We start from the raw sequence: 57671 nt of genomic DNA, 5'->3' as shown, positions 1-57671 counted from the left end.
CGACTACACCTATACTTCGGCCAGCTATTCTCGCAAAACCCACCACGATATTATCAGCAAAATTCTCATGAACTTCCAAGAATGAATCCTCATCCACAATACCTATTACAGCATCGCGGATATCATAAGGATGATTGGGATTTTCAGGAATCAAGCTATCCAGTTCAGCTCTACTTTCATTCTCCAACATTTCGTAGGGATAAACAGGAGCAATTTCCTCGCAGTTTTGAGGCATATAGCTCAAGATCTTCTTCACATGCTGAATGCATTCCAACTCATTGGCGCAGGCAAAATGCGTAACACCGCTTTTGGTACTATGGGCTGAAGCGCCACCTAGTTCCTCTGCCGTGACATTTTCCTGAGTCACCGTCTTCACCACATTTGGCCCGGTGACAAACATATAGGAGGTGTTTTCCACCATTAATATAAAGTCTGTAATCGCAGGTGAATAAACTGCTCCTCCAGCACATGGGCCCATGATCGCGGAAATCTGTGGTACCACGCCGGAAGCAAGCGTATTCCTATAAAATATATCTGCGTAGCCTCCCAATGAATTCACTCCTTCTTGGATCCTTGCTCCGCCTGAATCATTCAAGCCGATCACCGGTGCGCCATTCTTCATGGCCATATCCATGATTTTGCAGATTTTTTCAGCATGTGTTTCGGAAAGTGATCCTCCGAAAACAGTAAAGTCCTGCGAAAAAATGTAAACCAATCGCCCATTGACTTCGCCATAGCCTGTGATCACACCATCTCCGAGATAATGCTCTTTGTCCAGGCCAAAATCCTTCGCTCTATGCATCACGAATTTGTCAATCTCCTGAAAGGTCCCCTCATCCATCAGCAAGTCCACACGCTCACGAGCAGTAAGCTTCCCTTTCTTATGTTGGGAAGCTATTCGATTTTCGCCTCCACCTAGAAGAGCTTCAGCATTTTTCTTTTTTAGCAACTCGATCTTACCCTCTTTTCCGGGTAAAGTATAATTGGGTTTATCCTGTTTGCTCATACGATAGTTTTTAGACTTGCTCAAATATAACAGGCTTTGTCAGGTATGGAAAAAAATGCGAAGGAATGAGCTTAAGTGAGGAGTCCAATTTGTGGATCTTGTAAAAAGTAGGCACTAAACCATCTACAAATAACCAATCGTAAGTATCGATGAGACTATTTTTTTAAAAACTCTCATCTCTTTGGCTTAGAAACTCTGGAAGGAAAGCTTAAACAGGACTAACAAAGAGGGATTTCTACAGAAAAACTATCTTGAAGCTTTTCAGCAAAGCATCTAAAACAGTTTAAAATTATCTCTGTGGATCTCCGCGAAACCTCTGTGCGTTCTGTGGCTATAAGACTTTCTCAAAAAACTGGGTAATAAAATTTACGTAGAAAGTCCTCATTTCAAATAACTTTCTATATTCGCCCATCGAAAAAATTGGCAGTATATGAATACCCGGAAGGCAGCGGTGATAGACATGGGGACCAATACATTTCATTTGTTATTGGTAGAAATAGACGGTGTAAATTTTAATACAATTTACAAGGAGAAAACCCCTGTCAAGTTGGGCAAAGGCGGTATTAACCAAAATACACTCGCCGAAGACGCAGTAAAACGAGCTCTTCATACGCTCAGGCATTTCAAAAACCTGATCAATGGCGAGCACATTGATCAGGTTTTTGCATTTGCCACGAGCGCAGTTCGAAATGCCCAAAATGGCCCGGACTTCGTCAAAACCGTCAAAGAAACCATTGGAATAAACATTCAAGTTCTTTCTGGATCAGAAGAAGCACAGATGATCTATGAGGGAATTCGGCTTTCTGGCTCACTAAATGGCCAGACCGATCTGATGATGGACATTGGTGGTGGTTCTGTGGAATTCATTATTGGCAATAGTCAGGAATCTGTCTGGAAACAAAGTTTTGAAATTGGTGGCCAGCGACTGTTGGAGCTTTTTCATCATCATGACCCAATGCTTCCTGAGGAGATTGATAAACTTGAGGCATATTTAGGAGAAAAGCTCCAGCCATTAATTGATGCGATTAAAACCTATAAACCTCTTGGTTTGGTGGGAGCTTCAGGGACTTTTGATACGCTTACGGACATATATTTTGAATCCATGCTCCAGTGCAAACTCACTGGACGGCATGTATTTGAACTTCCAATAGAAGAGTACGAAGCGATTCACCTTATGCTTTTGAGTAAAAACAAAGAAGAGCGTCTGCTAATACCAGGGATGATTCCTATGCGAGTAGATATGATTGTGGTCGCTTCAAGTTTGATTGAGTTCATTTTGCGCTACATCGATATAGATTTCATCACTTGCTCTCCTTACGCATTGAAAGAAGGCGCCATCGCTTCCTTACTTATTCCTGAGCAAACTGCCCTTTAAGCCAGTCCAAAAAAATTCCTTTCTTATATTTGGCTGCAAGTTTTCACCAGTTTAATCCCCTATTCCTATGACCTATTCCTACGAACAACTTCACGCATTTACTTTGGGCATGCTTGCCAAAATCGGCTGTCCAGAAGATCAGGCCAAAACTGCTGCAGATGTTTTGCTTTCAGCAGATCTTCGTGGAGTAGATAGTCATGGAGTTGCTCGCCTTTCTGGGTATGTGAGGTTATGGGAAAAAGGAAGGATTAATGCTACGCCAAATGTGCGAGTAGTACACGAAACTCCTTCCACTGCCGTGGTAGATGGAGATGGTGGCTTAGGCTTGGTGGTAGCGCCTTATGCGATGAAAGTTGGGATCGAAAAGGCCAAAGTTGCAGGCACAGGTTGGGTTTCTGTGAAAAATTCTAATCATTATGGAATTGCAGGTTACCATGCCATGCAGGCCTTGGACCATGATATGATTGGGATTTCTTTGACAAATGCCAGTCCACTGGTAGCGCCTACTTTTTCGCAGGAGAGACTTCTAGGAACCAACCCTATTGCTGTAGCGATACCTGCCAAAGACCAACCTCCATTTGTAGCTGATATGGCTACAACAACGGCTGCCAATGGGAAATTGGAAATCCTACAACGCAAAGGAATGGACACGCCTACTGGCTGGGTTCAGGACAAAGATGGGAATCAGACCACTTCTGCCTCTGGGGTAAAAGATGGAGGAGCTTTACTCCCCCTGGGCGGAGATCGTGAGCATGGATCTCACAAGGGCTACGCATTAGGCTCTATTGTAGATATTTTCTCGGCAGTGCTTTCTGGTGCCAATTATGGCCCATGGGTTCCACCTTTTGTGGCTTTTTTGGAGCCAGACCCAAATCCTGTTGGAGAAGGAATTGGCCATTTTTTCGGAGCAATGCGTGTAGATGCTTTTAGACCAGCAGATGAATTTAAAGCTCACATGGACAATTGGATCACGCGATTCCGTACAGCCAAACCTACTCCTGGAAATAAAAAGGTATTGATCCCAGGAGATCCAGAGCGGGAATTGGAAGCTATTCGTATGAAAGATGGAATTCCATTGCTAGATCCAGTGGTAAAGGATTTAACTGAATTGGGGGCGAGATTTGGGGTGAAGTTTTAGGAATGTGGGATGTCGGGTGTCGGGTGACCGATGTTTAAGATTTCAGATTTTCCATCATTAACTTATTTATCTTAAAATGATGCAAAAACAGCAGCCAATTACCCAAGATCACATATTTATAAAAATCCTAAACTTGACTTTTTCAGGATTTATAATTCTTTCCAATATTTCAGTTTTCTTTCCTTACACATTCCGAATTCTAAAATCTGGTGGTGGTCCATTTGGCTATGGAGTACTACTACTTCCTATTACACTAATCGGTATTTTATATCTAATTCCCGCTTCATTAACTTTGAAAAGAAAAAACCACTACAATACAACTTTTCTTTGGATCAATTTAACAGGGACAATCGGATGTGCTTACTGGATTTACTTTTTCAACTCCTCTTTATTTTCCTAAAAAATCTTTCAAAGAAACCCGTCTTCCTTCGTCCAATTGCTTGATACCTAACAAAATCTCCCTTCGCTGTGAATCAGATAACACATCTTCCTTTTTCATTGGCTTAAGTAAATCCAAAAGTGCTGAGATCAACTTATCATCATCGATCTCAAGGATTTGCTTCATCAAGCGTAATTTTTTAGCTGCTAGGTCCATGAGTATGTTTTTGATAAATTTAGCTTTTTCAACAAATAATAAAAACCTTTAAATGCCCCTCACTCCACTCACCTCCCGTCCCTCTTTCGAAGAAAATCCAAAATTCGCAAAAGCTGCTCATAACCTAAGCACCCTCTTGGTCGCTATCGAGAAAAAAAACATTCCAGAGTCAGTAGAATTTCAGATCAATGAAATCATGGCAGGTGTAAATAATTTCCCAGGCCCAGATCCAGAGCTATTGAAGCAAATCAAATCTGCCCAAGTGGCCATCTTGAAGCTTCTGGAAAACGATCTAGGAATTGTAGCTAAAAACCATTACCAACTTCAATGGTTTGCTCTGGGCATGACAGCTTTTGGGGTACCATTAGGAGTAGTCTTCGGTGCATCATTGGGAAATATGGCCTTTATAGGTATCGGCTTGCCAATAGGAATGGCGATTGGAATAGCAGTTGGTACCAGTAAGGACAAAGAAACCGAGTCTAAGGGAAAGCAGCTCGATTGGTCTGCAAAGTAATTTTTATCCTATTTTTTGATCAATAATTGGCCTCTCTTTCAAATCTTGGTTGGCTGAAACCTCTTGCCATAGCCACTGCTTTTTGTAAATTCAAATCCTCAATTGCCACAAACCTATAACCCATGAATCCCTTAAATCGAAGAGAATTTTTAAAAGGCAGCACTGCCCTGATGTCACTAGCGAGTTTCGGATTACTCGGAATGGATTTTAAAGATCGCGAAGGACCATTACAAGTAGCTTTGATAGGGACAGGATGGTACGGTAAATCAGATCTTTTTCGATTGATTCAAGTAGCAGAGGTAGAAGTAGTTGGGCTCTGTGATGTGGACAGTAAGCAACTAGCAGAGGCTGGTAAGCTTGTTGCAACCCGCCAGAAATCAGGAAAGACACCAGCCTTATACGAAGATTATAAGGAGCTTCTTGCGAAGGAAAAACCAGAGTATGTATTGGTCGGCACACCAGACCATTGGCATGCTCTGATCGCAATAGATGTACTAAAGAGTGGGGCGCACCTGTATCTACAAAAACCAATATCGGTGGATGTGATAGAAGGGGAGGCGATTTTGGCCGCAGCCAGAAAATATGACCGAAAAGTACAGATCGGAACCCAGCGCAGAAGCACTCCGCATCTTGTCAAAGCAAAAACAGAAATCATCGACTCAGGGAAATTAGGCAAAATCTCTCACGCAGAGGTTTTCTGCTATTACCATATGCGAAACCGAAGCAATCCAGCTGTAATGCCTGTACCAGAAAACCTCAATTATGATCTTTGGGCAGGACCTGCTCCTATGCTCCCATACCGAGGGATATTACATCGAGGCTGGCGTGCATTTATGGAGTATGGCAATGGTATTGTTGGTGACATGTGTGTCCACATGCTGGATGCTGTGCGCTGGATGTGTGACTTGGGCTGGCCGATTCAGGTAACTTCGACGGGGGGTATTTATGTAGATAAGGATTCCGGTGCCAATATTTCCGATACACAAACTGCTTTATTTGAATTCAACGAAATGAATGTAGTCTGGCAACACCGTACCTGGGGTAATCCTGTGGACAAGCATTATCCTTGGGCTTTTAAGATTTATGGAGAAAATGGCATGTTGGCTGGAAGTCCTATGCGAGCAGATTTTACACCCGAAGGAAAAGGCGAATCCATCCAATTTGATGTTGTATTGGAAAAAGAACAATACCCTGAAGATGTCACCGAAAAAGACATAGAAATCCATGCCGCTCCTGCCACTCGCGCACAACTTCAAGACTGGCTTCAGGCGATAGAAAAAGATCAACTACCAATAGCAGACATCTCACAAGGGCATATTTCTACTGCATCCTGTATTTTGGCAAATATGTCCATGGCATTAGATGGTAGAGCACTCCGCTATGACCCAAAGACCATGATAGTAGTGGATGATGAGGAAGCTACTGCACTTTTGAGAAGACCGTATCGTGAAGGATACACCCACCCTGAGCCTGACAAAGTTTAAAATTATACATCGCCAGTTGCTCCGTTCATCCAATTAAATTTGGTAAAAGATGCTGTTTTTGTAACTTATCAGGCACAATCAACCTCAAACCCAATCTAAATGAATTCACTCAACCGAAGAGATTTTCTCAAAGGTTCTTCTGCCTTTGCAACCTTGGCTAGTTTTGGCCTCTTAGGCATGGATTTCAAAGACCGAGAAGGACCATTACAAGTGGCCTTGATTGGCGCAGGCTGGTATGGTAAATCCGACCTTTTTCGCCTAATCCAAGTAGCCGATATAGAAGTAGTAGGACTTTGCGATCCAGATAAGAACATGCTAAAAGCTGCTGGAGATATGGTCGCCACTCGTCAAAAGTCTGGAAAAGTCCCTCCTTTGTATGAGGATTATCAAGAACTTTTGGCCAAGGAAAAGCCTGAATTTGTACTGATAGGTTCGCCTGACCACTGGCATGCCTTACAATGTATTGATTCACTGAAAGCTGGCGCACATGTCTATGTGCAAAAGCCTATTTCAGTTGATATAATCGAAGGCGAAGCAATGGTAGCCGCCACTAGAAAATATAATAAGAAAGTACAAGTAGGCACACAACGAAAAAGCACACCACACCTGATCGATGCCAAAGAGCAGATCATTGATACTGGGAAGTTGGGAAAGATTTCTCATGTGGAGATTTGCTGTTATTATCATATGCGTGCCAATGGAAACCCACCTTTGGAGCCAGTTCCAGACTTTTTCAATTACGATCTATGGACAGGCCCGGCTCCTTATAGACCCTATGATGGTTTACCGCATAGACGCTGGTGGAGAACATTTATAGAATATGGAAATGGCATCACCGGAGATATGTGTGTACATATGCTAGACACTGTTCGCTGGATGCTCGATCTTGGCTGGCCTACACAGATTACATCAACTGGAGGTATCTATGTGCAAAAAGAAGGCAAATCCAATATCTCAGATACTCAATCTGCGATTTTCGAATACCCAGAACTTAATGTAGTCTGGCAGCATAGAACATGGGGCAACCCAGATGATCCAGAATACCCATGGGCATTCAAGATCTTTGGTGAAAAAGGAATGCTAGCTGGAAGTACTATGCAGGCTGATTACACTCCTCTGGATAAAAATGAAAAACCAATCCATTTTGACTGCCTTTTTGAAAGAGAAAAATATCCAGAAGATATCAATGAGCCAGACATAGAATTAAACGCTGCGCCTGCTACTCGGCTTCACATGCAGAATTGGCTAAAAGCAATTGATACGAACACCTTACCAGTTGCAGATATTGAAGAAGGACATATTTCTACAGCCTCCTGTATATTGGCAAATATCTCGATGGATCTTGGAGGAAGAGAGTTGAAATACGATCCAAAGACCATGACGGTGATTGGTGACAAAGAAGCTACAGAACTACTTCGCCGACCTTACCGAAAAGGCTACAAACATCCAGAACCAAACAAAGTTTAAGGAATAATTAAAAACTCACGAAACCGAGTCTCATAAAAAGGGGCTCGGTTTCTCTTTTTAACACAATCGGAATAAATTGGCTTATCATTCCCAACACATATGATTCAAGTAATCTCAGTATCCAAGGCAGACTTAACCACAATCCAATCAATCGCCCACCGAACTTGGCCTGATACTTTTGGAAAAATCCTAAGTCCGGCGCAGATTGATTATATGCTTCATAGGTTTTATGACATCCCAAATCTTGAAGCCCAACTTGAGCAAGGTCATTCTTTTCTTCTAGCCGATGAGGATGGCGAAAAGCTGGGGTTTACGGGCTTTGAACTGAATCAAATACCTGGAACAACAAAAATTCATAAGATCTATATCCTTCCTACTGCTCAGGGAAAAGGCATTGGAAAGAGATTAATCAAGTCGATCTCAGAGATTGCCTTGGACAATCAGCAAGAAAGTCTCCTGCTCAATGTGAATAAGTATAACAAAGGCGCTATCGACTTCTATGAATACTTAGGTTTTGTCAATATCAAGACTGAAGTTATCGACATAGGAGAGGGCTATGTGATGGATGATTTTGTATTTGAGCTGAAGCTATAAATGTTTCTCGCAACGACGCGGCGACGCAACGTTAGGTTAATTTCTATCTTCAACTTTTGCTTTCAGCTTCAACTACATGCCCTTTTAGAAATTCTTTCAGATACTTAGTTCCTCAAACTTTTATGAAAATCATCTTTCATTTATCTACTAAAACTGTCTCCCATAGCACCAAACCATTGGCAGGAGCAGGTGGTAGTTTATCAAAGTCCTCAGCAGATTCAAACCGTCCCGCTATTTCAGAAATCTCCATTTCTCCTTTTCCAATTTGCCAAACGGCAGACATCATCATTCGCACCTGATGATGAAGAAAACCAGTTCCAGTGATTTCAAAATAATAAATCTCTCCAGGAAAATACTGCCCCATAAAGTCATTTGAATTTAGGATTTCAGCAGAAAGCAATTCCCTAACATAGTCAGTTTTATTTTCTGAAGGTTTGCAAAAGCCTTTGAAATCATGCTTCCCTTTAAACACTTGACATGCTTCTTTCATCGCTTCCCAATTCAAATCCTCCTTTATATTGACTAGAAAAGCCGAAGCGAAAGGATGGAAATCTATTGTGTTCGAAAAATAAAAGCGGTAAGTTTTCTGCTTGACAGACTGGATCAAATTGAAGTTTGTGGGAACCTCCTGTACCGAATTAAGCTGAATATCCTGTGGCAAGTGCTCATTGAATTCAGGCAAGAGTGAATTCATTTCAACATTTTCCCGAAGGAAAATCTGAACATACCCTCCAACACAGGAAACTCCAGAGTCTGTTCTGCTTGATCCAATCAGAGAAAAATCTTCATGCCCCAACACATGTCTTATCACTCGCTCCAATCTACGCTGCACTGTTGGCTGATTTGGCTGTGGCGCCCAGCCTTTGTATCGAGCTCCGAAATAGGAAATGGAAAAAAGATAGGAATGAGGTCGGGATTGCAATGAAATAATGGTTTATGATATGATTTTGAAATTATAGGCAATTTCGTTCAAATCAATCGACAACTCAAGAATTACAATTACTTCCCGGTCACTGGCTGTGTCCAGGCCGTTTCTGTATCGCCGATCTGATAAGGATTTTCTTTTGGTTTAGAGGAAATGATTTTCGCACGCACATACATATCATCCGCTTCCAAAGTATAAGACCCTGAAGTTCCGCTTACTTCGCTCAGCAATATTCCGCTTTCTTCTGGTGAAGATTTTTTGGTGCCAAAGAATTGGATTTCATAAGAAATACCATCTTCCGCCTTCACTTCCACATTTAGCCTTTTTCCACTGAAGTCTATTGATTCCAAAGTAACACCCGTACTTGAATAGAAATCTCCACGCTCCATAGCTTCAACCAAAGATGCCGGATCTAAGCTTTCAGACAAAACCATGACCCAACCACGACCAGGATTGCTACTATTCTTATCAAAAACATGGTAATTATGCGCATCATCAACTGCCAAACCATAAAGCAATGGCTTCCCCGCTTCCAGATAGGCTGCTTGAACTTTGTCCCAAAGCACTTCCATACTTGGCCTCAAGGAATCACCGTAATTATTAACTTGAGGGTGACCGTTATATACTTCAAAAAAACGCTCACCATTCAATGCTATGATATCTTCTGGGGTAATCGCCCAGATAAAATTCGGATGATTGATATGTAAAAACATTGGCACTCCAGTAGAATCCCGCTGTGCTTTCACGCGATCCAAACCATTTTGCATAATCTCCGGAATCGAATTCCCTCCCTCTGCAGGTATTAGTTTCTGAATGTTCGTCACATTCATATGAAGTGGTTTACTCTCAAAACTCTCAGTTAACTCCTGCGATTGAATGATTAGGAACTTTCCTTCTTCCTCAAACATCGGAGCATATTCTGCTAGGGTTTTTAACTTGACTTCTATCCTACCTGCTGAATCCTCGCGATATTGAACTTCATCTCCATACTTATCCAAGTATTTCTGAAAGCCCAGTTCGTGAGACGGAGATTTCGGAATTAGCTTCCATTTCTCTCCTTCGGCCAAGGTATTGTGATCAGAAAGTACCACAAAATCGTAATCATGGGACTTATACCAATCCATAATCATCTCAGGATAATCGTCCCCATCAGACCAATAGGAATGCGTGTGAAGATTGCCTTTGTACCATTGTTTGGTCGATTCAGAGGATTCGACAGGCTTACATGAAAAAATAGATAAGCTAATTAAAAAAAGAAAAAGTAACAGAGTCCGCATTTCCACAATCATTTAGTGATATGATCAAAGATAACAAAACCATTACTTTATCAAGTTTGCCCTTTGTTATCAATTCATGACGATAAGAAGTAACCAAAAAAACCACCTCTCGCAAGGTGGTTTTTTATTTTTTAAGCTCTTTTATCCTAAGCTAAAATCTTAGCAGCAAGCCAGTCGCCAACTTCAGAAGTTTTGTAAGATTTTCCGCCATCGGCGATATCTTCAGTTACATATCCTTCTTCAAGTGATTGATTTACTACATCAGAAATCATCTTCGATTCTTCCTTCAAGTCAAATGCATAATCAAACATCATCGCTGCAGAAAGAACTGTTGCCAAAGGATTGGCTATGTCTTTTCCAGCTGCCTGAGGATAAGATCCGTGAATTGGTTCGAACAATTTGATAGAAGTCCCTAGGGACGCAGATGGCATCAAGCCCATTGAACCTGAGATTACAGAAGCCTCGTCAGTCAAGATATCTCCGAATAGATTTTCGGTAATCAAAACATCATAAGCCTTTGGCCACTGGATCAATCGCATCGCCACAGCATCTACGAATTCATATTCTACTTTCACATCTGGATATTCCGGAGCCAATTCCTGTACGGTTTCTCTCCAAAGTCTGGAGGTGGCCATCACATTAGCTTTATCTACGCAAGTCAGCAATTTTCTTCTTTTCTGCGCAGCTTCAAAACCCATTCTCGCTAAGCGTACAATCTCATGCTTGCTGTATACATTAGTGTCAAAGGCTTTGGTGCCTTGCTCATTTCTTCCTCTTGGCTCGCCGAAGTAAATCCCACCTGTCAATTCTCTGAAAAACACGAAGTCAACGCCATCCACACGATCCAACTTCAAAGGAGACTTATGCACCAAAGAAGGGAAAGTAAAAGTAGGACGAACATTGGCGAACAAGCCTAATTTTTGACGCATCAGCAACAATCCTTGTTCAGGACGAACCTTAGCTTTAGGGTCATTATCGTATTTAGGATCACCGATAGCACCGAAAAGTACCGCATCCGAAGCTGCAGCGATTTCATGCGTAGCATCTGGATAAGGCTCGCCAGTGGCATCAATTGCGGCAGCACCTACTATTGCCTCTTTAAATGTGATTTTGTGTCCGAATTTCTGGCCTATAGCTTTCACTACTTTCACAGCCTGGTCGATTACTTCAGGTCCGATGCCGTCACCCGGCAACAGCGCGATATTCATTTCCATAAAATTTGGATTCTTCTTTCGTTGGTGTTTGATTGAATGATTCGACGATGTTCAGCATTTTCTCCGTGGCCATCATCGCAGCCACTGTTTGATCGGGATCAAGCCCTTTCGTTTTAAATATTTTACCATAATCCCAGGTCACTACCGTCTCTACAAAAGCATCTGTTTTTCCTCCCGGAGGAATAGAAACATGGTAGTCGATCAACTTGGGAAGTTGTCTCTTTCTAGATTTATAAATTTCTTTTACCGCTCTCATGAATGCATCATATTGCCCATCGCCAGAAGCATGGGCGTCATACGATTTGCCGTAAATGTTTAAGCGTAGTTGCACAGAAGGTTTCAGACCATGAGAATGTGTCATGTGGTAGCCTTCGATAAAGATATTTTTGGAAATGGAATTATTCTGCAACACATCAGAAATGATATAAGGCAAATCTTCCGTCGTTACTCTCTCCTTTTTATCTCCCAATTCGATGATGCGTTGAGTCACTTTGGTGAGCTCATCCTTTTCCAAAGAAATCCCCAACTCTTCCAAATTCTTGAGGATATTAGCTTTACCAGAAGTTTTGCCTAGGGCATATTTCCGCTGTCGCCCAAAGCGCTCAGGAAGTAGATCGTTGAAATAAAGATTTTTCTTATTATCACCGTCTGCATGAATTCCAGCAGTCTGAGTAAAGACATTTTCACCTACCACAGGCTTATTTGCCGGGATATGCTGACCAGAGAATTGCTCTACCAGCTTACTTACGCGGTAGATTTTCTGCTCCTTCACATTGATTTCCAACTCGGTGAAATCCTTGATGACTGCCACTACTGATTCTAGTGGTGCATTCCCTGCTCTTTCTCCCAGGCCATTTACAGTGGTATGAATTCCAGAGGCACCATGCATGATCGCTTCCATCACATTGGCGATGGAAAGGTCATAATCATTGTGGGCATGAAAATCAAAATGTGTATCTGGAAATCTCGTCGAGATCTGAATGAAGAAAGCTTTGGTCTCTTCTGGAGAAAGTAGCCCCAAGGTATCTGGGAGCATGATTCTCTTCACTGGTAGCGTAGTCAGAAAATCAATCAGAGCTAGCGTATATTCTTGCGAATTACGCATGCCATTAGACCAATCTTCTAAGTAAACATTGACAGCAATATCATTTTGCTGAGCAAAAGCAATGCAGTTTCGAATATCTTCGAAATGCTCTTCTTGCGTTTTTTTGAGTTGATGAACTAGGTGATTCAGTGAGCCTTTAGTTAGGAGATTCATCACTTTGGCACCAGCCTCTAACAGCCAATTTACCGAAGCGGGAGTATCTACAAAACCCAAAACCTCCACCCTATCAAGGTAGCCTTTCTCGGCAGCCCAATGGGTGATTTTCTGCACTCCTGCCAATTCCCCATCTGAAACTCTTGCTGAAGCCACCTCTATACGATCTACCTTCAATTCATCCAGCAGAAGTTTGGCGATTTGCAGCTTTTCAGAAGGCAAAAAGGAAACACTGGAGGTCTGTTCACCATCCCTCAGTGTTGTATCCATTATTTCAATGCGCTTCCCTGCGATCATTTTCACTTATTTATCTGCTGCAAAAGCATCGATTTCGTCAGACATACTCAACAAGTAGTCGATATCATCGAAGCCATTTTGCATATTGTCTTTCTTGTATTCATTGATGTCAAAAGATTCGGATTCCCCTGTGGAATCCAAGGTGATCTTCTGAGCAGGAATATCAACTGTGATGGTGGCAGCAGGATTTGCTGTGATAGTTTCCATCAATTTATCTGAGAATTCTGGAGACACCGTCACTGGCAATACTCCGATATTCAAGCAGTTATTTTTGAAGATATCTGCGAAAAAGCTAGAAACTACACATCTGAATCCGTAATCATACAATGCCCAAACTGCGTGCTCTCGGCTAGATCCAGAACCGAAATTCCTACCTGAAACCAAAATTTTACCGCTGTAAGTGGGATCGTTCAACACAAAATCCTTTTTCGGATTACCTTCTACATCATATCTCCAGTCACGGAAAAGATTGTCGCCGAAACCTTCACGCTCAGTAGCCTTCAGGAATCGCGCTGGGATGATCTGATCTGTATCCACATTGTCTGTCGGTAAAGGAACCGCAGTGCTCGTGAGAACAGTAAATTTATCGTAAGCCATTTTTTATTAATTGAAAGATTGGAAGATTGGAAAATTGAAAGATTTGAACGGTACCTAAACCTTACTTACCGATTCAAACCCGTACTTCCCATTTCTGACTTCGTATTTTTAATTTTGAAACACTTCTCTTGGGTCGCAAATTTCGCCAGCAATGGCTACGGCTGCTACGGTCAATGGAGATGCGAGCATCGTTCTAGCTCCTGGTCCTTGACGACCTTCAAAGTTTCTGTTAGACGTTGAGACGGCATATTTCCCGGAAGGAATCTTGTCATCGTTCATCGCTAGGCAAGCTGAACAGCCTGGCTGACGAAGTTCGAATCCAGCTTCTTCCAAGATTTTCACCAATCCTTCCTCATGTGCCATTTTTTCAACTTCACGAGAACCTGGTACGATCCAAGCGGTGATGTTGTCAGCTTTTTTATGGCCTTTTACATATTCCGCTACAGATCTGATATCTTCAATTCTACCATTGGTACAGGATCCCACAAAGACAAAATCAACTTTTTTACCTTTGATGGCTTCTCCTGGCTCAAAGCCCATGTAGGCTAAAGATTTCAGGTAAGAAGTTTTGTTACTCCCTTCCATTCCTTCGGTAGTTGGGATATTCCCTTTCACTTTGATACCCATACCTGGATTGGTACCATAGGTAATCATCGGTTCGATATCTGCAGCATCGAAGTGATATTCCTTGTCGAAAACAGCACCATCGTCAGTTTTCAGCGTTTTCCAATGAGCCACTGCTTTGTCCCAGTCTTCGCCTTTTGGAGCGTAGTCTTTTCCTTTCAAGTATTCGAAAGTAGTCTCATCAGGAGCGATCAAACCACCACGTGCACCCATCTCAATAGACATGTTACACACAGTCATTCTTGCTTCCATAGAAAGGCTTCGGATCGCAGATCCAGCATATTCTACAAAGTATCCTGTAGCACCAGCTGCTGAAATCTGAGCGATTACATAGAGAATCAAATCTTTAGATGTCACGCCTGGTCCAGCTACTCCATCTATGGTGATTCTCATTTTCTTGGCTTTGGACTGCATGATACACTGTGTAGCGAGTACCATTTCTACTTCAGATGTCCCGATACCGAAAGCAATAGCTCCGAAGGCACCATGAGTAGAAGTATGGCTATCGCCACATACGATCGTCATACCAGGCTGGGTGATGCCTAGTTCTGGTCCGATCACGTGTACAATCCCATGATGAGCAGATCCTAAATCGTGAAGTTCAATGCCGTATTTGGCACAGTTCTCACGAAGTCTCTCCACCTGCATGCGGGAAAGCTTGTCTTTTATAGTTTTGTCCTGATCTACCGTAGGTACGTTGTGATCAGGTGTAGCTACTGTTCTGCTTGGGTTTTTTACTCCGATTCCACGCTTTTCCAGATTAAGGAAAGCCACTGGAGAAGTCACTTCATGGATAAAATGCTTATCGATGAAGAATACATCAGGTCCAGCCGGAACGGATTTCACAACGTGAGCATCCCAGATTTTATCAAATAATGTTGTCTTTTCCATAATTATGCGGTCACATATTCTTTGACCGGTATTTTATTGAGTGCGTCGACAAAAGCCTGAGCTGATGCCAAAACGATGTCAGTATGAGAAGCAAAACCATAATATGGCTTGTCTCCTTTGATTAATCTCATGTGAACTTTGGCCACATCATCAGAGCCATGGGTGATGGCTTGAATCAGAAATTCTTCTAATTCTACTGCTGGCTTGGCACTTTTTTCAATCGCCTTCAGGACAGCGTCCACAGGACCATTGCCATGAGCGGTACAGGTATGAGATTCGTTCCCAATTTTCAAAGACACTTTGGCTTCGATAGTTCCATTGGAAGAATAACTAACCTTACCTAGTTCGATGAAATTGGTGTCTTCTACGTATTTGCCAACCAATCCCAAAAGATCTTTTCTTCCTATATCTCTCTTTTTGTCAGCAAGGATCAAGAATTCCTCATAAACCTCACGAAGTGCGTCTCCTTCCAATTCTGCTCCCAAGGCATCCAAGTGGTGCTTCAAGGCAGCTCTTCCAGATCTAGCGGTCAATACGATGGTTGACTCACCAACGCCTACTTCTTTCGGGTCGATGATCTCGTAATTTTCTCTGTGCTTCAATACACCATCTTGGTGAATTCCTGATGAGTGCGCAAATGCATTTCTACCTACAATCGCCTTGTTAGGTTGCACAGGCATATTCATCAATTTGGAAACCAATCTACTTGTATTGTAGATTCTAGGAGTAACGATTTCGGTATGGACGTCGATTGATTTATGGCATTTGATCGCCATGACCACTTCTTCCAAAGAGGTATTTCCAGCTCTTTCGCCAATACCGTTGATAGTCACTTCTACCTGACGAGCTCCATGTTGTACACCGGATACTGTATTGGCCGTAGCCATACCAAGGTCATTGTGACAGTGAGTAGCAATGATAGCTTTGTCGATATTCGGAACATTATTTCTCAGACTAGCGATAATGGCTCCGTATTGCTCCGGAAGACAATAACCTGTCGTATCAGGAATATTAACAACGGAAGCCCCTGCTTTGATCACTTCTTCAATGATCCTGTTCAAGAAATCTGGTTCAGCTCTCCCTGCATCTTCGGCGTAAAATTCCACGTCGTCAACAAATCGTCTGGCATATTTTACTGCAGCTACACCCCGAGCAATTATATCCTCGGGAGTGGAGCGCAGCTTGAATTGAATATGATAAGGAGAAACACCAATTCCAGTGTGAATTCTACCTTTTTTTGCGAATTTGAGGGATTGAGCTGCTACTTCGATGTCCTTCTCTACTGCTCTGGAGAGCGCACAGATAATCGGATTAGAAACTGCCTTTGAAATCTCCTGAACAGAATTGAAATCTCCTGGACTAGAAATCGGAAAGCCCGCTTCGATAATATCCACACCTAGTTCTTCCAGTGCTTTTGCTACCACAATTTTCTCCTGGGTATTCAGCTGACACCCGGGTACTTGCTCCCCATCTCTCAGGGTAGTGTCAAATATCCATAGCTTCTCACTCATAATTCTTGGGGGTTTTGTATTAATTATTTTCTGGTCTCAATTGACGAACGACAGCACCTGCCTGCCACATTTCAGAATCTCTCAATTCTTTCAATTCAGCTTCCAGTTTCACTCTGTAATCTTCTTTAGAGTTAGAGTCAATTGACTTCTGCGCCTCTTGGCCAGTTTTCACAGAGTTATATAAATCTTCGAATACTGGCTTAGTAGCATCTCTGAATGGCTTCCACCAGTCCAAAGCACCTCTTTGTGCAGTAGTAGAGCAGTTGGCATACATCCAATCCATTCCATTTTCTGCTACCAATGGCATCAATGACTGAGTCAATTCTTCCACAGTTTCGTTGAATGCTTCAGAAGGCGTGTGACCATTTGATCTCAACACCTCATACTGAGCTGCAAAAATACCCTGGATAGCACCCATCAAGGTACCTCTTTCTCCAGTCAAATCGGAGGTTACTTCACGGTAGAAATCTGTTTCGAACAAATAACCTGAACCTACTCCGATACCAAGCGCAACCACACGATCGTAAGCCTTGCCAGTTCCATCCTGATAGATTGCATAAGAAGAGTTCAAGCCTCTACCTTCCACAAACATTCTTCTCAAAGAAGTACCAGAACCCTTTGGAGCTACCAAGATCACATCTACGTCAGCTGGAGGAATGATGCCAGTCTTATCCTTGTAAGTCACACCGAATCCGTGAGAGAAATACAATGCTTTACCTGGTGTAAGATGCTTCTTCACTGTTGGCCAAAGAGCAATCTGCCCTGCATCAGAAAGTAGGAATTGAAGGATAGTGCCTTTTTCACAAGCTTCTTCCAATTCGAACAAAGTCTGTCCAGGAACCCAGCCATCAGCTACAGCTTTGTCCCAAGTCTTGGAGCCTTTACGCTGACCTACAATCACGTTGAATCCGTTGTCTTTCAAGTTAAGTGCCTGACCTGGACCTTGAACACCGTATCCTAATACTGCGATCACTTCGTCCTTGAGTACTTCTCTTGCTTTTTCTAGTGGAAATTCTTCCCTAGTTACTACGTTTTCTTCTGTTGAGCCGAATTTTAATTTCATGAGCTTTTAATATTTATTACTAGTGTTTAATAGGTTCCTTTGGAATCCCTTTTTTGGTTTATTATTATTTGACAAAACTGTCAATTGTCAACATTCTTTTTGCGACAGCTACCCTGCCCGATCTTGCAAACTCCAACAACCCGTAGGTTTTTAGAATCTCAAGTAATTCCTGCGTCTGCTCCTTGTGCCCTGAAAGTTCCAAGACCACAAAATCAGGTTCAGCAGCGATGATCTTCGCATTGTGCTGGCGAATGATCTTCTCCAGTCCACTGTCCAATCTCGAAACAGGAATTTTGTACAAGGCAATCTCCTGATAGACTACGCTATCATCTTCATGGTAAAAAGCCTTGATCACATCGATGATTTTTTCGATCTGATTGACCAACTGAATGACCGATTCTTCCGTAGCAGTCACCTCAATAGTGATCCTATGAATTCCTTCTAGTCGGCTTTCTGAGGCGGTAAGTGCATCGATATTGATACCTCTACGGGTAAAAATAATGGTGATGCGGTTTAGAATACCGATGAAATTCTCGGTGATTACGAAAATGGTATATCGTTTCATCTGCTTATAATTGTTTTTCAGCGGTCATATGGAATCTCGCATAGTTGGTAATCATTCCAGTGTGTTTTTCCTGAGTAATGCTCGATTTCATAGTTGGTTTAGCTAAGTCTAACCTCTTCCACTGAACAACCAGTGGCAATCATTGGAAATACATTATCTTCTTTCTCCACTACCACTTCGAGGAAATAAGGCCCATCATGGATCAGCATATCCTCAATCGCTTCTTGTAAGTCTCCACGCTCGGTGACCTTCTGCGCTCGAATATTATACGCTTCCGCTATTTTGATAAAATCAGGATTGTCCAATTCGGTAAATGAGTAGCGTTTGTCAAAGAACATTTGCTGCCACTGTCTTACCATTCCAAGAAAATTATTATTCAACAATACAATTTTCACGGGAGCTTTGGTCTGCATAATGGTACCCAATTCCTGAATAGTCATCTGAATACCACCATCACCTACTACACAAACTACCTGTCTTGAGAAATCATACATCTGAGCTCCTAGGGCGGCCGGAAGGGCAAATCCCATCGTTCCCAAGCCACCAGAGGTCACTTGCGTTCTAGGCTTCTTATAATTGAAATATCTCCAGGCAATCATTTGGTGCTGACCTACGTCAGTGACCAATATCGCATCATCTGCTTTATATTGATTAATTTGATGAATCACTTCACCCATGGTCAATCCTGCTTTAGTGGGCTTCAGATCTGGTTGTATTACTGTAGCATTCTCCTCATCTGTCAGCTCTTGGAATTTTGACATCCAATCTGGATAAGCATTTACATTGACTGCATCTGTAAGTAAACTAAGGCTATCCTTACAGCTACCCAATACAGCTACCTCACACTTTACAATTTTATTGATTTCTGCTGGATCAAGTTCCAGATGAATCACTTTTGCTTGCTTAGCATAGCGTTTCAAATCCCCCGTCACACGATCATCAAATCTCATTCCTACTGCAATCAAAACATCGCATTGATTAGTCAGCAAATTTGGCGCATAATTGCCATGCATCCCAAGTTTTCCTACATAATTTGGATGATCCTCTGAGAGTGCTCCTGAACCTAATAAGGTAGAGGCAGCAGGAATTCCAGACTTATCCAAAAATGCTTTTAGCTCATTTTCAGCCTGCCCTAACACAACTCCTTGACCAAAAAGCACATAAGGCCTTTTAGCCATATTGATCAAGAATGCAGCTTCTTGAATCGCTGACTTCTCTATAGGAATATGTGTTCTGTAAGATCGGAAACCCAGACATTTACTGTAATTGAAATCTCCAAAGTCTGTCTGTGCATCTTTGGTAATATCAATCAATACTGGCCCTGGTCTCCCTGACTTGGCTATATAAAAGCCTTTTGCAATAGCTGGCGCAATATCCTCCACTCTTCTAACCTGGATATTCCACTTAGTCCCAGGCATAGAAATACCTACTACATCAGTTTCCTGAAAAGCATCCGTACCCAAAAGATGGGAAGCAACTTGCCCTGTGATGCACACCAGAGGAGTACTATCAATTTGAGCATCTGCTAATCCTGTGATTAAGTTGGTTGCCCCAGGACCTGAGGTAGCAATACAAACACCTACTTTACCGGATACTCTAGCATAACCTTGAGCGGCATGGATTGCTCCCTGCTCATGGCGTGTCAGCACATGCCTCAGCTCATCATGGTAATCATGCAATGCATCGTAAACGGGCATTATCGCTCCTCCGGGGTAACCGAAGATTATATCCGCATTCTCGGCAATGAGTGATCTGACTACGATGTCAGCTCCTCTTATCATTGAATCCTTCATGGGTTTAGAATTTGTCTGTTACGCAACCTTCGGAAGCGGTAGATACTAATTTGTTATACTTCTTCAATGTCCCTTGCAAGTCAGAAACATCTTTCTGCTTCCATGATTTCTTTCTCTCCACCATTTCTTCATCAGAGACAGCAACCGAAAGTTTCAATCCATCAGCGTCTATGGTAATGATATCACCATTCTGTACTAAGCCTATTGGCCCGCCACACCATGCTTCAGGAGTCACATGCCCCACCACAAATCCGTGCGTTCCACCTGAGAATCTTCCATCTGTGATCAAGGCCACATCGGATCCTAAGCCTGCACCAATAATCATGGAAGTAGGTTTCAGCATTTCTGGCATACCAGGACCTCCTTTTGGACCTATATTTCTAATGACGAGCACTTCGCCTTTTTCTACTCTATGATCACGAATCGCATCATTTGCCTCTTGCTCCGAATCAAATACATGAGCAGGACCAGTAAAGGCACTGCCTTCTTTACCCGTGATTTTGGCCACAGCTCCTTCTGGTGCCAAATTGCCATCAAGGATGCACAAGTGTCCAGTAGCTTTGATAGGAGTTTCTAATGGATGAATCACATTCACCATCGAAACAGTCACTGGAGCTATATTTTTTAGATTTTCTTCTACAGTTTCTCCCGTCACAGTCAAACAATCCCCATGAAGGAAGCCATTTTGCAACATATACTTCATGAATGCAGGTACTCCACCTTGCTGATGAAGATCCTCCATCATGAATTTGCCAGATGGCTTGAAGTCCCCTATCATTGGAGTCTTAGCGTTGATAGCTTTGAAATCTTGTATGGTAAAATCAACACCTGCAGTTCTCGCTATTGCGATGATGTGCATTACAGCATTGGTACTTCCACCCAAAGCGATTGCTACTGTAACAGCATTCTCAATACTTTTTCTGGTGACGATGTCACTAGGTTTGATGTCTTTTTCTAAGAGAATTCTCATGTACTTATTGACATCGCGGCATTCCTGAAGTTTCTCAGGAGAATTTGCAGGATTTGAGGCGGAATAAGGAAGGGACATACCTAAGGCTTCAATAGCCGAAGACATGGTGTTTGCAGTGTACATACCACCACATGCTCCAGCACCTGGACATGCATTTCGGATGACACCATCATAATCCTCATCACTTATATTTCCATTCACTCTTTTACCGAACGCTTCAAAAGCAGAAACAATATTCAGTTTTTCACCTTTATAATTTCCTGATGCGATAGTACCTCCATAAACCATAATAGAAGGTCTGTCGATACGGAGCATCCCCATGACCGCTCCTGGCATATTCTTATCACAACCAGCTACAGCTACACAGGCATCAAAGGAATGACCTAGAATAAAAGACTCAATTGAATCAGCTATAATCTCTCTCGAAACTAATGAGTAGCGCATCCCGAGTGTACCCATGGATGTTCCATCAGAAATCCCAATGGTATTAAAAACTAAACCGGTCAGATCATGGTCTTGTGAAGACTCTTTGATCAGACCGGCAAAGTCGTTCAAGTGCATATTGCAGGGGTTACTTTCGTAACCACAACTGGCTACCCCTACAAATGGCTGCTTCATTTTCTTGTCGCTCATCCCAGTGGCATACAACATTGCCATTCCTGCTGGATGCTCAGGATTATCACTTATTTCCCAACTGTGTTTTTTCAGGGTCATATTTATGGGGGTATAAAAAAAGTGCCTCAGGTTAGTGAGGCACTTCAGATTTTTTTTTATTTCATTATAAAGAATAGTCTAGTGCCTCACATTTAAAATCCAATGAGAATAATTACGCTTAGCAAAATGACTACTTTATACATACTATTTTTCGAGCTTCCCTTCGACTGTATGCCGAAGTACAGGACAAACTTAAAACCGAAATTTCAGACTTACAATATTTAATTTTACATTTTTCAACTATCCCAGTTAAAAAACGTATTGAAAATTTATTTTTTCAAAATAATAAACTCCTAAACCCTGCATTTACTCCTATTTCACAGCAAATGATTTGTTTAAATTTTCGATTTTCGAAATTTTGTACTGATTTCAATTTTTTTCAACTTAAGGCAAAAGTTATTCCCTTTTTTTTAATAAGAAAAATGATATACCACATTTACTTCAAAAAATACTAGATTTTTTACCGAATTATCAATTGACTAAAACTTCAAATCCCTTAGATTTTGTTCTATTTTTGACCAAACATCTTATTCAATGATTTCATTTCCAAACGCTAAGATCAATCTAGGTCTCCACATTACCTCCAAAAGAAAAGACGGTTTCCACGACATCGAGACCTGTATGGTTCCTATACCGCTTTGCGATGCATTGGAAATGATCATTGATAACAAGAAAACAACTTTTACGACTAGCGGACTGCAGGTCCCTGGAGATCCTAAGGACAACCTTATACTTAAGGCGTACCAACTTCTCAAGAAAGATTTCCCAAACTTACCTCAGCTCTCCATTCATTTGCACAAAAACATCCCGATTGGCGCGGGTTTGGGTGGCGGCTCGGCAGATGCAGCATTTGCGCTAAATCTGATGAACAACCTCTTTGATCTGATTTTAGATGATTTCTTCCTCGAAGAATATGCCGCCAAACTCGGATCTGACTGCCCGTTTTTTATTGAAAACACAGCGAAAATCGCCAAAGGAAGAGGCGAGCTTTTGGAGCCAGTTGAATTAGATTTGAAAGGAACTCATTTGGTTCTGATCAATCCGGGGATTCATATTGGGACTAAAGAGGCTTATGCGGGAGTGACACCAGCTGCGCCAAAAGTAAAACTGGAAGCCATTTTGGTGGATAAAAGTAGATGGAAAGATGAGTTAGTGAATGACTTCGAAAAAAGCATTTTCCCTAATCACCCTGAGATCGCAGCTATAAAGGAGAAACTATATGAAAATGGAGCTTATTACGCGGCTATGTCGGGTTCAGGCTCATCCGTTTTTGGATTGTTTGATGAGAAACCAGGTCAAATGGATTGGAAAGAGAGCTATTTCCACGTTGAAGTAAAATTATAAAACACTACAAATAAACAGTTTAGACCAACAGCATATCAGATAATTGTTATTTATATTTGTAAATCATAAATATGAATCACAATGGCAACTTACACTAGCACACTACCTGACGACCTGTTACAGCGACTCGCTGATTATGCTAAAAAGCTTTCTCTACCAAAAAATAAATTGGTAGAAAATGCATTGAATCTTTATCTGGATCATCTGAAAAGAGCTGAATATGTTAAGTCATATAGTAAGGCCGCTCAGGATGATGACATTCTAATGGTAGCAGAAGAAGGCATGAGAGATTACCTGAAGCAAATCGAAGATGCGGCAGGGTGATATCTGGATGTCTGATCTGAACCCAGTGATCGGCTCAGAGCAAGCAGGTAAAAGGCCCGTGGTCATCTTAAGCGGAAATCTGATGAACAAATTTCTCCAGGTGGTGATTACTGCTCCCCTAACCTCCAAAATAAAAAACTATCAGGGAAATCCGATTTTAGAACCGTCCCAACATAACGGCTTGAATACGGAGTCTGAACTAATGGTTTTTCATATCCGATCAATTTCAAAAAATAGATTAATTATGAAAATAGGAGAAATATCTAATGAAGAATTGACTCAGGCACTTGCTACACTCAAGGACATTACAACCCTATAGGATTTTTCACCTCAGCGGCCTTACTGGCTTTCTTCTTTTATTCAGATAGTTCAATACTGGATAGGTCAGCACAGATACCAGGATAATCCCAGTTCCCAAATAAAACTGTGGCGTCATTTTTTCGCTTTCCCCAAAAATCAAAACAGCCAAAACAATCCCATACACTGGCTCAAGATTGATAGTCAAATTGATCGAAAAGACCGAAAGTCGCTTCATCAATTCCACCGAAATAGAAAATGCATACACCGTGCAAACCCCTCCAAGGATAAAAAGCCAAAACCAATCGTAGCCAACCCAAGTAAGCTGCAAACCTTCATCCGTCATAAAATTGGCATAGATTGGCATAAAGAGGAGCGAAAACAAACAGGCACCCGCCATCTCATAGAAAGTAATCTGATAGGGATTGTGCTTGTGTGCTAGTTTTCCATTCAAAACTGAGAAAACTGCTGCCAAAAAAGAGGATGCCAATGCCATGCTTAATCCAAGCCAATAGCCTGACTCAAAACTGAATATTACCAAAAGGCCGCAAATCACCATTAAGCCCAAGCCGACTTCATACCATTTGATTTTGGTGCGATTGAAGATAGGCTCCACGAAAGCTGTCCAAAGCGATGTGGTTGCCATCCCAGCTAGGCATACAGAAGCTGTAGAAACCCGCGCTGACCAAAAAAACAAAATCCAGTGCAAGGCGATCACAAACCCAATCCCAATGACTTTGATCATGGCAGGGAAAGGCATCAATAGATTTTTCTTTTTGAGCAGGAAAAGCCCAGCGATTCCGACTGCGGCTATTAAGGTTCTATAGAATACCAACTCAATCGCTGGCAAACTGATCAATAAACCCAGTATAGCCGTGAATCCCCAAATGAGTACTATCAAATGAAGCATCAGGTAATCTTTGAGCGTAGCGTTCATCTAGCGTGGAACGGTTTTGTAAAGCAATAGACCTGTCAAACCAAAAATAATATTAGGTAGCCAGACAGCAAAAATCGGATATTCCGCACCGTTCTCGGCGAAAGTCCTAGAAAGAATAAATAAGATGATATACACGAAGGCGAGCAAAAAGCCCATTGCAATCTGAAAGCCTGAGCCTCCTCGGGTTTTCCGTGCAGACATAATCACCCCTATAAATGTCAGAATAATCGCCGCAAAAGGTGACATAAATCGCACATAGCGTTCAATTTTGTAGAATCCCACATTATCTGCTCCCCGCTCTTCCAAAATTTTAATCTGTCTCCCAAGTTCCGGGAGTTTTAAAGTCTCATGATGTTTTTCGGGCAAATCAAAATCCTCCGGCCTAATGCTCAGCGTCGTATCAAGATGTTCTCCTACCGTATAAATTTCTTCTCGTTCTTTCAATTCACGTAGCCTCCAATTGTGGAGCGTCCAAACACGTTTGGCAGTATCCCATTCTATTCTATCTGAGGAAAGTTTAGCCAATAATTCTCCGTCTTTAATAGTCTCCAAGGTGAAGTTATAGCCGGTATTGCCTGTCGTGAAAAACCGACTGATATAGGCATAGGAGTTTGCCCCAACTTTAAGGTGGAGATTTGATTCTGAAGAAGTCTTTTCTTTATCCAAATAAGTGACCCTAAATTCCGTCACTCCGGCAGTTGCACCTGGTAAAATCCAGCCATTCAACAGGAAGCTTGCTCCTCCGATCATGCTGGCCGCAAAGAGAAAAGGTCTAAGCAGCCTCATAAAACTCACACCGCTACTTAGTATGGCGATAATCTCCGTTCTGCCCGCCATTTTGGAAGTGATAAAAATCACCGAAATAAAGACAGTGATAGGCGTCAGCAGGTTATTCAAATACAGACCATAATTTATCATGTATTTGAATATTTCACCAGAGGGCACTTCATTCCTCATGTAAGTGTCATTTTTCTCTGTGAAATCCAAAACCAAAACCACCAGAATCAACATGACCACTACGAAAAAATAGGTCTTCAGGAAATCCTTGATGATGAGTTTGTCGAGTATCTTCATATTAAAGTCTGGTGCTCACTTTTTTCACCATTTGATCTTTCCAAACGGCAAAATCACCTGCAAGGATATGCTCCCTAGCCTGGCCAACCAACCATAGGTAAAAGCTCAAATTATGAATACTGGCAATTTGCGCAGCCAATATCTCCTTGCTGACAGTCAAATGGCGTAAATATGCTTTACTGTAAAAGGTACTCACGTAGCCGCCTATGGCAGGATCAATGCTCGTAAAATCATCCTTCCACTTTTCATTTCGAATATTGATAAATCCCTCAGAAGTGAATAACATGCCGTTTCGGGCATTTCGGGTAGGCATCACACAGTCAAACATGTCCACGCCAAGTGCGATGCATTCCAGGATATTCGCTGGAGTCCCTACTCCCATCAAGTAGCGAGGCTTGTCTTGTGGCAAAATATCTGTCACCAATTCAGTCATCTCATACATCATTTCGGCAGGCTCGCCTACCGAGAGTCCACCAATCGCATTTCCTTGCTGGTTGGTCGATGCAATGAATTCTGCACTTTGCTTACGCAAATCCTTATAAACTGATCCTTGAACGATGGGAAAAAGTGTCTGATTGTAACCATACTTTCCTTCTGTCGCATCAAATCGATCAATGCATCTAGTCAGCCAGCGATGGGTCATCTCCATGGAATTTCGCGCATAGCCATACTCACAGGGATAAGGGGTACACTCATCAAAGGCCATAATAATATCAGCACCGATTGTCCGCTGTATATCCATGACATTTTCAGGCGTGAAATGATGCTTGGAACCATCAATATGAGACTTGAACATCACCCCATCTTCTTTGATTTTGCGCGTTCCTGAAAGTGAAAAAACTTGATATCCTCCACTATCTGTCAAGATGGGTTTCTCCCAGCCGTTAAATTTATGAAGACCCCCAGCTTTTTCCAGCACATCAAGTCCTGGCCTTAAATACAAATGATAAGTATTTCCAAGGATGATTTGAGCCTTGATATCCTGATCCAATTCCCGCTGATGTACCGCTTTCACAGAACCTGCTGTGCCTACTGGCATAAAGATGGGAGTTTGAATGTCACCATGATCGGTTTTTACTACACCTGCTCTGGCTTTGCTCTTGGGATCTTGATGGGATAAGGTAAACTTCATGTCGCTAATGGGTTGCTGTAGAGGCTTTCTACAGATTGTCTCGTTCAGCCTACAAAAATATACGCTTATTCTTAAATGGTTTGCTGAATTTGATTTTATATTTGCTCAGCAAAAACGACCTATGAGCCTATTTTTATTTTGGTTATTCTTCGGTATCGGAATACTAATCCAAGCGATTTACCTCTTGGTTATTTTTGGAAAGACAGCCTTTTACTCAGGCAACACCCCTCAATCTACTTCGAGAAATGAAGAAGGAGTGACCGTAGTAATCTGCGCACATAATGAATTCGGAAACCTCAAGACACTCATTCCTAAGCTCTTCGAACAAGATTACCCTATCTTCGATGTCATGATTGTCAATGACAGATCATCGGATAGAACCAAGCGACTTTTGGAGAAAATGATGGAGAGTTTCCCCAAACTTCGCTCTGTCACCATCAAGTACACTCCTCCACATTGCACCGCCAAGAAGTATGCACTTACCCTTGGGATCAAGGTAGCAAAACATGATGTGATGCTGCTAACAGATGCAGATTGCTTGCCCGAAACCAATCAATGGATCAGAAAAATGACCGCTCCAGTGAGAAATCAGGGGAAAACATTTGCTGTTGGGTTTTCGGGATACGAACATAAGCCAGGCTTTTTAAACAACTGGATTCAATTTGAGACCTTACTGACGGCCTTATACTATATCTCTTTTGGCCTGTGGAAAAAACCCTTTATGGGAATTGGTAGAAATCTATGCTACCGCAAAGACTTTTTCATGAATGCAAAAGCTTTTAAAGGGCTTTGGCACATTGAAGGTGGAGATGATGACCTGTTCTTAAATCAGTATGCCAGTGGCCAAAATACCGCTATCGTACTAGACCCCGAAGCAACCACCATCTCCAAGCCAAAAGAAACACGGAAGGAATACCTAATTCAGAAAAAAAGACACCTGCACGTAGGAAAGTACTATCGAGGCAGTGACAAGAGAAAGATTGGATTATACTCCTTTTCTCATGCATTATTCTGGATTGGGGGGATTGCTTTGCTTATTTATTTGGGTTTAGCCCAAAGCTGGGAACAATTTTCCATTGTTTTCGGTATTATTCTTTTGAGATCTATTCTCCTTACGGTTATTTTCAAAGCTGCAGAGAAAAAGATCCAAGGAACTAAACCACCGAAAAACATCTGGATGCTCGATTTCTTGTATTTAGGTTACTTTTGGATTTTAGGGACAATATCCCACCAGGCAAAAGACATTCAATGGAAATAAACGAACGCGGTTTTTCTAAGAAAGCTCTCGAAGACTTTGAGCTGATCGATCAAGCAGTAAAGCACGAGGATCAGCAAGCCTATGCCTCCTTGATGAAGCGCTACAAAAAGGCGGTTTATTACATGATCTTGAAAATGATCCGAGATGCTGACGATGCAGAGGATCTTACCATGGAGGCTTTCGCCAAAGCATTTAAAAATCTACACCGATTTAAAAAGGATTATACCTTTTCGACCTGGCTTTTTCGAATTGCCACCAATAACACCATTGATTTCATCCGAAAGAAAAAACTCAAGACCATGAGTTTGAACACCACTATGTCTGATGACGGAGGAAACTCTGTGACTATTGATGTAGAAGATGATGACAACAACCCTCAGGATGAGTTCATCCGTACGCAGCGGATCGAGATGGTTCGGATATTTGTGGACAAGCTTCCAGCGAAATACAGAAAACTGGTTCAACTACGCTACTTTGATGAACTCTCTTATGATGAAATCGCCAAAGAACTGGACAAGCCACTAGGTACGGTGAAGGCACAATTGCATCGCTCCAGAGAATTACTTTACGAAATTGCCGCTGGCAAACAAAAACACATTTGATGAATTCAGGAACTCAGCTTATCCAGTCTTATTTCCCGGAGCTTTCCGAAGCACAGCTTGCACAGTTTGATCAGCTTCAGGAAATCTACGATGATTGGAACTCCAAAATCAATGTGATTTCTCGCAAGGACATGGAGCATTTCTACTTGCACCATGTACTGCACTCCCTTGGCATAGTGAAAGTGATGCCTTTTGTGCCCGACACTAAGATTTTGGATATCGGTACTGGTGGCGGATTCCCAGGGATTCCATTGGCTATTATGTTTCCCGAGACACATTTTCATCTGGTGGATTCTATTGGAAAAAAGATCACGGTGGTCAAAGACGTGGTGAAGCAATTGAAATTGACCAACGTGGAAGCGCAGCAAGCAAGAGCCGAAGAATTAGTTCGCAAATATGACTTTGTAATCAGTCGAGCAGTGACTCGAATGTCTACTTTTTACCCTTGGGTGAAAAACAAGATCCGCAAAGAAGATATCAACGAGTACCCCAATGGCATTCTTTACCTGAAAGGTGGAGAGGTCGATGAAGAAATGGAGGAATTAGATAAGTCTTATGTGGTCTACCATTTGGAAGATTACTTCAAAGAGGAATTTTTTGAAACCAAAAAAGTGATCTATATGCCTTGGGAGGAGAAGAGGTAGGTTGGGCTTTAGTTGTTGGTTATTGGGTATTAGTTGCTAGTTGTTAGTTGATCGGTTGAACTGTAAGGTCTTGTCGAGGGGCAAAATTGTATCTTCTAGGGTGCATAAACTGGTTCATTTTGTATGCTCTAGAATGCAGTTTTAGTATCTAAGTTGTCACTATTCTACTGGATATAAAAACAAGTAAACAACTGGTAATCAACATGCAAATATTGGATTTAAAACATCTTCTCTAAAGATGATCTCATGGAGAGACTTTCCAAACTCCCATCCCTTCTACTCAATGATCACACTGCTGTAAAACCTCAGTCAAAGAATCTGTTTTTGAAAGATAATAGGCATTGATTTCCAGTATTGAATCATTCAAAATTAATACTGGAAATGAAGAAACAATATCAGAAAATGACTCTATAGAATCTACATACACATTAGCCAAGTCAAAGAAATCATAACCCATCTCGATTTTAAGGCTTTTGTAACTTTGAATTTTAGTAAATACTATATCCAAGCAAGGGTTATTCGGATTTTTAGCTGCCAATTCTTTCCCTATTTTCACACAAGTTGTACATCCTATTTGAGGAACTATTAGCGTGTTTCTTTCAAAACTCCCCTTTGAATTACAGCTAATTAAGCAAAGAGCTAAACTAAAAATCAGGATACTTAAATTTCGTGAAGACAAGTTCGTCTTCAGATTTATTATTTTCTATTTGGGCTACATAGAAACTATTTTCATCGAAAAACATGAAATCATAGCCTAGCCCTTCAATACTTACATTCCCTAGGAACTCATAACTCCCTGCATCATAAAAACTTAGAGTTTTTTCATCTTTGTAAAATCCATCTTTAAAGTCCTGATTATTGAAATCTACTATACCAGGATAGCCTAACCTGATAATCTGATTCTTAAAAGGATTGTAAAATACTGACACAAAGGTACCCTGTGAATTATTATATATTCTTTGACTATCAAATCCATCTGCAAAAGTTCTAAATTCATCAATACTACTAGTCTCAATCGATGGAAGCTTATCTATATGACTTGCATAAAATGCAGTCCGATCTCCAGACTTGATGTCCAGAATATAAATAGAATCTGCATTTAGATAATTGTAATACATTAATCCTCTTTGTTTATCCTGTGCTCTTGTTGGACGAAGCCTAGTATTTGAATAATAATTACCTGACAAGTACTCTTCAGGAAATACATTTTCTTTCCAAACTTCTTTTGAATTCAAATTAATATACAAATCCGATTTTTGATCCTTATGAAAAGGTTCATTACCTGTAAAAACAGAAGCTGTGATGGAAAGAATAGAATCATTAATCAATATAGGTTCTGCACTTTGGTAAGCTGAACCCCAATTATCTCTTTCAGAAGGAAATTTTCTCATCAGATTTATTAACAAATCTTTCTCTCCATTTTCATTCCCAATATAAATCTGTTGCTTATAAAAATCATACAATATAATAGTATCCGGATTTACATATGAAAATCCCGAAGGAGGAATTTCTCCTATAGAAATCGGATTTCTCTGATCATTTTCAAATTCAAATGATTTAACCAATTCCTGCGTTTCAATATCATATACCACAAACCTATTGTTAAATTGGGTCAACATATATAGCAGATTTCTGTCACCCTGTTCAACAACTTGAAAGTGGTTGAAATAAGAAGTCATGGAATCTAAGGGAAAAATGATTACATCTTCTTTTTCAAGATCTAAGGACAAATTCTTATTATTAATTTTGCTATTGCACCCAATAAAAAAGCAAATTATTGAGATGATAAATACGGAATATCTATTCATAGAATATGATCAAGTAAAAAAGAAGGGGGTAAAAAAACGCTTTTACCCCCCAGTTAGATTAAGGTTCAGGTTCAATTGGCGGAGCTTCAACCGCACAATCACCTAACCCTACAGCCATAGTATTACAGTAGCCATTTGTTATCCCCATAATTACTATTGGCTCACATTTACCTATAATCGCGATAGTCCCGACGGGCAAAGTAGGACAAACAGGATCCTCTTCCACTGCATGTGCGGAAAATAAACTAACACCACCAAATATAGCGAAAATCAAAAATAACTTTTTGATAATAAATAATTTTTAGTGTTCTTAAACCTACCTCAACATTTCGATTAACTTAGGTAAGTTAGCGATGAATGGGCCTATTGTTTTTTTTTGGCGAAAATACCTTATAAACGGGTTGTTAAACTAAAAATCCAATATACACTAAAATTTCTCCGACAATTACCTCCGCTTCGCTTGTCTCCTTTCCCAGATTAACCCTAATTTGAAGTCTCAATTCCCCAAGCTGTATGTATTTAATTTTTGATACCGAGACCACCGGCCTTCCCCGCGATTACAATGCCCCCATGTCTGATGTGGACAACTGGCCAAGGCTAGTCCAACTCGCATGGCAACTGCATGATGCTAAGGGAAATCTGCTTTCCAACCACAATTACATCATCAAGCCGGAGGGCTTTACCATTCCTTACAATGCTGAGAAAGTCCACGGGATCTCTACCAAGAGAGCCCTAGCCGAAGGTCATGACCTAAAGCAGATTCTCGGAATATTCGAAGGGGATGTTCAGAAAGCCACCTACTTGGTAGGACACAATGTGGAATTTGATGTCAACGTAACAGGTTCCGAATATTACCGAGCGAAAGCGACGATGCCTCTGACTGCAGATCAGCTGGATACTAAGGACATCTCAACCGATTTCTGTGCGCTTCCAGGTGGCCGAGGAGGAAAATTCAAATGGCCTACACTTACAGAACTCCACCAAAAACTCTTCGGGAAAGGCTTCGGCGATGCTCACGATGCTGCCTATGATGTGGATGCTACTGCTCGCTGTTTCTTTGGACTAATCACGCAAGGAGTGCAGGCTCCAGAAGCTGGAATTACGATTCAAGAAGTAATCTACGAAGCGCCAAAACTGGAGGAAGCCAACTTTGCACAAGCAAAAGACACGCAGAAAGCTGCAGCAAAGGATGTACTGAAACAAGCTGGAAAAGCTGACATCTCGGATCTGACCGACATCCCATTCACACACCTACATGTACATTCTCAGTACTCTGTGCTTCAGGCTACTTGCGAGATTCCAGCTATGATCGCTCGCGCAAAAGAATTGGGTATGCCTGCCATTGCGATGACAGATCACGGCAATATGATGGGAGCTTTCCACTTCGTGAAAGAAGCGATTGGAAAAGATATAAAACCGATTTTGGGTTGCGAATTCAACCTCTGTCGAGATCGAAAAAACAAGTCAAACAAGGATGATGGCTATCAGACTGTCCTCTTAGCAAAAAATAAAGCTGGTTATCATAATCTGGCAAAACTGGCTTCCTATGCCAATATTGAGGGTTTCTATTATTTACCCCGTATCGACAAAGAACTTTTGGTGCAGTATAAAGGCGATCTTATCGCTACGACTGGCGGACTTTGGGGAGAGATTCCATTCCTGATTTTGAATGTAGGCGAAACCCAAGCTGAGGAAGCCTTTGTCTGGTACAAGGAGCAGTTTGGAGAAGACTTCTATGTGGAGCTAAATCGCCACGGAGTTCCCGAGGAAGAAAAAGTAAATGAAGTACTGCTAGAGTTTGCTACCAAATACGATGTTAAATACTTTGCAGCAAACAATTCCTACTACATGGAGAAGGAAGATGCAAAGGCGCATGATGTCTTGCTTTGCGTAAAGGATGGTGAGTTGTACGACAAACCTAAAAAGTACATCGGCAAGCGTGGACGCGAATTTCGCTACGGCTTTCCAAATGATGAATTCTACATCAAAACTCCCGATGAGATGAAAAAGCTCTTCGCGGATTTGCCAGAGGCCATCGAGTGTACGAATGAGATTACTGAGAAAATTGAAGTATATAAACTAGCCAGAGAAGTACTCCTTCCGGCATTTGAAATTCCTGAAGAATTCAAACATGCCGAAGATGAAGTTGATGGTGGTAAGCGTGGAGAAAATGCTTTCCTGCGACACCTCACCTATGAAGGAGCTAAGAAACGCTACAAGGAAATCACTCCAGAAATTGAAGAGCGACTAGATTTTGAGCTCGCTACTATTCAAAACACCGGATATCCAGGTTATTTCTTGATCGTACAGGATTTCATTGTTGAGGCTAGGAAAATGGGAGTTTCTGTAGGCCCAGGTCGTGGGTCTGCGGCAGGTTCTGCTGTTGCCTATTGTACGAGTATCACCAATATTGATCCAATCGCATACAACCTCCTATTTGAGAGGTTCCTAAATCCGGATCGAGTTTCACTTCCCGATATTGATATTGACTTTGACGATGAAGGACGCCAAAGCGTGATTGATTATGTAATCAAAAAGTATGGTTCTAATCAGGTAGCCCAGATCATCACCTACGGCACGATGGCAGCTAAATCTGCCATTCGAGATACTGCAAGAGTGCTGAACCTTCCCCTGGCAGAGGCTGGAAGATTGGCTAATTTGGTTCCTGACATCAAATTGAAAGCGCTTTTTGGCTTAGCAGGAAATCGAGCAGCGCTTTCAGATAAACTGAAAGGACAGGGTGAATTGATTGCTAAGGCGGATGAACTCATCAAGATCTCGAAAGGTCAAGATGAGTCTGCTAAAACTATCAAACAGGCAACTATGCTGGAGGGATCTGTGCGTAACCTGGGTATTCACGCATGTGGAGTCATCATCACTCCTGCTGATATCACCAACTATGTTCCTGTTGCATTGGCCAAGGATTCTGACATGGTGTGCACGCAGTTTGACAACTCCGTAGTGGAATCAGCAGGTCTGTTGAAGATGGACTTTTTGGGTCTTAAAACACTGACTCTAATCAAGGATGCTGTCAAAATCGTCAAGGAAAGGCATGGTATCCAACTGGATCCGGAGCATTTCCCGATTGATGATGAGACTACCTATGAGCTTTTCCAACGTGGCGAGACAGTCGGCATTTTCCAGTATGAATCTGCTGGAATGCAGAAATACATGCGTGAGCTGAAACCAACAGTTTTTGCTGATTTGATTGCCATGAATGCTTTGTATAGACCAGGTCCATTGGCTTATATTCCTTCCTTTATTAAGAGAAAACATGGCACCGAGCCGATCGATTACGATCTGGACGACATGAAAGAGTACTTGGAGGAAACTTACGGTATCACCGTTTATCAAGAGCAAGTGATGCTTCTATCGCAAAAACTCGCAGGATTCACCAAAGGTGAAGCGGATGTGTTGCGTAAGGCAATGGGTAAAAAGCAAAAGGATGTACTGGATAAGATGAAACCACAATTCATCGAACAGGCTTCCGCCAAAGGCCATGATGCTAAGAAGCTCTCCAAGATCTGGACTGACTGGGAAGCTTTTGCATCTTACGCATTTAACAAATCCCACTCAACTTGCTATGCTTGGATTGCTTATCAGACGGCTTATCTGAAAGCACATTATCCTGCGGAATACCTTGCTTCTGTTTTAAGTAACAACATGAATGACATCTCACAGGTGACATTTTTCATGGAAGAGTGCAAGCGAGCAAATATTCCCGTATTAGGTCCAGATGTGAATGAATCCAATAATGGTTTCACAGTGAATGCAGCCGGAGAAATACGATTTGGAATGGCTGCTATCAAAGGTGCCGGTTCGGCCGCTGTAGATGCAATCATCGAAGAGCGGGAGAAAAATGGCCCTTACAAGAACATTTTCGAATTTGCGAAGCGTGTCAGTTCCAAAGCGCTAAACAAGAAAACCATGGAAGCTCTGGCAATGGCTGGCGGATTTGATTGTTTCCCAGAGCATCACAGAAGGCAATATCTGGAGGCAGCAGACGGAGACTTGAATCTAATAGAGAAGGCAACCAAGTACGCACAGAAGGTGAAGCAGGAAGAGGAAAGTAATCAAGTTAGCCTGTTTGGAGGAGGAGATGGCAACATGGAAGTTCCGCTTCCTTCTATTGCACCGATGGAGCCTTTCACCCAATTGCAGCAGTTGAACATCGAAAAAGAAGTCGTTGGTCTCTATATTTCTGGGCATCCGCTTGATCAATTTAGATTAGAGATCGAGTCATTTACCAATGCTGTTTTGCCTGATCTGAATGATCTCGAAAGTCTACGTTCCAAGAGTGATATCAAGCTGGCTGGATCAGTGTCCACTTTTGCACATCGCACCACCAAAAATGGAAAGCCTTTTGGCACCCTCACCGTGGAAGATTATCAAGGAGCTTTTACTTTCTTCTTGTTTGGAGACGATTACGTGAAGTTCAAAGAGTACTTTATGCCTGGCTGGTTCTTGTTTATTTGCGGAGCTGTAGCTTCAAAGAGATGGGCAGAGAATGAGCTTGAATTTAAGATTGGAAGCATTACCCTATTAGATGAGATCCGTGGAAAAATGGTGAAGGGTCTGCGCGTCAATATTGATCTAGATAATCTTTCTCTGGATTTGATGGAGAAACTACAGGCAATCACTGAGAAGTATAAGGGAGATGCCAAGCTGTATTTTGATGTGGTAGATCGCAAAGAAAATATTGCTTTGGAGCTTTTCTCCAAAAAGTTCTCAATTGATCCAAGTGCAGAAATGATCAAAGAACTGAAAGAAATCCCAGAGGTGGTGTATCGGGTGATTTGATGAAATAAGTTGGATGTTTTAAGTGCGATATGCGATAAGCTCACAAAGCTGATTTTGCTGCTTGCTTTAGATATATCCAGGCTTAGGGAATTGAATTATCAGAATAAGACAACTATTGGTCAACATCGCTTTCGCCTATCCCTCATAGATAAAAAAATTTAATCCCTCGGAACTTATTAATACGCTATTGGCTTTTGCTCATATATTTGAAATCTCGAAATCAAAAACCAAACATACAATGTCAAAAGCAATAGAAATTACTGACGCAAACTTTGAAGAAATCATCAAATCTGAGCAGCCAATCCTAGTGGATTTTTGGGCAGAATGGTGTGGTCCATGTAAAATGATCGGTCCAGTGGTAGAAGAACTAGCTGGAGATTATGATGGCAAAGCTGTCGTAGGCAAAGTAGATGTGGATGCAAATCCAGCTGTAGCACAAGCATTCGGAATCAGATCAATCCCTACACTCCTGTTCTTCAAAGGTGGCGAAATCGTAGATAAGCAAGTTGGAGCAGTTCCAAAATCTGTTTTATCTCAAAAATTAGACGCGCAACTTTAATTAGTTGGCTATATTACAGTCAGAGCCGCAAGGAATTCCTTGCGGCTTTTTTTATCTTCAAACTTTATGGCAGAGCAATTAATTTCTTTAGATGAGTTTTGGAGTTTGCGGGATCAGTACCCAATGATCGATGCACGTAGTGAAGGAGAATTTGCTCAGAGCCATATCCCAGGGGCGATCAACATCCCAATTCTGAATAACTCAGAACGAATAGTAGTTGGCACACTTTATAAAGAAAAAGGTTCTGAAGAAGCAACCATCAAAGGCTTCGAATTAGTTGGTCCTAGATTTCACTTAATTCTCAGAGAGACCCTCAAGAAATTCCCGGACAAAAAAATCATCATCTACTGCTGGCGAGGAGGAATGCGATCTCAGATTTTATCTTGGCTACTCAGCATGGTAGGTTTTGAGGTGTATCGCCTCAAAGGCGGTTACAAAACCTACAGAACTTATACTTTTGAACTGGTCCGAAAAGACTGGAATCTCATTGTCTTGGGAGGAAAAACAGGAACTGGTAAAACCAGATTGCTACAGAAACTCCAAGAATCAGGGGAGCAAATCATAGATCTGGAAGGATTGGCAAATCACAAAGGCTCATCTTTTGGATCAATTGGTCAGCCTGCCCAGCCCACGGTGGAGCAGTTCGAAAACCTATTTGCAGAAGACTTACGAAGGCTTGATGGCAAGCAGTCAATCTGGGTAGAAAACGAAAGCAAAAAAATAGGGCGAACGATTTTACCCCAAGAATTTTATGCGCAGATGCTATCCGCTCCGCTCATAGACATACAAAAATCCCTGAAAGAACGAATTGACTTGATCGCTGAAGAATATGCGATTTTGCCTGCTGATGAATTAATCCTGGCAGTATTGCGACTCAAAAAACGTCTGGGTGGGCTAAGAACTTCCCAAGCAATAGAAGCTATTGTAGAAGGCAATCACGCCGACTGGATCTCAAACATGCTGATCTACTACGACAAGGCTTACAGTTTCGACTTGGATAAGCATAGTGCAGGCAAAACCATCCAATTAGATCTTACCGGAATAGATCCAGACACATCCATCAAAAAATTACTCGATGCAAAAACCAAATTCCATGGAAAACATACCAACCCGACTGACTGAATGGAGTGAAGGCTCCGGCTGTGGTTGCAAAATAGCACCAGCAATTTTAGAACAAATTCTAAGTTCAAGTGGCTCTTTTACGCAAACTGATCCAAACTTATTGGTGGGCAACTCAGGAAAGGATGATGCTGCAGTTTACCAAGTTTCTGAAGATATCGCTGTGATCAATACAGTCGATTTTTTCACTCCAATCGTAGATGATCCCTTTGACTTTGGAAGAATCGCAGCTGCAAATGCCCTTTCAGATGTCTATGCCATGGGAGGGAAACCGATTTTCGCTAATGCCATTTTAAGCTGGCCAGTGGAAAAACTTTCACCAGAACTTGCAGCCAAAGTAATGGAAGGCGCAAAGACTATTTGTACAGCTGCGGGAATCGAGTTGGCTGGTGGACATTCCATCGCTGCCAAGGACCCCATTTTTGGACTTTCCGTTAATGGTATTGTGCATCCGCACAAGATCAAAACTAACAATGGAGCGAAGGCTGGTGATATCATTTACCTAACCAAACCTCTTGGTGTGGGTGTCTTGGCTACAGCACTAAAACGTCAGAAGATCTCAGATAAAGATTACCTAAACTTACTTGATACGGCTTGTAGATTGAATTCCATTGGGGAAATCATCGGCAATCATGAGGAAGTTCATGCGATGACTGATGTGACTGGTTTTGGCTTACTCGGTCACTTGATAGAAATGTGCGAGGGATCAGGTCTTTCCGCTGAAATAGATCTACATAAGCTTCCTATGATCGCTGGGGTCCAGGAATACATCAATCAGTTTATTTTCCCTGATAATACTTACCGCAACTGGAATGCTTACAGCGCCAAAACCAAAGGTGTGGTAGGAATGGACCTAGTCAAACTCTGTGATCCTCAGACCAGCGGCGGGCTAATGCTTGCGGTAGATCCTGAAAATAAGGATTGGTTTGAAGATTCTATGGAACAGCAAAACCAGGTTATTTGGGAAATTGGTCGATTCATAGAAAGAAATGAGCAGCTGGTGGAAGTTATGCAATAAGTTTACTTTCAGTTTCTTATCTTATTGAGAAACAAGCAAACCCAATCATGCAAAACCTAAAGATCTTTTGCTCAGTACTCTTCCTATTTACTTCTATTTCGCTCTATGCGCAACAAGCCCCTGAAGGAACTACGAGCGAGCTAGTAATCCTCCATGTAAAAACTGGAGAACAGAAGACAATCTTAAAAGAAGTCAGGCATTTCGAAGCACCAAATTGGTCGCGAGATGGGAAATACTTACTGATCAATTCTGGAGGGTTTCTGGAGAAGGTGGGCTTGGATGGAAATAAAATAGGGCAAATTCAGCCTGATAAAATATCCCGAGCAAATAATGATCATGGAATAAGTTTCGATGGAGAACTTCTAGTGATCAGTAAAAGTGATGGAGACCTAAGCTCTCGTATTTATACCATGCCGCTTGCAGGTGGCGAACTCAAGTTAATCACCCCAAATCATCCAAGCTATTGGCATGGAATCAGTCCAGACGGGAAGACTTTGGTTTACTGTGCGGAGCGAGATGGGCTTTGGGATATTTACTCCATTCCTACAGCTGGCGGAGCTGAAAAAAGATTGACAGATGCAGAAGGGCTTGATGATGGCCCAGAGTATTCCTATGATGGCAAATGGATCTATTTCAATTCAAACCGCACAGGAAGAATGCAGGCTTATCGTATGAAGCCTGATGGAACTGGCGCCGAGCAACTGACTAATGACTCCTTAGATAATTGGTTTCCCCATCCATCTCCGGATAATAAATCAGCAGTAATCATTTCCTATTTAGAAGATCAAAAAGGCTCTCATCCTTTTGGGAAGGACGTCAAGCTTCGTTTGTTAGATGTAGAAACCAAAGATGTCAGAGACCTCACAGAAGTCTTCTACGGTGGTCAAGGGACGATCAATGTACACAGCTGGTCACCCGACGGCGAATGGCTTGCTTTTGTGAAGTATCATAAGCCTTAATCAGGTAAGAGGGGAAACTCCTCCCGATACCATAAACTTCATTACATCAGAGCTTTTGACGCCTATTAGAGGGGTTACTTTATCTTTTGGCACCAAGAACACATTTCCAGATACGTTGTAGCTATGTGGGAAATAAACGGCTACCATGGCTGGCTCACCGACGATGGACATATCCTCTTGGGTAATAAAGCCCAATCTGATAAAGGTGTCGCTAAGCTGAACCTTGACAGGTGAGGAGAACTTCTTTTTGTCTCCCACAAAGGCTCCCATCAGATCCTTGATACTTGTGTAGATCAGATTGACCAAGGGGATCTTGATCAGCCCACGCTCAAACCATTCAAAAATAGGTCTGGCGAAAAACAGACTTGCCAGATATCCTACAAAAGTAATCAAGCCAATCACCATCAAAATCCCTATTCCAGGAATCGGTGCTGGAATCAGATTATCCAGAAAAAGAATCGTCTGGTAAATAATATAAAGCGTGACTGCTACCGGAGTGATGAATAGCAGCCCTCTGAGGAAATACGAAATGATGCGTTTGTATGTAAATGCCATAGCTGTAAATGGAAAATCCTAATTAACATTCAATATTAATCAGGATTTAAATTCTAATTCAAAGAATTAAGACAAATTATCAATCTGGGAGAATCTTCACTTTTACACTTCTGTAATAAATCACGGATTTAGGATCGTGAGCTTGTAGTGCGATAGTTCCATGGTCTACTTTTTTGGTACCAAGGTCTCCTTTACGTTTTTCATCTTTGGACTGATCGTACACATTGATAGTTTCTCCATTGATTTTCACAGTGACTACATCGCCTTCAACAATGATATGCTCAGTGTACCATTCTCCATCCTTCACATAGACATCTTTCACATCTTGAAAAGAATACACACTACCAGTCTTTCTCCAGTCAGAATGGCTCTGATTCACCTGGATTTCATAACCTATACTTGGCCAGCCATCTTCTTGGTATTGGGTATGTATAAAAATGCCTGAATTAGCTCCAGGCATGGTTTTCACTTCAGCAATCACCTCAAAGTTGTTGAAGTCATGATTAGCGACATCGCCATTATAGAAAGCATGTCCACGTGGGCCGGCGACCTTGATCGTGCCATCTTCTACCTGAAAGGATTGAGAGTTTTCAGATATTTTCCAACCATCCAAATTTTTACCATTGAATAGCTCTATCCAGTCAGCACCTTGCGCGGAAACTGAAAAGCTAAGTGCTAAAAAACAGCAAATCGATAATAGGGTTTTCATAAGAGTTAGGTTTATTGGTTTAATAAGTTTGCTGAACAAAAGTTACTAGGTAATTGACGAAAATCAATAACCGCTAAAAACAAAAGCTCTGAGAAATCATCCCAGAGCTTTTAATTATATGCTTACACCTAATGTGATTACAAATCAATACCCATAAAGGACATGAATGCCATTCCCATCAAACCTGTCAAGAGCATGGTAATACCCAAGCCTTTCAAGCCATTTGGCACATTAGAATATTTCAATTTCTCACGGATAGCAGCCAAAGCAACAATTGCAAGACAGAAACCAGTTCCTGATCCAAAGCCATAGACAGTGGATTCAGCTAAAGTATAATCTCTCTGAGCCATGAATAGTGATCCACCAAGGATCGCGCAGTTTACAGCGATCAAAGGAAGGAAGATACCCAAGGCACCGTAAAGTGCAGGCGCAAACTTTTCTACTATCATTTCCACCAGCTGTACCATCGCAGCGATGATCGCAATAAACATGATGAATCTCAAGAATGAAAGATCGATAGTAGCCAAACTATCACTTACCCAAGACAAAGCACCTTCTTTCAATACATACTCGTTCAGCACCCAGTTCACTGGAACCGTCACCGTCAATACGAAGATAACTGCTGCACCAAGACCAATTGCTGTACTTACTTTTTTGGAAACAGCCAAAAAAGAACACATTCCAAGGAAGTAAGCGAAAACCATGTTGTCGATAAAAATCGACCGAATACCTAAATTAAATAAATCCATTTCTTCAGCTTGTTTTAGTGTTCGACATATCCTGTTTTGGTACGCTGTACCCATATAATCAATCCTAGGATGATAAATGCACCCACTGGAGAGACCATCAGGCCGTTAGTAGCCAATTTGAAATCTGGACCGAATATTCCAGACACATATTCAAAGATTGGAATCCCGAAGACAGCTCCTGATCCCCATAGCTCTCTGAAGAACGCTACAGTAAGGATGATCCAAGAATAACCCAATGCAGAACCAAAACCATCCAAAACTGAATCATAAGGCTTATTACCTAAAGCAAAAGCTTCAAGTCTACCCATTACGATACAGTTGGTGATAATCAGACCTACGAAAACAGAAAGTTCTTTGTACATGTCGTAAGCAAAGGCTTTCAATACTTCACTTACCAAAGTCACCAAGGTGGCGACAACAGCAAGTTGTACGATAATTCTCACCCGACTTGGAATAGTATTTCTCATCAGAGAAATCACCAAGTTGGACATCACTATCACGAAAATTACCGAGATAGACATGACCAAAGTTGGTTTCATCTGGGTAGTTACCGCCAAGGCTGAACAAATACCCAGTACCTGAATGGTAATTGGGTTTTCATCCACCAAAGGATCAGAGACTAATTTTTTTCGACGTTTTGAGAGGAAAGCCTCAGCGGGCTTTTTCGCAATCGCATTTTCTACAGTTTCAGCACTCATGTGTATAAAATTCTTGAGTTGATAGTTCGATTAAAGTGCAGCTACAGCAGTAGATGACTTTTTGTTTTCAATGTATGCCTTATAATAACCAAGATAATTTCTTAGCATATTATTTACACCTTTTGCAGTAATGGTAGCACCTGACAATCCATCCACCTCATGAGGATCGCCAGAATAATCTTTTCCTTCACCCTTTTGCATCTCTATTGCTACAAGATCTCCAGATTCGTCAAAAATCGTCTTTCCTTCATACCTAGCCTGTACACCTGGCTCGGTGATTCTTGCTCCCAAACCTGGAGTTTCACCTGCGTGAGCTAGCGTGATACCTCCTACAGTATTCATATCAGTGTCCAATGAAACATATCCCCAGATAGCATCCCAAAGACCTGCACCATAAAGTGGCAACACGTAATTAGCAACATCATCAGGATTTCCTTCACTATGGAAAATATAAACTGGGTACAATCTATCCTCAGCAGGTTTCTTATAGTTCTTTGCAATATCTACTGTCTCAGCAGTCACTGCAGTTCCTCCCTGCTCAGTCACTTCTTTGCCAGAGATATCCACTACTACAGAAGCTATTCTGCTGCTATAGAACTCATTGACCTCCTTAGGAGTCATGGCCGCTATCTGTTCGCCAGGAATAACAGCTCCAAGGATCTGCTTTTTGTTGTCCAGAGCAATTGCCTCTTTCTGCAATGGTCCTAGTAACTGAGAAGTACCAGAAAGAAGTAATCCCAAAACTACCGTCAAGATGACGGAGAACGTAATAATATAAGTATTAGACTGTTGCACGTTGTAACCTCCTTGTTTTGTTTGCCTTAACTACATAATAATCGATCAATGGAGCGAACACGTTCATGAACAGAACCGCTAGCATAATTCCCTCAGGATATGCTGGATTAGTCACTCGAATGATCACAGTAAGAACTCCGATCAACAGACCGTAAATCCATTTACCTGTTTCAGTCTGTGCTGCAGACACTGGATCAGTTGCCATAAAGACAATACCGAATGCCAAGCCGCCCATCACCCAGTGATACTGAGGAGGCATAGCCATGTATTCATTTACTGCAAAGAGATTCATTACAAATCCCATAATGTATGCTCCTGCAAAACCAGAAACGATAATCTTCCAGCTAGCTACTCCAGTTCCAATCAAAATGACTGCTCCTATTAATGCCATCAATGTCGAGGTCTCTCCGATTGAACCAGGAACCCAACCCATAAATAGATTCATAAAACTGTAATCTCCACCGATACCCGCATTGTGTGTCGACAGTGCCTCCACCACTGAGTGAGTTCCATCCACACCTGCATTGTATGCTACAGAAAGTGCAGTAGCACCTGAGAATCCATCTACTGCTGTGGCATCACTCAGGTAAGTCCAAACTTGGTCACCTGAGATCTGAGCAGGATATGCGAAATACAAGAAGGCTCTAGCAGTCATTGCTACGTTCAAGATATTCATCCCTGTTCCACCGAATACTTCCTTACCAATTACCACAGCAAAAATCGTAGCCAGTGCCACTTGCCATAATGGTATAAATGGAGGCATCACCAAAGCGATCAACATCCCTGAAACAAGGTATCCTTCACTAATCGGGTGATTTCTGATTACACAGAATGTAAATTCAGTCAATAGACCAACAGCATAAGATACAATCAGAGTTGGCAACACTGCCATCGCACCGAAAAGTGCTTTGTCCATAACTGTAGCTTCCTGACCAGTTGCCAAAAAATGTTGATATCCCACATTTAATACTCCGAAAAGCAGTGCTGGGATCATGGCAATTACCACAGTGATCATCACACGCTTCAAATCTACAGCATCTTTAATCTGAGCTCCTTTTGCCTTGGTAGTTAAATCTGGTGCAAAAGCAATCGTCCGGTGTCCTTCGTAAAGCGTGTGAAATTTCTCCCACTTTCCTCCCTTTTCGAAATTCGGCTTTAGCTTATCAAATAAGTTTTGTAATGCCTTCATATGTTAACTATACATTAATAATTCAATCCCACTTCTTACCAATTCCTGCAGATCATTTTTCGATGGATCTACAAATTCGCACAAGGCTACATCTTCTTCTATAATCTCGTAAAGCCCTAGCTCCTCCATCTCATCAAAATCCTCTGTTACGATGGCTTTGAATAAATATGTTGGGAGAATGTCCATAGGAAGTACTTTTTCAAATACTCCTGACACTACGAAAGGTCTCTCTTCTCCATGTGCATTGGTATCAACTTTAAATTCTCCTTTATTCAAAAAGGAGAAAATACCCAATGCTCTACTGAAACTTAACTTGGATGCAGTTGGCTTGATCCACCCTAAGAATTCTTCATAGTCTCCTTCAGGAATCACGGTGATCTGGCTGCTATAAAAACCAAGGAAGCCTTCCAAGGCAATTTTCTCACCTGTCAGTACATTCCCGGATATTACTCTTACATGCCCTGAATTAAGATTGCCTTTCACGAAAGTAGAAACACAAGCACCGCTGTAAGTCTTTACATAAGCGGCTGTGGTCAATTCAGATCCAGTGACAGCTATTATTCTAGAAGCATCAAAAACACCTTCCAAAATGAATTTACCGATTTGGGCAAGTCCAACTGGAGAGACCGTCCAGGCAATATCGCCTTTGTTGATAGGATCTAGGTGATGTATCTGCACACCTACATTACCTGCAGGATGTGGTCCAGAGAACTTGTTCATTTGAGCGCCTTTCAAATCTGAGAAAATCGCTGGAACAGCCTTAGAACCATCTACATTCAGATGAACCTTACCAGAAGTCAACTTCGCCAATGCCTCGATTCCTGCTTGTAGATACTTCTCTTGTCCTTTTAGCGTAAAAGCATAATCTGGAGCAAGTGGATTGGTATCAAAAGCGGAAATAAAGATACTCTTAGGAGTATCAGCAGGATTTGCTACTATACCGTAAGGTCTTTGGATGATATTAGGCCATGTGCCACTAGCTGCTAGTGTAGCTGCTAAAGCATCTCTATCTAGAGAAGCAAGATCAACTGCTGCAAACTGCTCGTGTGTAATGGTAGCATCCGCCAAAATCTTGACTTCAAGCAATTTACGACGATCCCCTCTCTTTATCTCGACAACTTTGCCGGAAACAGGAGCCGCATATATCACTTGATCCAATGCTTTGTCGATCAGGATTGGAGTACCTGCCTTTACGGTATCTCCTTCATTGACAAGTACTTTAGGGCGCTGGAGCCCAATAAAGTCTGTCGGCTTAATTGCGAAGGTTTGCGCCGGGGCGAAATCAGCTAGCTCTTGCTTAGCCTTTCCCGCCATATTGATGTCAAAACCTTTCTTAAGCTTCACTATTTTAGACATATCTGTTTTTGAACTATGAGCTTTTGAAAAACGCTCCAAATCTAATAAATAACCTTTTTATTCTGAGCGTATATGAACTTTATTGTTTGAACTTTTGGAAGAATGGCTTCCTAAGATTTTAAACTAATCGAATTTTACACTGAAAGCACTCTTTCTTCTAGTGACTCCACATAAGACTTCACTTGCTCCATTAGCCACATTGGCGTAGAAGTAGCACCACAAATACCTACTTTTTCAGCATTTTGAAACCAGTCTGGATTTATCTCAGTCTCATTTTCTATGAAGTAACTTCTTTCATTTTGCCCTAAGCAAACTTGATACAATGCCTTACCATTGGAGCTTTTCTTGCCAGACACAAATAAGATCACATCATTTATCTGCGAAAAACGATGTAACTGAGGCTCACGATTGGAGACCTGGCGACAAATAGAGTCATTTGCATTGTAGGTCTCCCGACTCAATTCTTGTTTGGAGGCTTGAATACGATCTTCTATTTTTTGAGAAATCTCATAAAACCCTTTAGTGCTTTTTGTAGTCTGACTGAAAAGTGTCACCGGTCTGGAAAAATCAATTTTATCCAAATCAGATTCTTCCATCACTACGATAGCTTTTTCTAAGGTCTGACCAGTCAAGCCAATTACTTCGGCATGGCCTTTTTTGCCATAAATCACTATCTGACCTTCCTCACGCTCCATCTTGTCAAAAGCGCTTTTCACTCTATGCTGAAGCTTCAGCACCACTGGACAGGAAGCATCTATCAACTCGATATTATTCTCAATGGCAGTTCTATAGGTCTCTGGCGGCTCACCGTGTGCACGGATCAACACCTTGCAATCATGCAATTTTGACAATTGCTCCCGGTCGATCACCACCAACCCCTTGGCGCTTAGTCTAGAAACCTCCATGTCATTGTGCACGATATCGCCTAGGCAATACAGCTGATCGCTTTGCTCCATCTCATCCTCTGCCATCTTTATGGCAAATTCGACACCGAAGCAATACCCAGAGTTTGAATCAATGGTTACCTGCATAGCTCTCTTGTTTATCAATGATTTGTCTTGCGATGTGGACAATCTTTCCCACTTGCTCCGCAAAGGTACTATTACTTGTATCTACCTCCACAGCATCTGGCATTTTCTTCAAGGGACTTTCTGCCCGCGAAGAATCCACTCGGTCCCGCTCGGCAAGATTGGCCTTGATGTCGGCTAGATCAACTAGCTCACCTTTCTCCAACAACTCATCTTGCCTTCTAACCGCCCGGGTATCCAAATCCGCAGTCATAAAAACCTTCAGATCCGCATTAGGAAATACTACTGAGCCTATATCACGGCCGTCCATGACCACCCCTTTTTTCTTTCCTAGGCGCTGCTGCTGCGCGACTAACTCTTTTCTGACAGCCGCAATAGTGGCGATTTCAGATACTTTATTGGAAATACGCATGCTGCGGATCTCATTTTCCACATTCAATCCATTGAGATAAGTCTCCTGCTTGAGCGTATCCGGATTGAGGTGAAAAGAAATTTCTAGTGATTTCAGCCCCTTTTCCACATCATGTGGATTGGCTGGCGAAAGAAAACTGTTCAAAAAGTGAAGCGTCGCCGCTCTATACATGGCTCCGGAATCGATGTAAGTATATCCCAAATCCTTTGCAACTGCTTTGGCCGTGGAGCTCTTCCCACATCCCGAATATCCATCGATGGCGATGACGATTTTATTCATTCAAAAAACCCGCTTAATTCGTTTTTTTATTACTGCGCAAATATAGTAGTTTTAATCTAAACCTATCCCCAACCCATGGCAGCGAATCGCTTATACAGATTCTCTCCAATTAAATTCCCCTACATTTTTATGCAGATCCAAGGTCAATTCGTAGATATCCCAAACCGTGAAATCTTTGCTGTCTCTCTCAGTGTGGCAGACGGGAAAATAACTAAACTGGAAAAAATCGAAGCGGATTCTTCCTTGCCTTATTTGATGCCCGGCTTTATCGATGCGCATGTGCATGTGGAGAGTTCGATGTTAGTCCCTTCCGAATTCGCCAGACTCGCTGTAGTTCATGGTACGGTGGCGACAGTCTCTGATCCGCATGAGATCGCCAATGTCTGCGGAATGCAAGGCGTGGAATACATGATAGAAAACGGAAAGCAGGTTCCTTTCAAGTTCTACTTCGGCGCACCCTCTTGCGTTCCGGCAACTCCTTTTGAGACGGCTGGCGGAGAAATCAATGCTGCAGATATAGAAAACCTAATGTCCAGACCCGAGATTCATTACTTGGCAGAAATGATGAATTGGCCTGGAACAGTGAATCGGGATGAAATGGTGATGGAGAAAATCCGAATCTCTAAAAAATACGACAAACCCATCGATGGACATGCGCCAGGACTAAAAGGAGAACTGGCAGAGAAATACGTGAGCGCTGGCCCAAGTACCGATCATGAGTGCTTCAGCGCTGAGGAAGCCTTAGGGAAATTAAAACTTGGGATGAAAATCTCCATCCGTGAAGGATCTGCTGCGAAAAATTTCGAGGCGCTGATAGATCTGATCGATGAATACCCTGAGATGATTATGTTTTGCTCAGACGATAAGCATCCCGATAATCTGGCAGTTTCTCATATCAATGAACTGGCAGCCAGAGCTATCGCGAAAGGCAAAGATGTGTTTAATGTACTTAAGGCAGCTTGTCTGAATCCTATCGCTCACTATGCGATGAATGTGGGACAACTAAGAGAAGGAGACCCAGCAGACTTTATTCTTGTGAAAGACCTGAAAGATTTCCAAGTCATCAGCACTTATATAGATGGAGAAAAAGTAGCTGAAAATGGAAAGACCTTAATACAGCGGACTAAAAACGAGATAATCAACAACTTCAATTGCCCCCCGAAAAAGCCAGAAGACTTCCAACTCAAAGCAAATGGCTCCACAGTCAGAGTGATCGAAGCCTTGGATGGACAATTGATTACGCCGGAGATCAAAGGAGAAATTCTAATCAAAAATGGCTTCGCCGAATCAAATCCAGCTGAAGACATCCTGAAAATCACAGTGGTCAATCGCTACGAAGATGCTCCCCCAGCTGTGGCTTTTATCAAGAACTTTGGGTTGAAAATCGGGGCCATCGCTTCTTCAGTTGGTCACGACTCACATAATATCATCGCAGTCGGCATCGATGATGAATCTATCTGCAAGGCGGTGAATCTAATCATCGCTGCAAAAGGGGGAGTTTCTGCCGTTTCTGGAGATCAGGAAGAAATACTTCCACTTCCAGTAGGAGGAATTATGTCAGCTTCAGATGGCTATGAAATAGCAGCTGCTTACACACGAATCGATAGATTAGCCAAGGAAATGGGAGCCACGCTTAACTCTCCTTTTATGACGCTGAGTTTTATGGCGTTGCTGGTTATTCCTGACCTGAAACTAAGTGACAAGGGATTGTTTAATGGACAGCGGTTTGAGTTTGATGAGGTGTTTTTGGGAAGTCCGATGCCCGATGCTGGGTGACCGATGCTTCGACTTCGGTCAGCACGAGTGACGGGAGACAGAAGTAGCCTAAATCTTATAGAGAGCCTTATTTTAAGCCGCTCTTTCCTCATTTCTGCTAGACAAATATTGTTATTCAATTATGAAAAATACTGATTACACTATCTTATCTCAAATCCAAAAAGCCCATTCCATAGGATCTGTGGTGACTTTGATTTCTTATATCTTAAATGCCATGATAAGAAGAATAAGTGGGCTAGAATTCCTAACTCTCCCCTTGATCATCCTAGTTTCCTTGACAATTATTGGCTCAGCATACTTCCTCTTTCAGAGTGTAAAGCATAAGAACGAAATTGAGAAACCACGTAAGAATAACATAGCCTTCATTATCAGAATTGTAATAAATCTTGGGTTGCTGGCGCTTATGGTATATTAAAAAGTCTAATAATTAAATATCCGAAGTAAAGTGGAATTCTATCTCAGGATAATTATCCATCACCATCTGCAGCCAGGCTTTTGATTCAGCCATAAAGACCAGCTTTCCATCTTTATCATGAGCGATGTGACGGTTTTTGGAGCGGACAAATTCCTCCAGTTGTTTCTTATCCTTACTCGTGATCCAGCAGGCTTTATACAGGTTCATCGGATGAAACTCTACCGTGGCGTTGTATTCATTTTTCAGTCGGAACTGAATTACTTCAAACTGAAGTTGGCCGACAGTACCGACTACTTTCCTAGAACCCATATCGAAGGTGAACATCTGTGCCACTCCTTCTTCCATGAGTTGCTTCAAGCCTTTTTCGAGTTGCTTGGTTTTCATCGCATCCTTGTTCACCACTTCACGGAAAATCTCCGGAGAGAAACTTGGAATACCCACAAACTGCATGTCTTCGCCATCCGTCAGCGTATCTCCGATTTTCAGATTTCCAGTATCATATAGACCTACAATATCTCCTGGAAATGCCTCATCAATCATTTCCTTATCCTGCGCCATAAACTGGGTGACATTAGAAAAGCGCAATGGCTTTGGCCCACGCACATGATTGTAAGGCTTATTTCGCTCAAAAGTACCTGAGCATATTCTCAAGAAAGCAATCCTATTCCGGTGATTTGGATCCATATTGGCGTGGATCTTAAATACAAAACCCGAAAATTTCTTCTCATCCGGCTTCACTTCACGATCTTCCGTTCTACGGCTTTTAGGCGCTGGAGCGATTTTGATAAAGGTATCCAACATCTCATTGATCCCGAAGTTATTTACGGCAGAGCCAAAGAATACCGGAGCTACTTTTCCCTCCAAATACTCTGTGGGATCGAAGTCTGGATAAACTCCCTCGATCAATTCCACATCTTCACGGAGCTGATCGGCGTAGCTTTGTCCAATCAATTTGTCTAGTTCAGGATCCTGAACATCTTCAAAAGATTGACGAACATCACTAAGCTTTCTCTGAGAAGGAGTAAACAGATTGAGTTTGTGATCAAAAAGATTGTAAACGCCCTTGAAGCTTTTTCCCATCCCGATAGGCCAAGAGAGCGGACGGCACTGAATGTTCAATTTTTGCTCCACTTCTTCGATCAGTTCGTACGGATCACGACCTTCTCTATCGAGTTTATTGATAAAGCAGATCACTGGCGTATTTCTCATCCGACAAACTTCCATGAGTTTCTCCGTCTGAATCTCCACGCCTTTTACGCAGTCAATCACCATAATTACTGAATCGACCGCAGTCAGCGTACGGTAGGTATCTTCCGCAAAATCCTGGTGACCAGGCGTATCAAGCAAGTTGATTTTGATGTCTTTGTATTCGAAGCCCATGACAGAAGTAGCCACAGAGATACCTCTTTGCTTCTCTATCGCCATCCAATCCGACTTGGTTCCCGTATCAATTTTATTCGATTTCACCGCACCGGCAGTCTGGATCGCTCCGCCAAAAAGCAACAACTTCTCAGTCAAAGTGGTCTTACCAGCATCGGGGTGAGCAATAATTGCAAAGGTTCTACGCTTCTGGATTTCTTCTTTCAAACTCATGGGGGACATCAAATTAAGGCTGCAAAGGTAGGGAAAAAATAGCTGGAAAGAATTTACGAATTACGATTTTGGATTTACGAGTTCAATTGGCACTTCGTTCTTTGCCTACAAGTTTATCTTCATTTATTTCTGAAAGTCTCCAAAAAGTCCCCGCAGATCGACGCAGAAAAATAACGTAGATTCCCGCCAATCTTATCTGTCGATTAAGGTTGGCGCGAATCTACGTTTGTGAAGTCTCAATTCATGAATTTTCTATTCTAAGCTCAGAATTGTAATTGTCGCTTAACTCTATCGAGGATCTCGTAAATCGTATATCGTAATTCCTAAATACTCAAAGTCAATACTCAAGAATTCCTTCTGTAATAAACTGAGATGCTCCCTCATGACTTCCATGAAGCAATATCCGGAAGGTGGTTCCTTTGCCTACTTCGGAATGTTTGACGAAGATTTTACCTCCATGATATCCTTCTACTATTCTTTTAGCAAGTGTCAATCCTAAGCCCCAACCTCTTTGGCGAGTGGAAAAACCCGGATTGAATACGCGTCTGTACATGCGCTTCTCCATTCCTTTTCCCGTATCAGTGATATCTACGATGACATACTTATCACTATCCTGAAGAATCTCAATGTCAATTTTCCCTTTGCCCTTCATCGCATCCACGGCATTTTTACAAATATTCTCAATCACCCATTCAAAAAGTGGCTTATTCATCATAGCATCCAGATCTTTGGCATCTGCATAAATATTCATTTCCACCTTGGTAGAAATCCTCGGACGTAGGTAATTGATCGTATCTTCGATCGTCTCAAAGACATTTCCTGATTGGATCACAGGCTTGCTTCCTATACTGCTAAATCGCTCAGTCACCATCCTCAGCTTCACCACATCCTTGTCCATTTCAGTGATGATTTCTTTATTTTCATCCCAGACGGGAGAATTTCGCAGGTAATCTATCCAAGCCATGAGTGAGGCAATAGGCGTTCCGAGCTGATGAGCTGTTTCCTTGGTCAGTCCAGCCCAGACACGATTTTGTTCGGCGATTTTACTTTGGTTGAAAAGCGCATAAGCCAATACCCCAAAAATCAATATTACCCCCAACTGTACGTAGGGATAGTATTTTAGATTGATCAGCAATTCGGAGTTTCTATAATATACTTGAATATCCGCCTCAGGCAGTAGGATAGGTTCGTACTCAGCCCGCATCTCAGCTAATTCACGCTTCAGGGTTTTGACAGAATCCTCGGCATTTGCATTCTTCTTAAAAGGGATATTTCTGAATTCTATGGGATTTGCCGAATCATCCACCATGATGATAGGAATGGAATAATTCTGCTGAATGATCTCCTGATTGATAAAGGTCAGGTTTTCCATCGTAGTGGCCGCATATTCCAGCGCACTGGAAAGCAACTCTATCTGTCGTCTCTCCCGCTCGCGCAATTCCTCCACGAGGCTATTGGTGTACCATATCGAACCCGCCCCTATAATCAAGGAGGCAGCAACCACAATCCATTTGACTTGCTTCTTATTGGTATAAAAGTCTAAGGAGGTAAGGTCTTGAAATCTTTTTTTCATTAATCAAAGGTGAATTACTATCGTTACTAACTTCCCAATCACATAGATAGTATGACTTGGATATAGATTTTATCAGTTGGGAAGTCAATGACCTATTGAGTAAATTTATACTTTAATTCAAGCAGAGAAAATTAAACAACTGAAATATGAAATCGAGTATCAGTCTGGCCTCACAGTCCGAGCTGATAAATTTGCATGCGAGATTCCATATGACCATTGAAAAACAAATAAATATATGAAAACGAACGACATCGGATTAGAAATCAAAGAAAGTAAGGTTTTGGTGGAAAAGCTTAACGACTTGCTCGCAAACTACCAGGTTTACTATCAGAATTTGAGGAATTTTCATTGGAATGTATCAGGCCCAAATTTCTTTGAGCTGCATGCCAAGTTTGAAGAACTATACAATGCTGCGAACCTAGCAGTAGACGAAACAGCCGAACGAATTCTTACGCTTGGAGCTAGACCTCTCTCTTCCTACCAAGAATACATTGACAAAGCTTCTATCCAAGAAGCCAAAGAGATCAACGAACCTACCAAAATGGTGGAGACGATCAAATCAAATATGAATACGCTTTTGCAACTGGAAAGAGAAACCTTGGAAGCTGCAGGCGAATCTGGTGATGAGGGAACAGCCTCGTTGATGAGTGATTACATCACAGAAAAAGAAAAAGTAGTGTGGATGCTTTCTGCATATTTGAGATAAAAAATCCCCCAAACTAAAATCCCGACCAGAAACTGATCGGGATTTTTTTATAGCCTTAATCCATACTCCTAGACTCTAGATTCTTGGCTCTACCAGCTTGATACGTATGTCTTGCAACTTAATACAAGGATTTTAGCTTCTCAATTATTTGTCTTAATCCACTTCCATAGTGTTTTGTAGCCTGGTTTGGTTCCATGCATCAGGATTCCAATTCTATAAATTTTTCCCGCCACCCAGGTAGTGAATAGAAATCCAAGAATCAGCAAGCCCATCGAAAGTGCAAGTTCCCAAAAAGGTACGCCATAGCTCACCCTTCCCATCATTGCAATCGGAGAGGTAAGTGGTAGGATTGAAAGCCAAAAGGAGGTGGTGCTGGTAGGGTCGTTTAGAATAAACACAAACAAGCCCATATAAGCAACAACCAATGGGATAGTCACTGGCAACATAAACTGCTGTGCATCGGAAGGAGCATCTACTGCCGACCCAATCGCGGCAAATAAGGCTCCATAAAGTAAATAGCCTCCCAAGAAGTAAAACACGAAACTGAATACAATCTGTACATAATTGATCCCTGAGATCACCTGAAGAATATCCCCCATCTCCGTATTTTGCGCTAAACCCTGCGCCATTTCTGGATTGGCCAATTCCATCGCTTGCTGCTGTGGCATTTGCATCCCGAGAAAACCGGTCACAATTGTAGTCAGTGTACCAATTAACAGAATCCAGATCAGAAGCTGCGTAAGTCCTACCCCAGCAATCCCAATGATTTTGCCCAGCATCAGCTGAAATGGCTTAAGTGAAGAGACTAGTATCTCAACGATACGACTTGATTTTTCCTCTATCACGCCCTGCATGATCTGATTTCCATAGATGAAAATAAACATGTAAATCAAAATACCCGCGACAAAGCCTATGACATAATTCACCGTGGCATCAGAGACCGTTTCGGTACCCTCTTCATCCAGCGTTATGGATTTGATCGCTACTTTGGTTCGTACATCATTGATGATTTTGGGATCTATCCCACTTTCAAAAAGCCGTTGTTCTTCGATTTTCTTTCGCAGATTATTCTCCAAGTAAGAGATCAAACTCATGCTAGGGTTTTCTTCTCCGTAAAATGAGATCCCTCCAGGATCTTTGATGTCGAATTTGGGGATATGCAGAAAACCATAGCGATTCCCATCTTGCACGAGCTGCTTCGCTTCCTCGGGACTTGCATCCGAAAAAGAGAAGGCATATTGCTCCGAACTTTCCAAAAAAAAAAGCTTATTGTCATCTACTACCTCGATGATCCGCAGGGCTTGGCTGTCCTCTTCTGCCAAGGCTATCCACACGAAAACCCCCATGATGGCAGGAAAAATCAAAGGAGTCAATAAGGTGACCAGTAAAAACGATTTCTTTTTGACCCGCGAAACATACTCTCGCTGAATGACTAACCAGATCTTATCCATTTTCTGTTGATTTTACCTGGTGAATAAAAATTTCTTCCATACTCGGAATTAGCTCCTGAAATCTGTTCACTTGTCCATATTGCATGAGTTCATTGAGCAGCTCATTGGGAGCCTTACCGCTAAGTGGAAGTGTAAAACTATAAGTCCCCTCATCTTCCTTTGATATCCATTCCGTCGGTAGCTCTTTGGTGAGATGATCCAGAGTGACGGAATAAACCTCAGGTCTATAGATTGATTTCACCCGCTTGATCGAGCCATCTAGGATTTTCTTGGAACGATTGATCATGGCTACTTGATCACATAGAAGCTCTACCGATTCCATCCTATGCGTACTGAGAATGACCGTGGTGCCTTTAGCTTTGAGTTCCAAAATCTCATTTTTGATAATCTCTGCATTCACCGGATCAAAACCTGAAAAGGGTTCGTCGAGAATTAATAGGGGTGGATTGTGGATAATAGTAGAGATAAACTGGACTTTTTGGGCCATTCCTTTGGACAGATCTTCGATCTTCTTGTCCTTCCAAGTATCCATTTCTAGCTTTTCGAGCCAGTATTTGATTTTTATCTTAGCTTCCTGAGCGCTGAGTCCTTTGAGTCTGGCAAAATAAAGCATCTGATCCCAAACTTTCATTTTCTTGTACAGCCCTCGCTCCTCTGGCAAATATCCTATCAACTCGATATGCTTGGGTGCCAAAAGCTCCCCTCCTATATAGACTTCACCACTATCACTATCTATGATCTGATTGATAATTCGTATTAAAGTGGTTTTCCCAGCGCCATTGGGACCTAGCAGACCGAACACCAGTCCTTCAGACACATTCAAATCCACATCTGTAAGCGCTTTATTTGCTCCGTAAGATTTATTGAGCTTTTCTATTTTCAGCATATTCCAAAAAGTAGGGATTATTCTACAATTAATGAACCCACTCCGACATCTAGAATTAATTCCATCAATCTCGGATCGTCGGCATCATAGCCCTTGGTGATGTAAGTACCTTTCTCTAAGGTTTTTAAATATTTGGGCAAAGTGGTTTTACACATCGCCGTGGTTCTCATTTTTATTTTGATCGGAAAAGAATCATCAGGCAAATGTAAATGAAGCGATCCTGCACCCACTGCAGCGATCACATGTGTAGCATTGTGCATTCCTTCAGAAAAATTCAAATCAATTTTGCCATAATTCACCTCAAAAATCATTCTTTTGGCATTGGTGAAATTGGCATTATTTATCACTACTGTACCCATATTCAAGGTCACCAGCAGGGTATCCATCTGAATCTGATTGGGAGAGTCGCTACCATAATGTATCCTGACATCAGCAGAGGCGCTTTTCACTTTAAGCTGCGAGATGGTGAGATTGGCCAAGTCAAAATCAGACCTACCCATTCCCAAATTAAAATCAAGATGATAGAGGTAATTGGTACTCAGGCTTACATCCCAGCTATGATCAAAATCACTATCTGCCCCTGAGAAAAGCTTGGAAGTAATACTTTTCCCTAAGTTTTCGGACTCCACATTCTTATGAATCAGTGAAGCCTGAAGAATATTATTTGAGATTTTCTCTGAAAAAACTGGGAGTATATTCGTTTTATCAAGATGTCCATGAATATAGACCGGATCCGAAGATTTGGTTTTCCTCAACTGAGTAGTACTCTTATAAGTAGTAAACTCAAGAGCGACCATATCAAAACCGTCTCTTTCTATCGCTTTAAACTCTTTGACCAGTTGCGCCTTACCCACAGCTACCCATCCAATCATAATCAGAAAAAGCAGACACAATTTTCTAAGCATACGGTTAGGTTACGAGGCGACTTTGAAAAGGTTTTTTAAAAATATAAAAAAAGCCAGAATTGCTTCTGGCTTTTTTTATATTAAAAGAACTCTTTCATCTTATCGAAGAATGATTTCTCAGAGTTTCCTGGGTCAGGTTTGAAATTTTCTGAATCCCTCAAGGCTTCTAAAGCTTCTTTTTCTTCTCTTGATAAATGGGTAGGAGTCCAAACGTTTACCATGATCAACTGATCTCCTTTGGTATAACCATTGATATCCTTGATCCCTTTACCTTTTAATCGAAGCATTTTACCGCTTTGAGTTCCCTGATCAATCTTGATCTTAACTTTCCCTTCTATGGTAGGTACTTCTATGGAAGCTCCAAGTGCTGCGTCGACAAAGGAAACGTATAGATCAAAGATCACATTGTTTCCATCGCGCTGAAGAACTTTATCCTCAATTTCCTCTATGACGATAAGTAAATCACCGGCTACTCCACCTGGAATTTCATTTCCTTTTCCAGACATACTCAGCTGCATTCCTTCTGCAACTCCACCTGGAATATTGATAGAGATAACTTCTTCCTTTACGATAAGACCTCTAGCGTCTGCATCTGCTGGCTTTTTGTCAACAATCTGACCGCTACCGCCACATACTCCACAGGTACTTGCCGAAACCATTTGACCCAACATGGTATTGACTACCTTCTTCACCTGTCCAGAACCTTGACAAGCAGAGCAGGATTTGAATGTCACCCCATCTGCTATCAAATGACGCTTCACTTTGATCTTCTTCTCTACACCATTGGCAATCTCGGCAAGAGTCAATTTCATCTTCACACGAAGGTTCGTTCCCTTCTTGGTACGTCGA

Annotated in this window: 53 protein-coding genes (2 of these 53 running past the window's edge); 20 read left to right on the top strand and 33 right to left on the bottom strand. The window is 41.8% G+C overall.

The features are described from left to right. Positions 1-1006, bottom strand: the 5' portion of a protein-coding gene (locus LV85_RS08825; protein ID WP_111318409.1) for an acyl-CoA carboxylase subunit beta. 578 nt of this gene lie to the left of the window's left edge; only the first 1006 of its 1584 coding nucleotides appear in the window; it begins with the start codon at positions 1004-1006; the stop codon falls past the left edge of the window. 430 nt (positions 1007-1436) lie between these two features. Between LV85_RS08825 and LV85_RS08820 the strand changes: the two genes are divergently transcribed. Together LV85_RS08820 and LV85_RS08815 are read left to right on the top strand one after the other, a co-directional pair. Then, positions 1437-2381 carry a Ppx/GppA phosphatase family protein gene (locus LV85_RS08820; protein ID WP_111318407.1) on the top strand — a complete coding sequence of 315 codons (945 nt, stop codon included), beginning with the start codon at positions 1437-1439 and terminating at the stop codon, positions 2379-2381. 67 nt (positions 2382-2448) lie between these two features. Beyond that, positions 2449-3519 (top strand): Ldh family oxidoreductase, encoded by a 1071-nt coding sequence (locus LV85_RS08815; protein WP_111318405.1) that lies wholly within the window; start codon positions 2449-2451, stop codon positions 3517-3519. Positions 3520-3907: 388 nt separating this feature from the next. Here LV85_RS08815 and LV85_RS08805 read toward each other — a convergent pair whose 3' ends face one another. Then, the gene (locus LV85_RS08805; protein ID WP_211318396.1) at positions 3908-4084 is read right to left on the bottom strand and encodes a hypothetical protein; all 177 of its coding nucleotides are present in this window, start codon (positions 4082-4084) and stop codon (positions 3908-3910) included. 82 nt (positions 4085-4166) lie between these two features. On the opposite strand from LV85_RS08805, the gene LV85_RS08800 reads away from it, so the two are divergent. The 4 genes from LV85_RS08800 to LV85_RS08785 all read left to right on the top strand — a co-directional run bounded on the left by LV85_RS08800 (position 4167) and on the right by LV85_RS08785 (position 8173). Then, positions 4167-4628, top strand: coding sequence for a hypothetical protein (locus tag LV85_RS08800; protein ID WP_111318398.1), 462 nt, complete (start codon positions 4167-4169; stop codon positions 4626-4628). A gap of 122 nt (positions 4629-4750) precedes the next feature. Next, on the top strand, positions 4751-6112 hold the full coding sequence (locus LV85_RS08795; RefSeq protein ID WP_111318396.1) for a Gfo/Idh/MocA family protein: 1362 nt from the start codon (positions 4751-4753) through the stop codon (positions 6110-6112). A 99-nt stretch (positions 6113-6211) separates the two neighbouring features. Beyond that, complete coding sequence (locus LV85_RS08790) at positions 6212-7579, top strand: Gfo/Idh/MocA family protein (protein ID WP_111318394.1); 1368 nt, start codon at positions 6212-6214, stop codon at positions 7577-7579. Between the two features lie 99 nt (positions 7580-7678). After that, on the top strand, positions 7679-8173 hold the full coding sequence (locus LV85_RS08785; RefSeq protein ID WP_111318392.1) for a GNAT family N-acetyltransferase: 495 nt from the start codon (positions 7679-7681) through the stop codon (positions 8171-8173). A 136-nt stretch (positions 8174-8309) separates the two neighbouring features. Here the strand turns inward: LV85_RS08785 and truA are convergent, their stop codons facing one another. The 11 genes from truA to ilvD all read right to left on the bottom strand — a co-directional run bounded on the left by truA (position 8310) and on the right by ilvD (position 21872). After that, positions 8310-9095 (bottom strand): tRNA pseudouridine(38-40) synthase TruA, encoded by a 786-nt coding sequence (truA, locus tag LV85_RS08780; protein WP_158531159.1) that lies wholly within the window; start codon positions 9093-9095, stop codon positions 8310-8312. 77 nt (positions 9096-9172) lie between these two features. Continuing rightward, the gene (locus LV85_RS08775) at positions 9173-10375 is read right to left on the bottom strand and encodes a CehA/McbA family metallohydrolase domain-containing protein (RefSeq protein ID WP_111318460.1); all 1203 of its coding nucleotides are present in this window, start codon (positions 10373-10375) and stop codon (positions 9173-9175) included. 146 nt (positions 10376-10521) lie between these two features. Beyond that, a complete protein-coding gene (leuB, locus tag LV85_RS08770) occupies positions 10522-11589 on the bottom strand; it encodes a 3-isopropylmalate dehydrogenase (protein ID WP_111318388.1) in 1068 nt (355 codons plus the stop codon). Beyond that, a complete protein-coding gene (locus tag LV85_RS08765) occupies positions 11558-13144 on the bottom strand; it encodes an alpha-isopropylmalate synthase regulatory domain-containing protein (protein ID WP_111318386.1) in 1587 nt (528 codons plus the stop codon). The genes leuB and LV85_RS08765 overlap by 32 nt, the downstream gene beginning before the upstream one ends. 6 nt (positions 13145-13150) lie before the next feature. Further along, positions 13151-13741, bottom strand: a complete 591-nt coding sequence (gene leuD, locus LV85_RS08760; RefSeq protein ID WP_111318384.1) for a 3-isopropylmalate dehydratase small subunit — start codon at positions 13739-13741, stop codon at positions 13151-13153. Positions 13742-13849: 108 nt separating this feature from the next. Continuing rightward, the gene (leuC, locus tag LV85_RS08755) at positions 13850-15256 is read right to left on the bottom strand and encodes a 3-isopropylmalate dehydratase large subunit (protein WP_111318382.1); all 1407 of its coding nucleotides are present in this window, start codon (positions 15254-15256) and stop codon (positions 13850-13852) included. Positions 15257-15258: 2 nt separating this feature from the next. Next, complete coding sequence (locus tag LV85_RS08750) at positions 15259-16767, bottom strand: 2-isopropylmalate synthase (protein ID WP_111318380.1); 1509 nt, start codon at positions 16765-16767, stop codon at positions 15259-15261. Between the two features lie 19 nt (positions 16768-16786). Further along, complete coding sequence (gene ilvC, locus LV85_RS08745; protein WP_111318378.1) at positions 16787-17830, bottom strand: ketol-acid reductoisomerase; 1044 nt, start codon at positions 17828-17830, stop codon at positions 16787-16789. Positions 17831-17894: 64 nt separating this feature from the next. Continuing rightward, positions 17895-18395, bottom strand: a complete 501-nt coding sequence (ilvN, locus tag LV85_RS08740; RefSeq protein WP_111318376.1) for an acetolactate synthase small subunit — start codon at positions 18393-18395, stop codon at positions 17895-17897. A gap of 98 nt (positions 18396-18493) precedes the next feature. After that, complete coding sequence (gene ilvB / locus LV85_RS08735; protein ID WP_245942223.1) at positions 18494-20188, bottom strand: biosynthetic-type acetolactate synthase large subunit; 1695 nt, start codon at positions 20186-20188, stop codon at positions 18494-18496. Positions 20189-20192: 4 nt separating this feature from the next. Next, entirely contained in the window at positions 20193-21872 is a 1680-nt protein-coding gene (ilvD, locus tag LV85_RS08730; protein WP_111318374.1) for a dihydroxy-acid dehydratase, read from the bottom strand. Between the two features lie 534 nt (positions 21873-22406). Between ilvD and ispE the strand changes: the two genes are divergently transcribed. From ispE to LV85_RS08715, 3 genes are all read left to right on the top strand, one after another. Continuing rightward, entirely contained in the window at positions 22407-23216 is an 810-nt protein-coding gene (gene ispE, locus LV85_RS08725; protein WP_111318372.1) for a 4-(cytidine 5'-diphospho)-2-C-methyl-D-erythritol kinase, read from the top strand. An 81-nt stretch (positions 23217-23297) separates the two neighbouring features. Beyond that, positions 23298-23540 carry a ribbon-helix-helix domain-containing protein gene (locus LV85_RS08720; protein ID WP_111318370.1) on the top strand — a complete coding sequence of 81 codons (243 nt, stop codon included), beginning with the start codon at positions 23298-23300 and terminating at the stop codon, positions 23538-23540. Further along, positions 23527-23859, top strand: a complete 333-nt coding sequence (locus tag LV85_RS08715; protein ID WP_111318368.1) for a type II toxin-antitoxin system PemK/MazF family toxin — start codon at positions 23527-23529, stop codon at positions 23857-23859. The genes LV85_RS08720 and LV85_RS08715 overlap by 14 nt, the downstream gene beginning before the upstream one ends. Positions 23860-23865: 6 nt before the next feature. On the opposite strand, the gene LV85_RS08710 is transcribed toward LV85_RS08715, so the two are convergent. The 3 genes from LV85_RS08710 to tgt are packed head-to-tail and all read right to left on the bottom strand — an operon-like array spanning position 23866 to position 26980. Beyond that, the gene (locus LV85_RS08710) at positions 23866-24774 is read right to left on the bottom strand and encodes a DMT family transporter (RefSeq protein WP_111318366.1); all 909 of its coding nucleotides are present in this window, start codon (positions 24772-24774) and stop codon (positions 23866-23868) included. Beyond that, positions 24775-25848 carry an LptF/LptG family permease gene (locus LV85_RS08705; RefSeq protein WP_111318364.1) on the bottom strand — a complete coding sequence of 358 codons (1074 nt, stop codon included), beginning with the start codon at positions 25846-25848 and terminating at the stop codon, positions 24775-24777. A gap of 1 nt (position 25849) precedes the next feature. Continuing rightward, positions 25850-26980: a tRNA guanosine(34) transglycosylase Tgt gene (gene tgt, locus LV85_RS08700; RefSeq protein WP_111318362.1), complete on the bottom strand. Its 1131-nt coding sequence runs from the start codon at positions 26978-26980 to the stop codon at positions 25850-25852. A gap of 121 nt (positions 26981-27101) precedes the next feature. Here tgt and LV85_RS08695 point away from each other — a divergent pair, with 121 nt between their 5' ends. Genes LV85_RS08695 through rsmG form a run of 3 tightly spaced genes read left to right on the top strand, consistent with a single transcriptional unit; the run spans position 27102 to position 29484 of the window. Next, positions 27102-28238 (top strand): glycosyltransferase, encoded by a 1137-nt coding sequence (locus tag LV85_RS08695; RefSeq protein ID WP_111318456.1) that lies wholly within the window; start codon positions 27102-27104, stop codon positions 28236-28238. After that, positions 28229-28840 (top strand): RNA polymerase sigma factor, encoded by a 612-nt coding sequence (locus tag LV85_RS08690; protein WP_111318360.1) that lies wholly within the window; start codon positions 28229-28231, stop codon positions 28838-28840. The genes LV85_RS08695 and LV85_RS08690 overlap by 10 nt, the downstream gene beginning before the upstream one ends. Then, a complete protein-coding gene (gene rsmG, locus LV85_RS08685; RefSeq protein ID WP_111318358.1) occupies positions 28840-29484 on the top strand; it encodes a 16S rRNA (guanine(527)-N(7))-methyltransferase RsmG in 645 nt (214 codons plus the stop codon). Before LV85_RS08690 ends, rsmG begins: the two co-directional genes overlap by 1 nt. A 280-nt stretch (positions 29485-29764) precedes the next feature. Here the strand turns inward: rsmG and LV85_RS08680 are convergent, their stop codons facing one another. After that, complete coding sequence (locus tag LV85_RS08680; RefSeq protein ID WP_111318356.1) at positions 29765-30040, bottom strand: hypothetical protein; 276 nt, start codon at positions 30038-30040, stop codon at positions 29765-29767. A gap of 88 nt (positions 30041-30128) precedes the next feature. After that, positions 30129-31103, bottom strand: a complete 975-nt coding sequence (locus tag LV85_RS08675; RefSeq protein ID WP_146260452.1) for a hypothetical protein — start codon at positions 31101-31103, stop codon at positions 30129-30131. A gap of 702 nt (positions 31104-31805) precedes the next feature. Between LV85_RS08675 and dnaE the strand changes: the two genes are divergently transcribed. The 5 genes from dnaE to LV85_RS08645 all read left to right on the top strand — a co-directional run bounded on the left by dnaE (position 31806) and on the right by LV85_RS08645 (position 39747). After that, entirely contained in the window at positions 31806-36092 is a 4287-nt protein-coding gene (dnaE, locus tag LV85_RS08665) for a DNA polymerase III subunit alpha (RefSeq protein ID WP_111318350.1), read from the top strand. A gap of 238 nt (positions 36093-36330) precedes the next feature. Beyond that, positions 36331-36651: a thioredoxin gene (gene trxA, locus LV85_RS08660; RefSeq protein ID WP_111318348.1), complete on the top strand. Its 321-nt coding sequence runs from the start codon at positions 36331-36333 to the stop codon at positions 36649-36651. Positions 36652-36717: 66 nt separating this feature from the next. Further along, a complete protein-coding gene (gene mnmH, locus LV85_RS08655; protein ID WP_111318346.1) occupies positions 36718-37773 on the top strand; it encodes a tRNA 2-selenouridine(34) synthase MnmH in 1056 nt (351 codons plus the stop codon). Beyond that, the gene (selD, locus tag LV85_RS08650) at positions 37745-38788 is read left to right on the top strand and encodes a selenide, water dikinase SelD (protein ID WP_111318344.1); all 1044 of its coding nucleotides are present in this window, start codon (positions 37745-37747) and stop codon (positions 38786-38788) included. The genes mnmH and selD overlap by 29 nt, the downstream gene beginning before the upstream one ends. Before the next feature lie 47 nt (positions 38789-38835). Further along, positions 38836-39747, top strand: a complete 912-nt coding sequence (locus tag LV85_RS08645) for a TolB family protein (protein WP_111318342.1) — start codon at positions 38836-38838, stop codon at positions 39745-39747. Here the strand turns inward: LV85_RS08645 and LV85_RS08640 are convergent, their stop codons facing one another. From LV85_RS08640 to cmk, 9 genes are all read right to left on the bottom strand, one after another. Further along, the gene (locus LV85_RS08640) at positions 39748-40302 is read right to left on the bottom strand and encodes a DUF502 domain-containing protein (RefSeq protein ID WP_111318340.1); all 555 of its coding nucleotides are present in this window, start codon (positions 40300-40302) and stop codon (positions 39748-39750) included. It lies immediately after the preceding gene. Positions 40303-40381: 79 nt separating this feature from the next. Continuing rightward, the gene (locus LV85_RS08635; RefSeq protein WP_111318338.1) at positions 40382-41011 is read right to left on the bottom strand and encodes a 3-keto-disaccharide hydrolase; all 630 of its coding nucleotides are present in this window, start codon (positions 41009-41011) and stop codon (positions 40382-40384) included. Positions 41012-41148: 137 nt separating this feature from the next. Further along, positions 41149-41760 (bottom strand): NADH:ubiquinone reductase (Na(+)-transporting) subunit E, encoded by a 612-nt coding sequence (nqrE, locus tag LV85_RS08630; RefSeq protein WP_111318454.1) that lies wholly within the window; start codon positions 41758-41760, stop codon positions 41149-41151. 14 nt (positions 41761-41774) lie between these two features. Further along, a complete protein-coding gene (locus LV85_RS08625) occupies positions 41775-42458 on the bottom strand; it encodes an NADH:ubiquinone reductase (Na(+)-transporting) subunit D (RefSeq protein ID WP_111318336.1) in 684 nt (227 codons plus the stop codon). Between the two features lie 30 nt (positions 42459-42488). Beyond that, complete coding sequence (gene nqrC / locus LV85_RS08620; protein WP_111318334.1) at positions 42489-43253, bottom strand: NADH:ubiquinone reductase (Na(+)-transporting) subunit C; 765 nt, start codon at positions 43251-43253, stop codon at positions 42489-42491. After that, positions 43240-44442 (bottom strand): NADH:ubiquinone reductase (Na(+)-transporting) subunit B, encoded by a 1203-nt coding sequence (locus tag LV85_RS08615; protein WP_111318332.1) that lies wholly within the window; start codon positions 44440-44442, stop codon positions 43240-43242. The genes nqrC and LV85_RS08615 overlap by 14 nt, the downstream gene beginning before the upstream one ends. 3 nt (positions 44443-44445) lie before the next feature. Then, positions 44446-45798 (bottom strand): Na(+)-translocating NADH-quinone reductase subunit A, encoded by a 1353-nt coding sequence (locus LV85_RS08610; protein WP_111318330.1) that lies wholly within the window; start codon positions 45796-45798, stop codon positions 44446-44448. A 134-nt stretch (positions 45799-45932) separates the two neighbouring features. Beyond that, positions 45933-46829, bottom strand: a complete 897-nt coding sequence (locus LV85_RS08605; RefSeq protein WP_111318328.1) for a 4-hydroxy-3-methylbut-2-enyl diphosphate reductase — start codon at positions 46827-46829, stop codon at positions 45933-45935. Further along, positions 46813-47517 (bottom strand): (d)CMP kinase, encoded by a 705-nt coding sequence (gene cmk, locus LV85_RS08600; RefSeq protein ID WP_111318326.1) that lies wholly within the window; start codon positions 47515-47517, stop codon positions 46813-46815. The genes LV85_RS08605 and cmk overlap by 17 nt, the downstream gene beginning before the upstream one ends. A 75-nt stretch (positions 47518-47592) precedes the next feature. Here cmk and ade point away from each other — a divergent pair, with 75 nt between their 5' ends. Together ade and LV85_RS08590 are read left to right on the top strand one after the other, a co-directional pair. Next, complete coding sequence (gene ade / locus LV85_RS08595; protein ID WP_394336116.1) at positions 47593-49293, top strand: adenine deaminase; 1701 nt, start codon at positions 47593-47595, stop codon at positions 49291-49293. A gap of 121 nt (positions 49294-49414) precedes the next feature. After that, positions 49415-49708 (top strand): hypothetical protein, encoded by a 294-nt coding sequence (locus LV85_RS08590; protein ID WP_111318324.1) that lies wholly within the window; start codon positions 49415-49417, stop codon positions 49706-49708. A 12-nt stretch (positions 49709-49720) separates the two neighbouring features. On the opposite strand, the gene LV85_RS08585 is transcribed toward LV85_RS08590, so the two are convergent. Beyond that, entirely contained in the window at positions 49721-51301 is a 1581-nt protein-coding gene (locus LV85_RS08585; RefSeq protein WP_111318322.1) for a peptide chain release factor 3, read from the bottom strand. Between the two features lie 337 nt (positions 51302-51638). Then, entirely contained in the window at positions 51639-52874 is a 1236-nt protein-coding gene (locus tag LV85_RS08580) for a sensor histidine kinase (RefSeq protein ID WP_111318320.1), read from the bottom strand. Positions 52875-53109: 235 nt separating this feature from the next. Here LV85_RS08580 and LV85_RS08575 point away from each other — a divergent pair, with 235 nt between their 5' ends. Beyond that, positions 53110-53580, top strand: coding sequence for a Dps family protein (locus LV85_RS08575; protein WP_111318318.1), 471 nt, complete (start codon positions 53110-53112; stop codon positions 53578-53580). Positions 53581-53720: 140 nt separating this feature from the next. Here LV85_RS08575 and LV85_RS08570 read toward each other — a convergent pair whose 3' ends face one another. The 4 genes from LV85_RS08570 to dnaJ form a co-directional block, all read right to left on the bottom strand. After that, the gene (locus LV85_RS08570; protein ID WP_111318316.1) at positions 53721-55031 is read right to left on the bottom strand and encodes an ABC transporter permease; all 1311 of its coding nucleotides are present in this window, start codon (positions 55029-55031) and stop codon (positions 53721-53723) included. Next, positions 55024-55917 (bottom strand): ABC transporter ATP-binding protein, encoded by an 894-nt coding sequence (locus LV85_RS08565; RefSeq protein WP_111318314.1) that lies wholly within the window; start codon positions 55915-55917, stop codon positions 55024-55026. Before LV85_RS08565 ends, LV85_RS08570 begins: the two co-directional genes overlap by 8 nt. A 17-nt stretch (positions 55918-55934) precedes the next feature. Then, entirely contained in the window at positions 55935-56822 is an 888-nt protein-coding gene (locus LV85_RS08560; protein WP_245942221.1) for a DUF4097 family beta strand repeat-containing protein, read from the bottom strand. An 80-nt stretch (positions 56823-56902) separates the two neighbouring features. After that, positions 56903-57671: the 3' portion of a molecular chaperone DnaJ gene (gene dnaJ, locus LV85_RS08555; protein ID WP_111318312.1), read on the bottom strand. It continues 347 nt past the right edge of the window; the window shows 769 of its 1116 coding nt (coding positions 348-1116); the start codon falls outside the window, past its right edge; it ends in the stop codon at positions 56903-56905.

Origin of the sequence: Algoriphagus chordae, from assembly GCF_003254055.1 — a bacterium.
GTDB lineage: Bacteria > Bacteroidota > Bacteroidia > Cytophagales > Cyclobacteriaceae > Algoriphagus > Algoriphagus chordae.
This window is presented reverse-complemented; position numbering and strand designations above follow the sequence as displayed.

Excerpts from the sequence above, each read along its gene's own strand:
- ilvC (WP_111318378.1), bottom strand. The coding sequence starts at position 17,830 with ATGAAATTAAAATTCGGCTCAACAGAAGAAAACGTAGTAACTAGGGAA.
- LV85_RS08585 (WP_111318322.1), bottom strand. The coding sequence starts at position 51,301 with ATGAGTTTGAAAGAAGAAATCCAGAAGCGTAGAACCTTTGCAATTATT.
- LV85_RS08695 (WP_111318456.1), top strand. The coding sequence starts at position 27,102 with ATGAGCCTATTTTTATTTTGGTTATTCTTCGGTATCGGAATACTAATC.
- nqrE (WP_111318454.1), bottom strand. The coding sequence starts at position 41,760 with ATGGATTTATTTAATTTAGGTATTCGGTCGATTTTTATCGACAACATG.
- ade (WP_394336116.1), top strand. The coding sequence starts at position 47,593 with ATGGCAGCGAATCGCTTATACAGATTCTCTCCAATTAAATTCCCCTAC.
- LV85_RS08705 (WP_111318364.1), bottom strand. The coding sequence starts at position 25,848 with ATGAAGATACTCGACAAACTCATCATCAAGGATTTCCTGAAGACCTAT.
- LV85_RS08610 (WP_111318330.1), bottom strand. The coding sequence starts at position 45,798 with ATGTCTAAAATAGTGAAGCTTAAGAAAGGTTTTGACATCAATATGGCG.
- LV85_RS08640 (WP_111318340.1), bottom strand. The coding sequence starts at position 40,302 with ATGGCATTTACATACAAACGCATCATTTCGTATTTCCTCAGAGGGCTG.
- LV85_RS08570 (WP_111318316.1), bottom strand. The coding sequence starts at position 55,031 with ATGGATAAGATCTGGTTAGTCATTCAGCGAGAGTATGTTTCGCGGGTC.
- LV85_RS08820 (WP_111318407.1), top strand. The coding sequence starts at position 1,437 with ATGAATACCCGGAAGGCAGCGGTGATAGACATGGGGACCAATACATTT.
- LV85_RS08775 (WP_111318460.1), bottom strand. The coding sequence starts at position 10,375 with ATGCGGACTCTGTTACTTTTTCTTTTTTTAATTAGCTTATCTATTTTT.
- ilvD (WP_111318374.1), bottom strand. The coding sequence starts at position 21,872 with ATGACCCTGAAAAAACACAGTTGGGAAATAAGTGATAATCCTGAGCAT.
- cmk (WP_111318326.1), bottom strand. The coding sequence starts at position 47,517 with ATGAATAAAATCGTCATCGCCATCGATGGATATTCGGGATGTGGGAAG.
- ispE (WP_111318372.1), top strand. The coding sequence starts at position 22,407 with ATGATTTCATTTCCAAACGCTAAGATCAATCTAGGTCTCCACATTACC.
- LV85_RS08675 (WP_146260452.1), bottom strand. The coding sequence starts at position 31,103 with ATGTTGACCCAATTTAACAATAGGTTTGTGGTATATGATATTGAAACG.
- leuD (WP_111318384.1), bottom strand. The coding sequence starts at position 13,741 with ATGGCTTACGATAAATTTACTGTTCTCACGAGCACTGCGGTTCCTTTA.
- leuB (WP_111318388.1), bottom strand. The coding sequence starts at position 11,589 with ATGGAAATGAATATCGCGCTGTTGCCGGGTGACGGCATCGGACCTGAA.
- LV85_RS08815 (WP_111318405.1), top strand. The coding sequence starts at position 2,449 with ATGACCTATTCCTACGAACAACTTCACGCATTTACTTTGGGCATGCTT.
- LV85_RS08645 (WP_111318342.1), top strand. The coding sequence starts at position 38,836 with ATGCAAAACCTAAAGATCTTTTGCTCAGTACTCTTCCTATTTACTTCT.
- LV85_RS08605 (WP_111318328.1), bottom strand. The coding sequence starts at position 46,829 with ATGCAGGTAACCATTGATTCAAACTCTGGGTATTGCTTCGGTGTCGAA.
- LV85_RS08635 (WP_111318338.1), bottom strand. The coding sequence starts at position 41,011 with ATGAAAACCCTATTATCGATTTGCTGTTTTTTAGCACTTAGCTTTTCA.
- leuC (WP_111318382.1), bottom strand. The coding sequence starts at position 15,256 with ATGGAAAAGACAACATTATTTGATAAAATCTGGGATGCTCACGTTGTG.
- ilvN (WP_111318376.1), bottom strand. The coding sequence starts at position 18,395 with ATGAAACGATATACCATTTTCGTAATCACCGAGAATTTCATCGGTATT.
- selD (WP_111318344.1), top strand. The coding sequence starts at position 37,745 with ATGGAAAACATACCAACCCGACTGACTGAATGGAGTGAAGGCTCCGGC.
- LV85_RS08790 (WP_111318394.1), top strand. The coding sequence starts at position 6,212 with ATGAATTCACTCAACCGAAGAGATTTTCTCAAAGGTTCTTCTGCCTTT.
- LV85_RS08580 (WP_111318320.1), bottom strand. The coding sequence starts at position 52,874 with ATGAAAAAAAGATTTCAAGACCTTACCTCCTTAGACTTTTATACCAAT.
- LV85_RS08750 (WP_111318380.1), bottom strand. The coding sequence starts at position 16,767 with ATGAGTGAGAAGCTATGGATATTTGACACTACCCTGAGAGATGGGGAG.
- LV85_RS08575 (WP_111318318.1), top strand. The coding sequence starts at position 53,110 with ATGAAAACGAACGACATCGGATTAGAAATCAAAGAAAGTAAGGTTTTG.
- LV85_RS08565 (WP_111318314.1), bottom strand. The coding sequence starts at position 55,917 with ATGCTGAAAATAGAAAAGCTCAATAAATCTTACGGAGCAAATAAAGCG.
- LV85_RS08615 (WP_111318332.1), bottom strand. The coding sequence starts at position 44,442 with ATGAAGGCATTACAAAACTTATTTGATAAGCTAAAGCCGAATTTCGAA.
- LV85_RS08710 (WP_111318366.1), bottom strand. The coding sequence starts at position 24,774 with ATGAACGCTACGCTCAAAGATTACCTGATGCTTCATTTGATAGTACTC.
- LV85_RS08785 (WP_111318392.1), top strand. The coding sequence starts at position 7,679 with ATGATTCAAGTAATCTCAGTATCCAAGGCAGACTTAACCACAATCCAA.
- LV85_RS08805 (WP_211318396.1), bottom strand. The coding sequence starts at position 4,084 with ATGAAGCAAATCCTTGAGATCGATGATGATAAGTTGATCTCAGCACTT.
- mnmH (WP_111318346.1), top strand. The coding sequence starts at position 36,718 with ATGGCAGAGCAATTAATTTCTTTAGATGAGTTTTGGAGTTTGCGGGAT.
- LV85_RS08690 (WP_111318360.1), top strand. The coding sequence starts at position 28,229 with ATGGAAATAAACGAACGCGGTTTTTCTAAGAAAGCTCTCGAAGACTTT.
- dnaE (WP_111318350.1), top strand. The coding sequence starts at position 31,806 with ATGTATTTAATTTTTGATACCGAGACCACCGGCCTTCCCCGCGATTAC.
- LV85_RS08560 (WP_245942221.1), bottom strand. The coding sequence starts at position 56,822 with ATGCTTAGAAAATTGTGTCTGCTTTTTCTGATTATGATTGGATGGGTA.
- LV85_RS08590 (WP_111318324.1), top strand. The coding sequence starts at position 49,415 with ATGAAAAATACTGATTACACTATCTTATCTCAAATCCAAAAAGCCCAT.
- trxA (WP_111318348.1), top strand. The coding sequence starts at position 36,331 with ATGTCAAAAGCAATAGAAATTACTGACGCAAACTTTGAAGAAATCATC.
- LV85_RS08625 (WP_111318336.1), bottom strand. The coding sequence starts at position 42,458 with ATGAGTGCTGAAACTGTAGAAAATGCGATTGCGAAAAAGCCCGCTGAG.
- rsmG (WP_111318358.1), top strand. The coding sequence starts at position 28,840 with ATGAATTCAGGAACTCAGCTTATCCAGTCTTATTTCCCGGAGCTTTCC.
- tgt (WP_111318362.1), bottom strand. The coding sequence starts at position 26,980 with ATGAAGTTTACCTTATCCCATCAAGATCCCAAGAGCAAAGCCAGAGCA.
- LV85_RS08715 (WP_111318368.1), top strand. The coding sequence starts at position 23,527 with ATGCGGCAGGGTGATATCTGGATGTCTGATCTGAACCCAGTGATCGGC.
- ilvB (WP_245942223.1), bottom strand. The coding sequence starts at position 20,188 with ATGAAGGATTCAATGATAAGAGGAGCTGACATCGTAGTCAGATCACTC.
- LV85_RS08765 (WP_111318386.1), bottom strand. The coding sequence starts at position 13,144 with ATGATCGCAGGGAAGCGCATTGAAATAATGGATACAACACTGAGGGAT.
- LV85_RS08795 (WP_111318396.1), top strand. The coding sequence starts at position 4,751 with ATGAATCCCTTAAATCGAAGAGAATTTTTAAAAGGCAGCACTGCCCTG.
- LV85_RS08720 (WP_111318370.1), top strand. The coding sequence starts at position 23,298 with ATGGCAACTTACACTAGCACACTACCTGACGACCTGTTACAGCGACTC.
- LV85_RS08800 (WP_111318398.1), top strand. The coding sequence starts at position 4,167 with ATGCCCCTCACTCCACTCACCTCCCGTCCCTCTTTCGAAGAAAATCCA.